General features: G+C 74.3%; 39 protein-coding genes and 1 pseudogene. 16 read left to right on the forward strand and 24 right to left on the reverse strand.

Annotation, left to right across the window (positions count from 1 at the left end):
* Window positions 1-749: hypothetical protein (locus tag V6U81_RS23390; RefSeq protein ID WP_334492145.1), on the reverse strand; the 749-nt coding region annotated here is incomplete at its 3' end.
* Window positions 750-765: 16 nt separating this feature from the next.
* The gene (locus V6U81_RS23395) at window positions 766-1,407 is read right to left on the reverse strand and encodes an RNA polymerase sigma factor (protein ID WP_334492147.1); all 642 of its coding nucleotides are present in this window, start codon (window positions 1,405-1,407) and stop codon (window positions 766-768) included.
* Between the two features lie 533 nt (window positions 1,408-1,940).
* On the opposite strand from V6U81_RS23395, the gene V6U81_RS23400 reads away from it, so the two are divergent.
* Together V6U81_RS23400 and V6U81_RS23405 are read left to right on the forward strand one after the other, a co-directional pair.
* Window positions 1,941-3,335 (forward strand): serine/threonine-protein kinase, encoded by a 1,395-nt coding sequence (locus V6U81_RS23400; RefSeq protein WP_334492149.1) that lies wholly within the window; start codon window positions 1,941-1,943, stop codon window positions 3,333-3,335.
* Between the two features lie 105 nt (window positions 3,336-3,440).
* Window positions 3,441-4,702 (forward strand): annotated as a pseudogene (locus V6U81_RS23405) (nucleotide sugar dehydrogenase).
* On the opposite strand, the gene V6U81_RS23415 reads toward V6U81_RS23405, so the two are convergent.
* On the reverse strand, window positions 4,699-5,373 hold the full coding sequence (locus V6U81_RS23415) for a DUF305 domain-containing protein (protein WP_334492157.1): 675 nt from the start codon (window positions 5,371-5,373) through the stop codon (window positions 4,699-4,701). The pseudogene V6U81_RS23405 and the gene V6U81_RS23415 overlap by 4 nt on opposite strands.
* A gap of 139 nt (window positions 5,374-5,512) precedes the next feature.
* Here V6U81_RS23415 and V6U81_RS23420 point away from each other — a divergent pair, with 139 nt between their 5' ends.
* On the forward strand, window positions 5,513-6,961 hold the full coding sequence (locus V6U81_RS23420; RefSeq protein WP_334492159.1) for an LVIVD repeat-containing protein: 1,449 nt from the start codon (window positions 5,513-5,515) through the stop codon (window positions 6,959-6,961).
* Window positions 6,962-7,018: 57 nt separating this feature from the next.
* Here the strand turns inward: V6U81_RS23420 and V6U81_RS23425 are convergent, their stop codons facing one another.
* On the reverse strand, window positions 7,019-8,017 hold the full coding sequence (locus V6U81_RS23425) for a carcinine hydrolase/isopenicillin-N N-acyltransferase family protein (RefSeq protein WP_334492161.1): 999 nt from the start codon (window positions 8,015-8,017) through the stop codon (window positions 7,019-7,021).
* 117 nt (window positions 8,018-8,134) lie between these two features.
* Here V6U81_RS23425 and V6U81_RS23430 point away from each other — a divergent pair, with 117 nt between their 5' ends.
* The gene (locus V6U81_RS23430; RefSeq protein ID WP_334492163.1) at window positions 8,135-8,356 is read left to right on the forward strand and encodes a DUF2188 domain-containing protein; all 222 of its coding nucleotides are present in this window, start codon (window positions 8,135-8,137) and stop codon (window positions 8,354-8,356) included.
* Between the two features lie 192 nt (window positions 8,357-8,548).
* On the opposite strand, the gene V6U81_RS23435 is transcribed toward V6U81_RS23430, so the two are convergent.
* The 6 genes from V6U81_RS23435 to V6U81_RS23460 form a co-directional block, all read right to left on the reverse strand.
* Window positions 8,549-9,376 carry a MerR family transcriptional regulator gene (locus tag V6U81_RS23435; RefSeq protein WP_334492165.1) on the reverse strand — a complete coding sequence of 276 codons (828 nt, stop codon included), beginning with the start codon at window positions 9,374-9,376 and terminating at the stop codon, window positions 8,549-8,551.
* 56 nt (window positions 9,377-9,432) lie between these two features.
* Entirely contained in the window at window positions 9,433-11,034 is a 1,602-nt protein-coding gene (locus V6U81_RS23440; protein ID WP_334492168.1) for an asparagine synthetase B family protein, read from the reverse strand.
* A gap of 5 nt (window positions 11,035-11,039) precedes the next feature.
* Window positions 11,040-12,008, reverse strand: coding sequence for a DUF5715 family protein (locus V6U81_RS23445; RefSeq protein WP_334492170.1), 969 nt, complete (start codon window positions 12,006-12,008; stop codon window positions 11,040-11,042).
* Between the two features lie 91 nt (window positions 12,009-12,099).
* Window positions 12,100-12,903 carry an isocitrate lyase/PEP mutase family protein gene (locus V6U81_RS23450; RefSeq protein ID WP_334492172.1) on the reverse strand — a complete coding sequence of 268 codons (804 nt, stop codon included), beginning with the start codon at window positions 12,901-12,903 and terminating at the stop codon, window positions 12,100-12,102.
* Window positions 12,900-13,823: a cytochrome P450 family protein gene (locus tag V6U81_RS23455; RefSeq protein ID WP_334492174.1), complete on the reverse strand. Its 924-nt coding sequence runs from the start codon at window positions 13,821-13,823 to the stop codon at window positions 12,900-12,902. Before V6U81_RS23455 ends, V6U81_RS23450 begins: the two co-directional genes overlap by 4 nt.
* Window positions 13,824-13,899: 76 nt before the next feature.
* Entirely contained in the window at window positions 13,900-14,637 is a 738-nt protein-coding gene (locus tag V6U81_RS23460) for an ArsR/SmtB family transcription factor (RefSeq protein ID WP_334492176.1), read from the reverse strand.
* A 134-nt stretch (window positions 14,638-14,771) separates the two neighbouring features.
* Between V6U81_RS23460 and V6U81_RS23465 the strand changes: the two genes are divergently transcribed.
* Window positions 14,772-17,000: a glycoside hydrolase family 43 protein gene (locus tag V6U81_RS23465; RefSeq protein WP_334492178.1), complete on the forward strand. Its 2,229-nt coding sequence runs from the start codon at window positions 14,772-14,774 to the stop codon at window positions 16,998-17,000.
* A gap of 69 nt (window positions 17,001-17,069) precedes the next feature.
* Here V6U81_RS23465 and V6U81_RS23470 read toward each other — a convergent pair whose 3' ends face one another.
* From V6U81_RS23470 to V6U81_RS23480, 3 genes are read right to left on the reverse strand one after another with little or no spacing between them, the layout of a single operon-like run.
* Entirely contained in the window at window positions 17,070-17,594 is a 525-nt protein-coding gene (locus V6U81_RS23470; protein ID WP_334492180.1) for a 2'-5' RNA ligase family protein, read from the reverse strand.
* Window positions 17,595-17,612: 18 nt separating this feature from the next.
* Entirely contained in the window at window positions 17,613-18,218 is a 606-nt protein-coding gene (locus tag V6U81_RS23475) for a response regulator transcription factor (protein WP_334492182.1), read from the reverse strand.
* Window positions 18,215-19,366: a sensor histidine kinase gene (locus tag V6U81_RS23480; RefSeq protein ID WP_334492185.1), complete on the reverse strand. Its 1,152-nt coding sequence runs from the start codon at window positions 19,364-19,366 to the stop codon at window positions 18,215-18,217. Before V6U81_RS23480 ends, V6U81_RS23475 begins: the two co-directional genes overlap by 4 nt.
* Before the next feature lie 133 nt (window positions 19,367-19,499).
* On the opposite strand from V6U81_RS23480, the gene V6U81_RS23485 reads away from it, so the two are divergent.
* The gene (locus tag V6U81_RS23485; RefSeq protein WP_334492187.1) at window positions 19,500-20,339 is read left to right on the forward strand and encodes a hypothetical protein; all 840 of its coding nucleotides are present in this window, start codon (window positions 19,500-19,502) and stop codon (window positions 20,337-20,339) included.
* 68 nt (window positions 20,340-20,407) lie between these two features.
* Window positions 20,408-22,132 (forward strand): DEAD/DEAH box helicase, encoded by a 1,725-nt coding sequence (locus tag V6U81_RS23490; protein WP_334492189.1) that lies wholly within the window; start codon window positions 20,408-20,410, stop codon window positions 22,130-22,132.
* Between the two features lie 55 nt (window positions 22,133-22,187).
* On the opposite strand, the gene V6U81_RS23495 is transcribed toward V6U81_RS23490, so the two are convergent.
* Entirely contained in the window at window positions 22,188-22,559 is a 372-nt protein-coding gene (locus V6U81_RS23495; protein WP_334492191.1) for a DoxX family protein, read from the reverse strand.
* Window positions 22,560-22,670: 111 nt separating this feature from the next.
* Here V6U81_RS23495 and V6U81_RS23500 point away from each other — a divergent pair, with 111 nt between their 5' ends.
* A complete protein-coding gene (locus V6U81_RS23500) occupies window positions 22,671-23,159 on the forward strand; it encodes a MarR family winged helix-turn-helix transcriptional regulator (protein ID WP_334492193.1) in 489 nt (162 codons plus the stop codon).
* A gap of 75 nt (window positions 23,160-23,234) precedes the next feature.
* Here the strand turns inward: V6U81_RS23500 and lon are convergent, their stop codons facing one another.
* Entirely contained in the window at window positions 23,235-25,571 is a 2,337-nt protein-coding gene (gene lon / locus V6U81_RS23505; protein WP_334492195.1) for an endopeptidase La, read from the reverse strand.
* A 258-nt stretch (window positions 25,572-25,829) separates the two neighbouring features.
* Between lon and V6U81_RS23510 the strand changes: the two genes are divergently transcribed.
* The gene (locus V6U81_RS23510; RefSeq protein WP_334492196.1) at window positions 25,830-26,177 is read left to right on the forward strand and encodes a histone-like nucleoid-structuring protein Lsr2; all 348 of its coding nucleotides are present in this window, start codon (window positions 25,830-25,832) and stop codon (window positions 26,175-26,177) included.
* Between the two features lie 128 nt (window positions 26,178-26,305).
* Here the strand turns inward: V6U81_RS23510 and V6U81_RS23515 are convergent, their stop codons facing one another.
* Window positions 26,306-26,830, reverse strand: coding sequence for a DinB family protein (locus tag V6U81_RS23515; RefSeq protein WP_334492199.1), 525 nt, complete (start codon window positions 26,828-26,830; stop codon window positions 26,306-26,308).
* A gap of 142 nt (window positions 26,831-26,972) precedes the next feature.
* Complete coding sequence (locus V6U81_RS23520) at window positions 26,973-28,022, reverse strand: hypothetical protein (protein ID WP_334492201.1); 1,050 nt, start codon at window positions 28,020-28,022, stop codon at window positions 26,973-26,975.
* Between the two features lie 55 nt (window positions 28,023-28,077).
* On the opposite strand from V6U81_RS23520, the gene V6U81_RS23525 reads away from it, so the two are divergent.
* Window positions 28,078-28,326, forward strand: coding sequence for a hypothetical protein (locus V6U81_RS23525; RefSeq protein WP_334492203.1), 249 nt, complete (start codon window positions 28,078-28,080; stop codon window positions 28,324-28,326).
* Window positions 28,327-28,602: 276 nt separating this feature from the next.
* On the opposite strand, the gene V6U81_RS23530 is transcribed toward V6U81_RS23525, so the two are convergent.
* Entirely contained in the window at window positions 28,603-29,481 is an 879-nt protein-coding gene (locus tag V6U81_RS23530) for a hypothetical protein (protein WP_334492205.1), read from the reverse strand.
* A gap of 140 nt (window positions 29,482-29,621) precedes the next feature.
* Between V6U81_RS23530 and V6U81_RS23535 the strand changes: the two genes are divergently transcribed.
* The gene (locus V6U81_RS23535) at window positions 29,622-30,737 is read left to right on the forward strand and encodes a DICT sensory domain-containing protein (RefSeq protein ID WP_334492208.1); all 1,116 of its coding nucleotides are present in this window, start codon (window positions 29,622-29,624) and stop codon (window positions 30,735-30,737) included.
* A gap of 22 nt (window positions 30,738-30,759) precedes the next feature.
* On the opposite strand, the gene V6U81_RS23540 is transcribed toward V6U81_RS23535, so the two are convergent.
* Window positions 30,760-31,599, reverse strand: a complete 840-nt coding sequence (locus V6U81_RS23540; RefSeq protein WP_334492210.1) for a phytanoyl-CoA dioxygenase family protein — start codon at window positions 31,597-31,599, stop codon at window positions 30,760-30,762.
* A 184-nt stretch (window positions 31,600-31,783) separates the two neighbouring features.
* Between V6U81_RS23540 and V6U81_RS23545 the strand changes: the two genes are divergently transcribed.
* Window positions 31,784-32,512 carry a helical backbone metal receptor gene (locus V6U81_RS23545; protein WP_334492226.1) on the forward strand — a complete coding sequence of 243 codons (729 nt, stop codon included), beginning with the start codon at window positions 31,784-31,786 and terminating at the stop codon, window positions 32,510-32,512.
* Window positions 32,513-32,605: 93 nt separating this feature from the next.
* The gene (locus V6U81_RS23550) at window positions 32,606-33,079 is read left to right on the forward strand and encodes a universal stress protein (RefSeq protein ID WP_334492212.1); all 474 of its coding nucleotides are present in this window, start codon (window positions 32,606-32,608) and stop codon (window positions 33,077-33,079) included.
* A gap of 148 nt (window positions 33,080-33,227) precedes the next feature.
* On the opposite strand, the gene V6U81_RS23555 is transcribed toward V6U81_RS23550, so the two are convergent.
* A complete protein-coding gene (locus tag V6U81_RS23555; protein ID WP_334492214.1) occupies window positions 33,228-33,926 on the reverse strand; it encodes a CBS domain-containing protein in 699 nt (232 codons plus the stop codon).
* Window positions 33,927-34,173: 247 nt separating this feature from the next.
* Between V6U81_RS23555 and V6U81_RS23560 the strand changes: the two genes are divergently transcribed.
* Window positions 34,174-34,734, forward strand: a complete 561-nt coding sequence (locus V6U81_RS23560; protein ID WP_420884067.1) for a hypothetical protein — start codon at window positions 34,174-34,176, stop codon at window positions 34,732-34,734.
* Between the two features lie 154 nt (window positions 34,735-34,888).
* Window positions 34,889-35,266, forward strand: coding sequence for an FKBP-type peptidyl-prolyl cis-trans isomerase (locus tag V6U81_RS23565; protein WP_334492228.1), 378 nt, complete (start codon window positions 34,889-34,891; stop codon window positions 35,264-35,266).
* 90 nt (window positions 35,267-35,356) lie between these two features.
* Here the strand turns inward: V6U81_RS23565 and V6U81_RS23570 are convergent, their stop codons facing one another.
* The gene (locus tag V6U81_RS23570) at window positions 35,357-35,797 is read right to left on the reverse strand and encodes an STAS domain-containing protein (protein ID WP_334492231.1); all 441 of its coding nucleotides are present in this window, start codon (window positions 35,795-35,797) and stop codon (window positions 35,357-35,359) included.
* 165 nt (window positions 35,798-35,962) lie between these two features.
* Here V6U81_RS23570 and V6U81_RS23575 point away from each other — a divergent pair, with 165 nt between their 5' ends.
* A complete protein-coding gene (locus V6U81_RS23575) occupies window positions 35,963-36,982 on the forward strand; it encodes an SMP-30/gluconolactonase/LRE family protein (protein WP_334492218.1) in 1,020 nt (339 codons plus the stop codon).
* A gap of 66 nt (window positions 36,983-37,048) precedes the next feature.
* Here V6U81_RS23575 and V6U81_RS23580 read toward each other — a convergent pair whose 3' ends face one another.
* From V6U81_RS23580 to V6U81_RS23590, 3 genes are all read right to left on the reverse strand, one after another.
* Window positions 37,049-38,323 (reverse strand): L,D-transpeptidase, encoded by a 1,275-nt coding sequence (locus V6U81_RS23580; protein ID WP_334492220.1) that lies wholly within the window; start codon window positions 38,321-38,323, stop codon window positions 37,049-37,051.
* Between the two features lie 184 nt (window positions 38,324-38,507).
* A complete protein-coding gene (locus tag V6U81_RS23585; RefSeq protein ID WP_334492222.1) occupies window positions 38,508-40,187 on the reverse strand; it encodes a right-handed parallel beta-helix repeat-containing protein in 1,680 nt (559 codons plus the stop codon).
* A 164-nt stretch (window positions 40,188-40,351) separates the two neighbouring features.
* A partial coding sequence (locus tag V6U81_RS23590; RefSeq protein WP_334492224.1) for a dihydrolipoamide acetyltransferase family protein occupies window positions 40,352-41,342 on the reverse strand: 991 nt, incomplete at its 5' end.

Here is a 41,342-nt window from a genome sequence, read left to right on the forward strand (position 1 = left end):
GGCACGACGGCGGCGGGCCCGGCGGGGGTGGGCCGGGCCGGGGCGGGCGCCGTGCGGGAGGCCCGGGGCGGGGAGGGCGCCGCCGATTCGCGGGCCGGCAGCAGCCGTTCGCAGTACGCGGTCACCTGACCGGCGCCGCCCGCCGCGGCCACCAGGTCGGCGTACCCGGGGCTCTCCAGCGCCCTGGCCCGCTGGCTCTCGGACCTGGCCAGGTACGCCCGGCACTGCCCGGCCAGCCGCCCGGCCTCGGCGGAGCGCCCCGGGCCGCCCGGCGTCCCGCTGCTGGTGCCGGAGGACGGCAGCGCGCCCGGCGTGCCGGAGGTGCCGGTGGGCGAGGAGGCACCGCCCCGCTCGCCACCCGCGGAGCTGGGCGCGGGCGCGGACGGGCGGGACGAGCGCTCCGGTTCGGCGGGACGGTCGAGGGCAGCCGCGGCGAAGGCGGCGCCCGCGGTGGCGGTGGCGGCGATCCCGGCGACCCAGGCCACCACCCCGGTCGTCACGCCACGCCGCCGTCGCGGTGCCGTCGCCGGCGCCGTGGCCCGGGCCGTGCGGGCGGCCCGGAAGGCAGCCAGCGCGTCCTGCTCGCCGGCCAGCTCGCCGGGGCGGGCCGGAGCCGACGCCGCGGAGAGCAGCCGGGCGAGCGGGTCGGCTTGCGCCGGGGGCGAGCCGGCGCGGGCCGCGTCGAGCAGCCGCTCTGACTCGGCCCGGTCGGCGGGCCGGTCGGGCCCCTCGGACCGACGGAAGTTCATTCCGTTTCCCCTCACGTCATCCGTCCGCCGGCTCGGCCCGCGTCGGGCTCGGCGCCTGCCGGTCCCGAGCATGACGCGGGCGGGGCGGGCTGGTGCGCCGGTCGCCGTCCGACGACTGGGAAAGCTCCTGGCGGTCCAGCAGCGCGGCCAGCCGGCGCAGCCCGCGGTGGGCGGCCGTCCGGACGGCGCCGGGCCGCCGCCCGAGCACCCGGCCGGCGGTCTCCGCGTCCAACCCGATCACCGCCCGCAGCAGCACCGCCTCGGCCTCGCGCGGCGGGAGCGTCGCGATCAGCGCCAGGGCGGACTCGGTCCCGATCGTCTCACCGGCCCGTTCGGCGGTGTCGGCGTCGCCGGCCAGTTCGCTCAGCGCCTGCACGGGCACCGGCAGCGACGGTCGGCGGCGCTGCCGGCGCAGGTGGTCCATGGCCCGGTTCCGGGCGATGGTGACTGTCCAGGCCCGGAACTCGCCGCCGGTGAAGCTCGGCAGGTCCCGGGAGATCTGCAGCCAGGTCTCCGAGGCGACGTCCTCGGCGTCGGCGCCGACCAGCGCGGTGAGGTACCGCAGCAGACCGGGCTGGAGGCTGCGGTAGAGAAAGCGGAACGCCTCCTCGTCGCCGGCCTGCGCGGCGGCGACCGCCTCGGTCAGCTCACCGGTCATGGCTCCGCCGTTCCCGCCGTCCGGCCCGTGTGGTCCCCGGTCGGCGGCGCGGGACGCACCTCCGGCCCGAGAACCGGACCCCATCGCGCACCATCAGCCCCCCGCTGACCCGATCGCGCCCGGCGCCGAAGCGGCCCTGGGCGACATGTCTGGACACCGCCGTGACAGTACGGCCAGCGATGTCCGCCCGCCGTACCGGCACCACCGTGGGCAGGCCCGAGTCGCGCTAACGGTAGGAGCGGACGCACGGGCGGACAAGTTGCCGTTGAACAAGAAAAGAGTGAGAAACATCAACCACGACACGCCGGGGCTCGGTGTAACGGAAAGCACTCCTGGGACGCCCCGCCGGGAACGAACCGACCCCGAACGGTGGCGCTGCGCTGAGCGTACGGCGTTTCCGGCCGGCCCGCCGTCACCCGGGGTCCGTGAATCGTCACCGGACGTCCGGATCGCCCCGGCAGGACGGTGGATCGGAATCGACCGTCGGGATATCGCCGTCTGCCGGACAGTCCGTCTCTGGGTACGGTATTGAGGTGCTGTCATCCGAGGTCGTGCTCAGCGGTCGCTACCGCCTGGACGAACGTGTCGCCACCGGCGGCATGGGCGACGTCTGGCGTGGCACCGACCTGGTGCTGGGCCGTCGCGTCGCGGTGAAGGTGCTGCTGCCCGCGCTGGTCTCCGACCCGGACTTCATCGCCCGCTTCCGCGCCGAGGCGCGGATCATGGCCGCCCTGCGGCACCCCGGCATCGTCCAGGTCTTCGACTGCGGCGAGGACGACCTCGCCGACGGCGGCCGGGCCGACTACCTGGTCATGGAGTTCGTCGAGGGCGAGCCGCTGTCGCGCCGGATCGAGGCGGCCGGCCGGCTCGACGTGACCGAGACGATGTCGATCGTCGCCCAGGCCGCCCAGGCTCTGCACGCGGCGCACGCCGGCGGGATCGTGCACCGCGACGTCAAGCCGTCCAACCTGCTCGTGCAGGAGGACGGCACGGTGGTCCTGGTGGACTTCGGCGTCGCCCGGTCCACCAACGTCACCAGCATCACCAGCACCAACGCCGTCCCCGGCACCGCGCTCTACATGGCGCCGGAGCAGGCCTCCGGCCGGCCCGTCTCGGCCGCCACGGACATCTACGCCCTCGGCGCGGTGGCCTACTGCTGCCTCACCGGCGGGCCCCCGTTCACCGGCGACAACCCGCTCCAGGTCGCTGTGCGCCACCTCGACGACGAGCCGCCGGAGCTGCCGGCGGAGATCCCGGCCCCGGTGCGCGCCCTGGTGGCGCGGGCCTTGGCCAAGGATCCCGCGGATCGCTTCGCCACCGGCGCGGAGATGGCCGCGACGGCCCGTACCGCGCTGGGTGACGGCACCGCGGTGACCACCGCCGTGCCGGTGCCCCCGCTGCGCGGCGCGTCGCTCTCGGCCAACACCCGGGACGACCTCACGGCGGTGCCGGTGGCGGCAGCCACGACGCGCCGGCGCGGCCGGCGGGGCTCCCTGGTGGGGGCGCTCGCGGCGGTCCTGGTGGCGCTCACCGCGCTCGGCGCGGCGCTCGGCGCGGCCAGGGACACCGACGGCAGCGGGGCGACCAACATCAAGAGCACCCCGCCGGCGGCCGTGCCGAGCGGGGGGGCAGTGAACCAGCCGGTGGTCAGCGACGAGACGACCTCCTCGGAGCCGAACCGGCCGAACCGGACCTGGAACTCGACGACCCGGCCGTCGGCGACCCCCTCGGTGACCCGATCGCCGCAGCCCAGCGGTTCTGCCGTGCCGCTGCCGACCACCGCGCCGCCGACCACCCCGGCGGACCCGACGACCACCACGTCGGCGCCGACCGACCCGACGACGACCACGTCGGCGCCGGTGGACCCGCCGCCCACCACGACCGAGCCGCCAGCGGGCGGCGGAGAACCGCCGCCCGTCGGCGGCTGACGCGGCCCGCGACACCACGGGCCCCAGGAACACCAAAACGGACTTACAGCCACAAACAGCCCATTAAGCTCCCCGGCAGGTACTTCATCTGTCAGGGGAGCCCGGGTGAACGTGGAAAAGCTCGTTGTCATCGGCCAGGGGTACGTCGGCCTGCCACTCGCCATGCGCGCCGTCGAGGCGGGCCTCGACGTGGTCGGCCTCGACGTCGACTCCGACCGGGTGAAGCGGCTCGCCTCCGGCGAGTCCTTCGTGGAGGACATCCCCGCCGACCGACTGGGCCGGGCGCTGGCCGGCGGGCGGTACCGGCCCAGCACCGAGTACACCGACGCCGAGGGCTTCGACATCTGCGTCATCACCGTCCCCACCCCGCTGCGGGACGGCACCCCCGACCTCAGCTACGTCGAGCAGGCCGGCGTCGGCATCGGCCGGTACGTCCGCCCCGGCTGCACCGTGGTGCTGGAGTCGACGACGTACCCGGGGACCACGGAGGACCTGCTCCGCCCACTGCTCGAGTCGGCCAGTGGGCTGCGCAGCCCCGGCGACTTCCACCTCGGCTACAGCCCGGAACGGATCGACCCGGGCAACCCGAGCTGGCGGCTGGAGAACACCCCGAAGGTGGTCTCCGGGGTGGACGCGACGTCGCGGGACCGGGTGGACGACTTCTACCGCCGCCTGGTGGAACGCACCGTGCCGGTGGACTCGACCCGGGTGGCCGAGCTGACCAAGCTGATCGAGAACACCTTCCGCCAGGTCAACATCGCCCTCATCAACGAGCTGGCGATGGTCTCCCACCACCTGGGGATCGACGTGTGGCAGGCCATCGACGCGGCCGCGACGAAGCCGTTCGGGTTCATGCCGTTCCGGCCCGGGCCGGGCGTGGGCGGGCACTGCCTGCCCATCGACCCGTGCTACCTCTCCTGGCAGGTCCGCCGCACGCTGGGCCGGCAGTTCCGGTTCATCGAGCTGGCCGACGACATCAACCACCAGATGCCGGAGCACGTGGCCCAGCGGGTGACGGGCGGGTTGAACCGGGCCGGCCGCTCGGTCAACGGCGCCCGGCTGCTGCTGCTCGGGTTGGCGTACAAGCGGAACACCGGGGACATGCGGGACTCCCCCGCGGTCGACGTGGCCCGGCGGCTCCAGGCCCTCGGCGCCGACGTGCGGGCGGTCGAGCCGTACGCCGAGCCGCAGCACATTCGGGCGGGGTGACCGTGGTGGAGCTGACCGAACGGGAGATCACCGCCGCCGACGCCGTGGTGGTGGTGACCGACCACGACAGCTTCGACTACGAACTGGTCAGCCGGCACGCCCGGTACGTCTTCGACGCCCGCAACCGGTGCACCGGCGCGGTGGTGGAACGGCTCTAGAGCAGCGCGCGCATCCGGTCGATCTCGACGGACTGCTCGGTGGCGACCGAGGTGGCGAACTCGTTGAGCTGCTGGTCGACGCCGACCTTCAGCAGATCGGTGGCCATCGCCACGGCGCCCTCGTGGTGCGCGGTCATCATCGACACGAAGAGCCGGTCGAACTCGGCGCCCCGGGCGTCGGCCAGCCGGCGGACCGCCTCCGGCGACTGCATGCCGCGCATGGTGCCGTGGTCGTGGCCGGCGACCTCCGCCGGCAGGCCGCGGGTGTCGAGCCAGCCGCGCATCAGGCCGATCTCCGGGTCCTGGGCGGCCCGGATCCGGTCGGCCACCGCCGTGATCCGAGGGCTGCCCGCCCGGTCGGGGGCGAGTGCGGCCATCTCCAGCGCCTGCTGGTGGTGCGGGATCATCATCCGGACGAACCACACGTCGAGCGTGTTGTACCTCGGCGGGGCGGCGTCGCGGACCTCGCCGGCGGGGCGGGCCACTGCGGACTCCCCGGGCCGGCCGGGCACGATGACCGTCGGGTCGCCGGCCGCGGCGGTGGCCGTCGCGGTGGCCGCGGTTGCGACCGGCTCCGGCTCGTCGGCGGCCCGCAGCACCCATCCGAGGGCTCCGAGAAGTACGGCCGTGACTGTGACGACGAGCAGGATCCGTCCACGTCGGGCGGTCATGCGACTCCCCCTCCCGGTCGAGGTCGCAGCGATCCTATCCATTGATGAGAGGTCGTAGATGTGACCGGGATCACATCGATGAGTCTCATCGCTCGGTAAGGTGTCCTGAATCATCATCCCCTTTCGAAGGGTCGTGCCGATGATCAAATTCACCCTGCCCCGACGACGGCAGTTGAAGATCGTCAGCCTGGCGGCGGCCGGCCTGCTGGTCGCCTCCGTCGCCACCGCCCCGGCGAGCAACGCCGCGGAAACCCCGGCGGCGGCGCCCGCCACGACCGCCGGGCTCGGCGTCGACGAGATCTCCAGCAGCCCCAACCTGCGCCAGATCGCCAACCTGCCGAAGCAGGCGCCGTTCGACACCCCGGCCTCCCTCGGCACCGACATGGCCTTCCAGGGCCGGTACGCCTTCGTCGGCAACTACAACGGCTTCGTCATCTACGACATCGGCAAGCCGAGCGCCCCGACCATCGTGTCCCAGGTGCTCTGCCCCGGGTCGCAGAACGACATCTCCATCTACGGCAACCTGCTCTTCCTCTCCACCGACTCCTCCCGCACCGACGACTCCTGCAGCAGCGTCGCGCAGCCGGCCTCGGTGAAGGAGTCGTGGGAGGGCATCAAGGTCTTCGACATCAGCGACAAGGCCAACCCGCGCTACGTCAAGTCGGTGGAGACCGACTGCGGCTCGCACACCCACACGCTGGTCCCGGCGAAGGACCGCCGCTCGGTCTACCTGTACGTCTCGTCGTACAGCCCGCGGGCCGAGTTCCCGGACTGCCAGCCGCCGCACGACTCCATCTCCATCGTCAAGGTGCCGGTGCAGGACCCGACCGCCGCGGCCGTGGTGGCCACCCCGAACCTCTTCCCGGACGGCGGGTACGGGGGCATCCCGGGCCAGACCTCGGCCACCACCGGCTGCCACGACATCACCGCGTACCCGGCCAAGGACCTGGCCGCCGGCGCCTGCATGGGCGACGGCATCCTGATGGACATCTCCGACCGGGAGGCGCCCCGGGTGATCAACCGGGTGCGGGACACGGTGAACTTCGCCTTCTGGCACTCGGTCACGTTCAACAACACCGGCACGAAGGTGGTCTTCACCGACGAGCTCGGCGGCGGCGGCGCGGCCACCTGCAACGAGACGGTCGGGCCGAACCGCGGCGCGGACGCCATCTACGACATCACCGGCCACGGTGACGCCCGGACGATGGTCTTCCGCAGCTACTTCAAGATCCCCCGAGTCAACGCGGACACCGAGAACTGCGTGGCGCACAACGGCTCGCTGATCCCGGTGCTCGGCCACGACATCATGGTCCAGGCGTGGTACCAGGGCGGCGTCTCGGTCTGGGACTTCACTGACTCGGCCAAGCCGAAGGAGATCGGGTTCTGGGAGCGGGGCCCGCTGTCGGACACCCAGCTCGCCGTCGGCGGCGCCTGGTCGACGTACTACTACAACGGGCACATCTACTCCAGCGACATCCAGAAGGGCCTGGACGTGCTGGAGCTCAACGACTGGCGGACCTGGTCGGCGAACCTGGTCCGGTTCCGCGAGCTGAACGTGCAGACCCAGGCCGGCTACCTGAGCTGGTAGGGCCACGTCGGAAGGGCCCGGTCCCCGTCGGGGGCCGGGCCCTTGCGCGTACGCCGGTCAGCTCACCGACAGCTGGTAGCGGCGCTCGCCGCCACCGCTGGCCGGCATCACCCGGACCTCGCCGCTGCGCAGCCCGTACGTCACCGACCAGCGGGTGTGCCCCTGCCGCACCTGGTCGAGGATCCGCAGCGCCGCGGGGGCGTCCACCACCGCGCCGGCCCGCTCCAGGGCGGCGGCGATGACGCCGTAGCGGTGGTCGTCGCGGAGCTTCTCCTCCGGCACGCCGACCACCGGCACGTTGGTCAGCGCCTGCCAGCGCCCCTCGCCGCGGCGCACCCGCATGGTCCCGTCGACGAACTCGACCACCGCCGACCGGCCGGCCGCGTCGGCGAGCAGGTAGTGCAGCGCCGGCCCGCCGTCGAAGTCGAGGTTGTAGCGACCGAACAGCGCCACCGCCTCGTCGACGCTCGCGGCCCGGTCGAGCACCAGGCGCAGGATGCGCACCGAGCCGACCGTCGGGCGGCCCGGCACCGGGGTCGCCCTCGCCCCGTCGTCGGCGGCCAGGCCCACGGCCAGCCCGCGCTCGTTCATCCCGTCGAAGGGCAGCAGCGGCGCGTTGAGCAGCCGCCGGTCGCCGGTCGGGTCGGGCCCCACCCCGAGGTACGACAGGTCGACCAGCGACACCGTGGCGTACCCGTCGGGCGGGTCGGTGCGCAGCACCATCGCGGGGTTGGCGTCCCAGTCGAAGTTGCGGGCGAACAGCGGCCGGGCCGGGTCGCCGGAGGCGGCGAAGAGCGAACAGCCGAACGGGCTCGCCTGCGGCGTGGCGTCGGTGCCGACCGTCGGGTCGTACCCGCCGACGTAGGTCATCTCGTACAGCGGCAGGTCGTCGACCCTGCGCAGGCTGGCCAGCGTCCGGGCCACCTGGTCCGGGTCCTGCCGGGAGGCGGTCGGCGCCCCGGCGGAGGCCACCGGCGACGGCGCCGGATCGACGCCGGCGCAGCCGGTGGTGAGCAGCAGCAGGGCCGTCCCGGCCCCGAGGAGAGTCCTCCGCATATCCCCTGGACGTTAGGGCATCGCATCGACGGTTGTCCACCGAGCGGCACCGGTGTCGGTTTTCCGGTTCCGGCGCATGGGTATCTGAGATCCGGACGAACGAGAGGAAGGCGACACATGAAGCGCACCGAATACCACGTGGTCCCGGCCGGCGGCGGCTGGAAGGTCGAGCAGGGCTCCAAGACCGTCGGCTCGTACGACACGAAGCACACGGCGGTCGAGGAGGGGCGCAAGGTGGCCCACGCCAACGAGCCGAGCCAGCTCGTCGTGCACACCGCCGACGGGAAGATCGAGACCGAGTACACGTACAAGAACGACCCGTTCCCGCCCGCGGGCTGAGCGGCACCACTCCTCCGGCGGCCTGCCGGAACCACCCGTTCGCGGGCGGTTCCCGCAGGCCGCCGCCGGCGTGAAGAGGGGCTGCGCGGCCAGCCGGGCAGGCGTCCGGCTACCGCGGCGCGCCGTCCCGCACGCCGACGATCCGCACCGTCCCGTCACCGGCTGTCCGACAGGGACAGACCCCCCCGGCGGTCAGGGACGGACCACCGGGATCTGCAACTCGGTGACGCCCTTCTCCGGCGCCTCCGGCGAGTAGTCCAGGTAGAGCTCGCGGGCGAAGCCGGCGGCCCGCCAGCCGTTCTCCTCGATCCAGGCGGCGAGCGCCAGCAGGGTCGGCTCCACCTCGTCCATCGACCCGTGGTGCACGATCGTCGCGGCGGCCGGGACCGCCGGCAGCGCCACGACGGCGACGTCGCCAGTCGGTCCCGGATCGGCATCGACGGTGACGCCGGCGTGCACCAGGATCGCGTCGTCGTCTCCCTCCACCGGCTCGTACCAGGCGAGCCCGGGGCCGCTCGGGCGCAGCTGAACCACCTCGAGCCGGCGGATCAGCTCCGGATAGAGCGGCTGGATCACCGGGCTGATGTCCGTGGGCGCGTAGCTGCGGGCGATCCCGGTCAGCTCCGCGACCCGCACCGGCGAAAGTTCCTTCAGTACGACGTTCTCGCTGGTCATCCGACCCTCCGAGTCGATCATTCGGAGCCGCGCCGTGATCACGGCCAGCCGGGCGGTGTCCGCCGCCACCTGCTCCTGCAGCTGCGCGCGCCGCAACATCAGCATGCCGCGCAGCCCAACGGCGTCGACGGTGTCGTCGAGGACCGCCCGGACCTGGGCCAGGGTGAGACCCAGTTCCTTGAGGGCGAGCAGCTGACCGAGCCGGCGCAGCTGCTCGGCGCGGTAGTACCGGTACCCGCTGCGCGGGTCGACGGTGGCGGGACGCAGCAGCCCGATGGCGTCGTAGTGGCGCAACATCCGCACCGACACCCGGCCGAGTCTGGCGAAGTCTCCGATGGTGAACATGGTCCCTCCACGGTCGGCCCTGACACGGTGTCAGAGTCAAGCGCGGGGAGCCACGCTCACCGCACCGGCGCGCGCCGGTGCGGGCGCGGCCCGACCAGCCGGCGGACCAGTGGCGCGGCGTTCCACCTCGCCGCGCCGACCAGGTCCCGCGCGTGTTCCAGCACGGTGTAGTCCGGGCGGGCCAGCCCGTCGGCGATCGCGGCGTCCAGGTCGTTGCCGCAGCGGGTCAGCACGGTGTCGAAGTCCCGACGGACCGGCTCCAGCAGGTCGTAGCCGAACGACCGGTGCAGCCGGGCGAAGAACGGCTTGTAGAGGCGGGCCCGCTCGTGCAGGCCGGACGAGTACGACATGGGGTTCTTCGGCCGGCGCCGGATGTAGTCCGGCAGCACGTCGGCGAAGGCGCGCCGGACGATCCACTTCTCCTGACCCTCGCGGAGCTTGACGTCGAGCGGCAGCCGCATCGCCAGTTCCACCACGCTGAGGTCGAGGAAGGGCACCCGCGCCTCCACCCCGTGGCCCATGCTGGCCCGGTCGACCCGTTGCAACTCCGTCCGGCAGAGGTTGCGGATCTTGTGGAGGACGAGCCGCCGGGCGTGCGCCGGCCCGACCTGGTGGTACATCGGGTACCCGCCGAACAGCTCGTCGGAGCCGTCGCCGGTGAGCACCACCTTGATCCCGAGCTCGCGCAGCCGGCGGAAGATCGGCACGGAGACCACCGCGTTGATGATGTCGCCGTACTCGGTCAACTCGGAGATCCGGATCGCCTCCCGCACGTCGGTCAGCCGGACGTCGCGCGGGCGCAGCTCCACCACCTCGTGCGGCACGCCGAGGTCGGCGGCGAGCCGCCGGGCGTACGCGACGTCGGGGCTGTCCGGCACGCCGACGGTCACCGCCACACAGTCCGGGTGCATGTCGCGCACGTGCAGCAGGGCGAGCGAGCTGTCCAGCCCGCCGGAGAGCACCACCCCGACGGTGAGGTCGGTGTCCACCCGCATCCGGATGCTGTCGGTGAGCGCGACGCGGACGAGCAGGGCAGCCTCGTCCGGGTCGTCGATGATCGGCAGTCCGTCGCCGAGGGTGAGCAGGTCCAGGTACGGCCGCAGCCGCACCCGGCCGTCCGGGTCGGCCCAGCCGTGGTGGCCGGGCGGCACCTCGCCGATCGGCACGTGCTGGCCGACCAGCGCCTTGACCTCCGACGCGACGTGCAGGCAGCCCGGCGTCCGGGCCCAGTAGAGCGGCTTGACCCCGAGCGGGTCGCGGGCCAGGTAGACCCGGCCGGTGGCCCGCTCGACCAGGGCGAGGGCCCACTCCCCGCGCAGCCGGTGCACGGCCTCCTCGCCCCAGCGCAGGAAGGCCGCGAGCACCACCTCGGTGTCGCTCTCGCTGACGAAGGGGTACCCGTCCCGGGCCAGCTCCCGCCGCAGTTCGTGGTGGTTGAAGACCTCGCCGTTGTAGCAGAGGACGTGGCGCCCGTCGGGCGAGGTCCACGGCTGTACGGCCCGTTCCCGGTCCACGATCCGCAGCCGTCGTACGCCGGTGAGCAGGCCGGCCTCCTGCCGGGTCTCGGTCACCTCGCCGCGGGTCGCGAGGGCGGCGAGCATCCCGCGGAAGATCGCCGGATCGGCCTCCGGGCCGACGCTGAGCGCGATGCCGCACATCGCCCTCAGGCCCCCATCTCGGCCTCGTACGCCGCGCGCAGCCGGGCGCGGGCGCCGGGCGCGAGGCAGACGTGCCAGGCCTGACCCTCGTCGATCACGTTCAGCTCGCCGGCGGCCTGCCGGGCGAGCAGGATCCCGGCGAGGGTGTCCCGCGCGCCGAACCGGTCGAACCAGTCCATCTCCACGTCGACGGCCCAGCCGAGGCAGTGGCCGCTGGGGACCATCGCCGCGTACCCGAGGCGGCGCAGCTGGTGCTGGTGCTCGGCGCTGCGGACCAGGCTGGTCACCCAGAGCGGCGGGGTGGCCGCCGGAGTGGCCCGGTCGAACTCGCGGGCGAGGTCGTTCAGCAGTGCCACGACCTCGCGCCGGGCCCGGCGGAACTTCAGCCCGGCGGTACGCGGGCTGGCGTCCGGTCGCAGCCGGCGGTGCATCGCCCGCAGGCCCCGGCCGACCACCGTCGCGGGTTGTTCCCGGTAGCGGAAGCCGATCAGGCCGCGCCGCCGCAGCCACTCCAGGTCGACCAGGTCGGGGTGGGCGTGGACCTGCTCGTCGGTGAGGAAGGTGGGCGCGTCGCGCCACCACATCACGTCGATCCGGGAGAGCAGGTAGATCCGGACCAGCGCGGTCAGGTCGCTCGCCGAGGTGCGCCCGTTGGGCTGGTAGCGGGCGATCTCCAGCAGCAGGGTCTCGCGGGCGCCGATGAATCCCTGCGAGGTGGCGTCGAGCACCACGGCGATGGCGGGTTCGCGCAGGCGCTGGTCGAGCAGGACCTGGCGGGCCGGGGCGGAGGTCGCGTCGGCGAGCGCGCCGACCTCGACCAGCAGCTCCGCGACCGCCTGCCGGTAGGCGGTCAGGTCGGGGGCGGCGGGGGCCGGGGGCCGGGCCGTACCGCGGGCGGGCGACCGGCGGGCGGGCGCGGGCGAGGCGACGGACGGGCCGGTGTGCTGGCCGGAGCTTCGGCTGGGCACGCGCATGATCGGGTCCTCTCCCGGTACGACACCCTGCGGTCGAACCGACCGTAAGCACCCGGAACAGGCAAAGAGCGAGCAATCCTCCCATCTACCTCTAAGGGCGACCACTTTCCCCGATCGCGCCCTCGCTCAGCCGCTGTACCTCGGCGTACGGCACGGCCGGGTCCGGCTCTCCGCCGTCGCGCGCCGCCGCGGCGGTCCGGAGCACCGCGGCGAGCGCGGCGCGGAACAGCAGCGAGCCGGTGCTGACCCGGGCCACCCCGAGCCGGCCGAGGGCGTCCAGCCCCGGGCCGCCGGGCCGGTACAGCACGTTGAGCGGCGCGTCGGTCCCCGCCGTCAGGGCCCGGACGGCATCCGGGTCGGTGACGCCCGGGACGAAGAGGCCGTCCGCGCCGGCCCGGCGCCAGGCCCGGGCGCGGGGCAGCGCCTCCGCCAGCGGTTCCGGCAGGCCGAGCCACCAGGCGTCGGTGCGGGCGTTGACGAAGAGGTCCGGCACCCGGGCCTTGACCGCCTCGATCTTCGCGGCCACCAGTGCCGGGTCGGCCAGCGTGCCGTCGGGTCGGCCGTCCTCCAGGTTGATCCCGACCACGCCCAGCCCGGCCAACTCGGCGACGTAGGACGCCACCTCGTCCGGGTCGTCGCTGAAGCCCGCCTCGACGTCGACCGTCACCAGCACCGGCAGCCGGACGAGCAGCGCCGCGAGCCGCAGCGTCTCGGGCGCGGTGGCCGCCGCCGCGTCCGGTTTCCCGCCGGCGGCGGCCACGCCCAGGCTGGTGGTGCCGATCGCGGGATGTCCGGCGTTGGCGAGCACGGCGCCGGAGGCGTGGTCCCAGGCGTTCGGCAGCAGCAGCGGCCGGCCGGGGCGGTGCAGGGCGCGGAACGCGGCGCTCCGGGTCATCGGGTCCTCCCCGCCATCGGGCAGGGGGCCGCGCGCAGCACGTCCACGACGCCGGCGGCCAGGGCGAGGGCATGCCGCTCGCCGGGGCAGCGGTGCGCGCCGACGCCGAAGGACGTCGGCCGCACCGAACCGTCCGGGCCGGAAGGGCACGCCGGGTCCCGGTTCGCGGCGTCGAACCGGAGCAGCACGGTGGCACCCGCCGGAACCGGATGTCCGGCCACCGCGGCACCGGCGCCCGCGACGCGGCGGGTCGCCCGTACCGGTGGGTCGAGGCGGAGCACCTCGGCCAGCAGCACCTCGGTGGGCACCGACGCCGGCAGCGTGGCGGCGTACCGGGCGGCGGTGACGATCAGCGAATCGGTGGCGGCGCAGGCCTGGACCAGCAGGCCGATCCGGTTCGCCACGGCGTCGGGCGGGCCGGGCGGCGACATCGCCACCAGCGCCGCCACCGCCTCGTCGGCGCGCCGGACGGCCGCCTCGTCCGGGCCGGCCAGCCCGAGTCGCCCCGCCAGCACCCGCACGGGTACGCCCCGGGCCGGCGCGCCCGCGACGTCCGGCGGACCGGCGACCGCTCCCCCGGCGGTGGGGGCGACCGTCGCGGGCGGGTACAGGGTGGCGGTGAGCCGGGCGGCGTCCCGGCGCAGCAGATCCGGGTCGAGGCCGGCCAGGGTGGCCACGGCGAGGGCCCGCCGCCCCGGGTGCTGCCGAGGGGAGCTGAACCGGGCGACGTTTCCCCGGAACCAGGCGAGGGTGCCGGGCGGTCCGGGCGGCGCCTCGGGGACCCCGAAGGCGGGGTCGGTGAGCACGGCGCGCACCTCGGCGTGCCGGGTCACCAGCCAGACGCCGTCGGCGTCGCGGGTCGGTGGCCGGCACGGTGGCGTGCCGGGGGCGGGGGCGATCAGGCTGGACAGGTCGGTCACCCGTCGCACGCTAGGGGCGGATCGCTTCGCTCCCGGCCGAAGTGTGCCCGCGCCTCGGGGCGGTGCCCGGGCCGGCTCAGGCGCGGCCGCCGCCGCCGTCGCGGCGGGCCGGCACCAGCTCGTCCGGGCGTAGGCCGAGGCCGCCGAACCCGGCCAGCCCGGCCGGGGTGACCCGGACGGCACGCCCGGCGCCCGGGCTGGTCCAGCCCAGCTCGGCGAAGCGCTGGCAGAGGGCCGCACCGAGCGCGCCGGCCAGGTGCGGGCGACGTTCGGTCCAGTCCAGGCAGTCGCGCACCAGCGGCCGCCGGCTGCGCGGCGGGACGGGCGCCACGCCGAACTCGGCCAGCCACTCCCGCCCGGCCGGGGTCAGCGCCAGGCCGTCGGCCTGGCCGAGCAGGCCGCGGGCCAGCAGCGTGTCGCGCAGCCGGACGCCGAGCCGCCCGGCCAGGTGGTCGTAGCAGGTACGGGCGTGGGCGAGCGCCGCGTCGGCGGTGACGGCGCGCAGCGAGCGGGCCGAACGGGGGCTGGCCGGCGCATGCCCGGCCAGGTCCTCGATCAGCTGCGCCACCGCCGGGCCGGCCAGCCGGACGTAGCGGTGCCGCCCCTGGCGCTCCTCGACCAGCAGCCCGCCGCGGACCAGCCGGGTGAGATGGTCGCTGGCGGTGGAGGCGGCCACCCCGGCGCCGCGCGCCAGTTCCCCGGCCGTCCAGGCGCGACCGTCGAGCAGGGCCAGGCAGAAACTGGCCCGGGTGTTGTCGGCGAGCAGGGCGGCGAGGTCGGCCAGCCGTCGGCCGTCGGGGGCGGCTTCGGTCACCCGGGAATCGTCGCACGGCGTCGGTGCGGGGGTGACCCATCGGTGTCGAACTCTTTACAACGTTGTATCCATCGTTGTAGAAACGGACGGAATGACGCACCACCGCCCAACCGACACCACCCGAGGCAGGTCTGATGGGTCATCTCCGCCGCGGCGGCGCGCTCGCCGTCGTACTCGGTCTGCTGCTGGCAGCGACGGCGTCCGCGCCGGCCGCCGCCGGGCCCGACGCCACCACCCGATACCGGAACCCGGTCTCCGCCGGGTTCGCCGACACCTTCGCCGACCCCGTCGTCGTCCGCGGCGACGACGGCTTCTGGTACGCCTACGGCACCACCGACCCGCTCCGTGAGGGCGAGAAGCAGTTCCACCGGGTGCCCACCGCCCGCTCGGCGGAGCTGGTCGACTGGACGTTCCTCGGTGACGCGTTCGGCCCCGACCAGCGCCCCGCCTACGCCGCCCCCGGCGCGGCCTTCTGGGCCCCCGACGTCCGCCGGGTCGGCGACCACTGGGTCATGTACGTGACCGTCACCGACACCACCGTCTCGCCCGAGGGCAGCGACTTCGCGATCGGCGCCGCCACCGCGCCCACCCCCGCCGGGCCCTGGACCTTCGCCGACCAGCCGGTCGTGGCCCCCCGCCCCGGTGGCGGCGGCGGCTGGCTCTGGACCATCGACCCGTCCCAGTTCACCGACGTCGACGGCACCAGGTACCTGTACTACGGCAGCTACTACGGCGGCATCTCGGTCACCGAGCTCTCCGCCGACGGGCTGCGCGCGGTCGGCACGCCCACCCTGGTCGCCATCGACAACAAGTTCGAGGGCAGCTACGTGCTGCGCCACGACGGCTGGTACTACCTCCTCGCCTCCACCGCGAACTGCTGCGCCGGCCCGGCCACCGGCTACTCCGTCCACGTCGGACGATCGAGCAGCCCGCGCGGGCCGTTCCTCGACCGGGACGGCGTGCCGCTCACCGCGTCGCGGGCCGGCGGCACCCCGGTGCTCACCCAGAACGGCAACCGCTGGATCGGCACCGGGCACAACGGCTTCCTCACCGACCTGTCCGGGCAGGACTGGATCGTCTACCACGCGATCGACCGGGCCGACCCGTACCTGGACGAGCCCTTCGGCATCAACGAGCGGCCGATGCTGATCGACCGGCTGGACTGGGTCGAGGGCTGGCCCACCGTCAACGCCGGCGCCGGGCCGTCCGAGGGCGCCCGCCCCGCGCCGGTCACCACCGCCCGCCTCGACGCCCGCTTCGACTCCGCCGCGCTCACCGGCTGGCGGGGAGACACCGGCGGCTGGCGGGTCACCGACGGCCGGCTCACCGGCACCGGCGCGCTCACCAGCCGTACGGTGACCGGCGGCGACGTCCGCGCGGAGGCCGACCTGCGGCTCACCGGCGCGACCTCGGCCGGGCTCACCCTGGACCGGGTCGACGTCCGGGTCGACGCCGCCGCCGGCCGGCTGGTGGCCCGGGAGCAGGGCGGCCGCAGCGCCAGCGCCCCGCTGCCGGCCGGGTTCACCCCCGCCGACCGGCACAACCTGGCCGTGGAGATCCGGGGACGGCAGCTCGTCGCCGAACTGAGCCCGGCGCGGCTCGGCGACCAGCTCGCCACGGTGTCGCTGCGGCTGGACCGGCCGGTGGTCGGCCGGCTCACCCTCGCCGCCACCGGTGGCGACGCCGAGTTCGACAACGTCAGCGTCGCCCGGCTGTACCGGCCGGTACGGCAGGCGACGGCCGGGCCCCGGGTCGGCGCGCTCCTGCCGGCGTACTCCGACGACTTCACCGACGGCCTCGACGCGGCCTGGCGGTGGGTCCGGGAGGACCCGGCGGCCGGCGTCTCGGGCGGCGCGCTGCGCTGGCCGGTGCAGGGCGCCGACCTGACCGGCACCGGCAACACCGCCGGAGTGCTGCTGCGCGACGCCCCGACCGGCGACTACGTGGTCGAGACGAAGGTGACCCTGGACCTGGGCGAGGAGACGGTCCGCAACTACCAGCAGGCCGGGCTGGTCGCGTACGTCGACGACGACCGGTTCGCCCGGCTGGCCCAGGTGGCCATCTGGAACACCCGCCAGGTCGAGTACGGCTACGAGCTGCCCTTCGCCGGTCAGCCCGTCTACGGCGGCAACATCGTCGGCCCCCCGGCCACCACCACCTGGCTGCGGCTGGCGCACCGGGTCGACCCGACCACCGGCGAGCACGAGTTCCGGGCCGGCTCCAGCCGGGACGGGAAGAGCTGGACGTGGGGCGGGGTGTGGACCTTCCCGGCCGACACCACCCCGCGGATCGGTCTGGTCGCGCACGGCGGCGCCCAGCCGCCGGTGACCGCGGAGTTCGACTACCTCCGCTTCTACCGCTGATCCACCCGGCCGCCACGTCGGGCGGCCACCCGCCGCCGCTCACCCCCAGGGGTGGGCGGCGGCGCGGCGTCAGGGTGCGGGGGTGCCGCCGAGCCGGCTCACGGTCCGGGTCTCGCCGTCGTAGCTGCGCGCCGCGACGAACTCCCCCGCCGGCCGGTCGCCACCCGCGACGGCCCGCGCCAACCGCCGGTCGTTGTCCCGGAACCGCAGCGCCAGGCTCAGATGCGGGATCCACCGTCCCGGCGCGTGCCACGGGTTCTGCCCGTCGGCGTCGGCGAGGACGTCCCAGACGGCGGCGTGCAGCGCGGTCAGCTCCGGTGTCGGCCGGACCAGCCAGACCAGCGGCGCGCTGCCGTCGAGCACCGCGACCCGGTCGAGGCGTACCGGCAGCGGCAGGGCCGCGTCGAGGAGGTCGGCGAGGCGTGCGGCCGCGCCCGGCGGGAACTCCTCGACCGAGGCCACCGTCAGGTGCGGCCGGTTGGTCGGGTGGGTGTTGCGGGCCAGGCTGGGCAGGCCGGCGGCGGCCAGCCGGTCCCAGGCGGCGCGGACGGTCCGCTCCAGCGACGGGGAGCAGAGCAGTTCGACCGTACGCACGACCGCCAGGCTAACCGCTCACAGCCAGCCCGCCGCCCGGGCGATCCGGACCGCCTCGGCCCGGTCGGCCGCCCCCATCTTCTGCACGCACGCCGTCAGGTGGTTGCGGACCGTACCGGCGGCCAGACCGGTACGCCGGGCGATCACCGCCACCGGGGTGCCGTACTCGGCCAGCCGCAGGGTCTCCAGCTCCCGCGGGGTGAGCGGACAGTCCGGCTGGGTCAGCGCGTCGGCGGCCAGCGTCGGGTCGACGTACCGGGCTCCGGCGTGGACCCGGCGGATCACGTCGGCGAGCGCCCCGCCCGGGGCGCCCTTGGCCAGGAAGCCGCGGGCACCGGCGGTCAGCGCCCGGCGCAGGTGGCCGGGGCGGCCGTGGCCGGTCAGGATCACCACCGCGCAGCCCGGCAGCGCCCGCCCCAACTCGGCGGCGAGCGCGATGCCGCCGGGCGGCGGCATCTCCAGGTCGACCACGGCGACGTGCGGGCGGTGGGCCCGCGCCGCGTCCAGCGCCGCCCGCCCGTCGCCGGCCTGGGCCACCACCTCCAGGTCCGGCTCCAGGGCCAGCAGCGCGGCGAGGGCCTGCCGGATCAACTCCTCGTCGTCGGCGAGCAGCACCCGGATCACGAGGCGACCGGCGCGGTCGCGGTGAGGGTGAAGACCTCACCGTCCCGACCGGCACGAACCGTGCCGCCGACCGCGCCCAGCCGCTCGGCCAGACCGCGCAGTCCGTGGCTGTGGGCGTCGGCGCCGGAGCCGTCGCCGGCCCCGTCGTTGCGGATCGTCATCGTGGCCACGCCACCCTCCCGGGTCATCTCGATCCGGCACCAGCCCGCCCGGCTGTGCCGCAGCACGTTCGTCCCCGCCTCCCGCAGCACCGCCGCCAGCTCCGTGGCGACGGGGGCGGGCAGCTCCTCGTCCAGCGGTACGACGGTGCACCGCACGCCGCACGAGCGGAGCACCTCGGCCAGCGCGGCGAGCTGCTCGGTCAGGTCGACCGCGCGGTAGCCGTGCACGGCTTCGCGGACCCGGTGCAGCGCGGACCCGGCGAGCCGTTGCGCCTCGGCCGCCGCACGGCCGGCTCCCACGGCGTCCACCGCCGCGAGTCGGGCCGCCAGCTCCGCCTTCAACGCGATCACGGTGAGGTCCTGTCCGAGCAGGTCGTGCACGTCCCGGGCGAAGCGCAGCCGCTCCTCGGCCGCGGCCAGCCGGGCCCGGGCCGCCTGCCCCTGCCGGGCCTCGACCAGCACGTCCCAGAACCACAGCTGCAACCGGTTCACCACCGCGATCGAGGCGCCGATCCCACCCGTGATGATCAGATGGCGGCCGACCTGGCCGCCGGCCCAGAAGGCCACCGCGCCGGAGGCGGCGACGGTCGTCGCGGCCGCGGCGAGCGCGGGCACCGGCCGGAGCAGCAGCGGGGCCATCCCGACCAGTGACGCGCCCAGCCAGGCCCAGGTCGGCCAGGTGCCGGCTGCCACCGGCCCGACCAGCGGCAGGCTCGCCACCGCGGCGACGCCGAGGCCGAGGTGGGACCGGTGCCGCCAGGCCGGGGCCAGCCAGGGCGTCACGGCCGCGTACGAGACGGCGGTCTGCGCGACGACGAAGGCGGCGATGCCGGCGGTGCCGCACACCACCAGGGCCGGGTCGGTCTCCCGGACCAGCCCGACACCGGGTAGCACGAGGCTGGTCCAGAGGCCGGCGACCAGGGACACCAGGGTCAGCTGCCGTGCCCGCCGCAGCCGCCGGTCCACCTCCGCCGCGCCGACCGTCATGTCCGCCGATCCTAGGGCCCGTGCCGCGACGGGCCACCCCTGCGGAATGTCACGGCACCGGCGTGGATTCCGCATGCCTCGATCGTGAGGATCGCACCTGTCCGGGCGCGCCGCCGGGCGGCAGGGTCGGGGCATGACTGAAACGCTCTCCGTACCCTCGTCCCCGCCGGCCTCCGCGGACCGCCCCGGGCGCCGGCTACTGCGGCACCTGGCCGAGATGACCGTGGCCATGCTGGTCGGGATGCTGCTGCTCGGGCCCCTCTGGCGGGTGGCCGGCGCGGCGCTGGGGCTCTCCGGCACGCTGGACCGCCCGGCGGTGGCCGCACTGGTGATGGCCACCGACATGTCGATCGGGATGGCGGCGTGGATGTGGCACCGCGGGCACGGGAACCGGGCGACCGCGGAGATGGTCGCCGCCATGTACGTCCCGTTCCTGGTGCTGCTGGCGCCCTACGCCGCCGGGCTGCTCGGCGGGGAGGCCCTGATGCTCGGCGGCCACCTGCTGATGGTCCCGGCGATGGTGCTGGTGGCGGTGCGGCACCGGCACCACCACCTGGTGCGGCCGGTCCGGCGCCCGGCGGTCGCCGCGGTCGTCCGCCGCTGGCCCACCGGGCTGGCCCTGCTGATGACGGTCGACAACTGGGTCGCCCCGGTGATCTTCCCGCCGTGGGCCCTGCTCGGGTTGCCCGCCGGCTACCTGCTGATCGGCACGCTGCGCCGACAGTGGCGTACCCCCGGGTTGTTGCGGACCCAGCTGGCCGGCCTGGCCGGCTGGTCCGCGCTGGCCGGCCTGGCCGCGGTCGCCGGCGACGGCCCGGGGCGCTGGCTGGTGGCGGCGGGCTGGCTCGGGCACGCCGGCTGGGACGTGGCCCACCACCGCCGGGGCACGGTGGTGCCGCGCGGATACGCCGAGTGGTGCGGGGTGCTGGACGTGGTCCTGGGCGTCACCACGGTGCTCGCCATCGTCGGGTGAGGGTGGCGTGGGCGACGGTTGTGCCGGTCGGCGGAGCGGGCCGGCACGGGTGATGAAAAGCTTTGGCCATGAGTTCCGCACCCGCACCGATCGAACCCACCACCCCCGGCGACCCCGACGAGGCGACCGCCTTCGCGGATCTCGGCCTGCGCGCCGAGCTGCTCGGGGCGCTGAGCGCGCTCGGCTACGAGGAGCCGACCCCGATCCAGCGCGAGGCGATCCCGCTGCTGCTGGCCGGCCGCGACCTGCTCGGCCAGGCGGCCACCGGCACCGGCAAGACGGCCGCGTTCGCGCTGCCGCTGCTGCAGCGGATGCCGGACGGCCGCCGCGGCGGTGACCCGGTGTCGCTGGTGCTGGTGCCCACCCGGGAGCTGGCCGTCCAGGTCTCCGAGGCGTTCCACCGCTACGGCAAGGACCTGGGCACCCGGGTGCTCCCGATCTACGGCGGCCAGCCGATCGGCCGGCAGCTGCGGGCGCTGGACATGGGTGTGGACGTGGTGGTGGCCACCCCGGGCCGGGCGCTGGACCACATCGCCCGGGGCACCCTGCGGCTGGGCGACGTGACCACGGTGGTGCTGGACGAGGCGGACGAGATGCTCGACATGGGCTTCGCCGAGGATATCGAGGCGATCCTGGAGCACGCCCCGGCGCAGCGGCAGACGGTGCTCTTCTCGGCGACCATGCCGTCCCGGATCGACGGGCTGGCCCGCAAGCACCTGACCGACCCGCAGCGCATCCAGATCGAGCGTGAGCGGGCGGTGGCCGGCGAGGCGCCCCGGGTGCGGCAGAGCGCCTACATCGTCGCCCGGGGGCACAAGCCGGCTGCCCTGGGCCGGGTGCTGGACGTGGAGTCGCCGACCGCGGCGATCGTCTTCTGCCGCAGCCGGGAGGAGGTGGACCGGCTCACCGAGACGATGAACGGCCGGGGCTACCGGGCGGAGGCCCTGCACGGCGGGATGAGCCAGGAGCAACGGGACCGCGTGATGGGCCGGCTCCGGTCGGGCACCGCCGACCTGCTGGTGGCCACCGACGTGGCGGCCCGCGGGCTGGACATCGAGCAGCTCACCCACGTGGTGAACTACGACGTGCCGTCGGCGCCGGAGTCGTACGTGCACCGGATCGGCCGGGTCGGTCGGGCCGGTCGGGAGGGCGTGGCGATCACCCTCGCCGAGCCGCGCGAGCACCGGATGCTCAAGACCATCGAGCGGGTCACCGGGCAGCGGATCGCCATCGACAAGATCCCCACGTTGGCGGACATGCGGACCCGCCGGCTGGAGCTGACCCAGGCGGCGCTGCGGGAGAGCCTGCTGGAGGACGACCTCGACCCGTACCGGGTGATCGTGGAGTCGTTGACCGACGAGTTCGACATCATCGAGGTCGCCCTCGCCGCGGTGAAGCTGGCCCACGAGGCGACCTCGCCGGGCGGCGACGACGAGCAGGAGATCCCGCAGGTCGCGGTCCGCCCGCAGCGGGAGACCCGGCCCGGGTACGAGGGCCGCGGCGGTGAGCGTCGTGGCGGCGGGGCCCGGCCGCGTACGGGTGGCAACACCACGCAGGTGTTCATCGGGCTGGGCCGGCGCGCTGGCGTCCGCCCGCAGGACCTGGTGGGGGCGATCACCGGGGAGACTGGCCTGAACGGGCGGGACATCGGCTCGATCGAGATCGCGGACCGGTTCTCCCTGGTGGAGGTGCCGGTCGGGGTGGCCGACGAGGTGATCGAGGGGCTGCGCGGCAGCACGATCAAGGGCCGCCGGACGACGGTGCGCCGGGACCGCGGCGGCGAGGGCCGCTGACCCAGCGCTCAGGACGGCCCGCGCACCCCACCGGGTGCGCGGGCCGTCGCGCGTCTCAGAGGGGGTACGGCCCGAAGCGACCCCAGGCGACGATCGCGGCCAGGATCAGCAGCACGACGGTCACCGCGACCGCCGGGGTCTCCTTCGCCCGGGCGTGCACCACGATCGCGCCGATCATCACGATCACCAGCCCGACGGCGGCGAGCGGGGTGAGCACGGTGGCGATGCCGGTCAGGCCGGGCAGGATCAGCCCGAGCGCGGCCAGCAGCTCGGCCGCGCCGAGCGCCTTCACCTGGGTGAGCGGCACGTCGCGCACCCAGGCCATCCGGTCGAGGAGCTTCTCCTTGGGCTGGGTCAGCTTGGTCAGCCCCGCGCCGGCGAAGACCGCCGCGAGCAGGATCTGCAGGATCCACAGGAACAGGTTCATGGCGTTGTCGCCTCCGAGGGGGTGCCGCCGGGGCGGCCGTTTACTTGACGTTTCAAGTACACGCTACGGGCAGGTTATTTGAAGCGTCAAGTAACGGTTAGGCTGGACGTCATGGAGTCGACCCGCTGGCTGAGCGAGGACGAGCAGGAGACCTGGCTGCGCACCCTCGCCGTACTGACCCTGCTTCCGGCCGCACTCGACACCCAGTTGCAGCGCGACGCCGACCTCACCCACTTCGGCTACGGCGTGCTGGCGATGCTCTCCGAGACCCCCGGTCGATCCCGCCGGATGAGCGAGCTGGCCGCGCTGGTCAACGGCTCGCAGTCCCGGCTGTCCCACCTGGTGGGGCGGCTGGAGGGGCGCGGCTGGGTCCGCCGCGAGCGGGCCGGCGACGACGGCCGGGGATCCGTCGCCGTGCTGACCGACGCCGGCCACGCCCATCTGGTGGCGTCCGCGCCCGGCCACGTGGCGCAGGTCCGCGCGCTCGTGTTCGACGCGCTCACCGCCGAGCAGGTCGCGCAGCTCGGAGAGATCACCGGCGCATTGCTGGCCCGACTCCCCCTGCCCGGGGGCTGCCCGGACCGCGCCGAACCGCGCTGACGGTCGCGGCACGGCGGTCCCCCAGGTACGCCGAGGCCCCCGGTCTTCTCGACCGGGGGCCTCGACGCGTCGGGATCAGGCCGCGCTGAGCGCCTGGCCGCCGAGCGTCTCCGCGTCGACGTCGGCCGGGCGCAGCGCCAGGGCGAGCACGTCGGCGACGTCGGCCAGGGTGTGCACGGTCAGCGCCTCCCGAACCTCGGCCGGCAGGTCGTCCAGGTCCGGCTCGTTGCGGGCCGGGATGATCACCTCGGTCAGGCCGGCCCGGTGGGCGGCGAGCAGCTTCTGCTTCACCCCGCCGATCGGCAGCACCCGACCCGACAGGGTCACCTCACCGGTCATCCCGAACTCGGGACGGACCGGCCGGCCGGTCACCAGGGACGCCAGCGCGGTGACCATGGTGATACCGGCGCTGGGGCCGTCCTTGGGCACCGCGCCCGCCGGGAAGTGGACGTGGATCCGCCGCCCGGCGAGGGCGTTCGGGTCGATGCCGAACCGTCGCCCGTTGGACCGCAGGTACGACAGCGCGATGTGCGCCGACTCCTTCATCACGTCGCCGAGCTGCCCGGTCAGGGTCAGTCCCGGCTCGCCCTCCATGCTGGTGGCCTCGATGAAGAGCACGTCGCCGCCGGCGCCGGTGACCGCCAGTCCGGTGGCCACGCCGGGCACCGCCGTCCGCTCCGCCGACTCCGGGGTGAACTTCGGCCGGCCCAGGTAGCGGGCCAGGTTACCGGTGTCCACCCGGACCGGCGCGGGGTCGGACGCCAGGGCGACCGCGACCTTGCGCAGGATCTTGGCCAGCCCGCGCTCCAACTGCCGGACGCCGGCCTCCCGGGTGTACTCGCCGGCGATCCGGGCGAGCGCCTCGTCGGCGATCGTCACCTCGTCGGCGGTCAGCCCGGCCCGCTCCCGCTGCCGGGGCAGCAGGTGGTCCCGGGCGATGGCGACCTTCTCGTCCTCGGTGTAGCCGTCGAGGGCGACCAGCTCCATCCGGTCCAGCAGCGGGCCGGGGATGGACTCCACCACGTTGGCGGTGGCCAGGAAGAGCACGTCGGACAGGTCGAGGTCGACCTCCAGGTAGTGGTCCCGGAAGGTGTGGTTCTGCGCCGGGTCGAGGACCTCGAGCAGCGCCGCGGCCGGGTCGCCGGCGTACCCGGCGGCCAGCTTGTCGACCTCGTCGAGGAGCACGACCGGGTTCATCGAGCCGGCCTCGCGCAGGGCGCGGACGATCCGGCCGGGCAGCGCGCCGACGTAGGTACGCCGGTGGCCGCGGATCTCCGCCTCGTCCCGGACGCCGCCGAGGGAGACCCGCACGAAGTTGCGGCCCAGCGCCCGGGCGATCGACTCGCCGAGGCTGGTCTTGCCGACGCCGGGCGGGCCGGCGAGGGCGAGCACCGCGCCGGAGCCGCGACCGCCGACCACGCCGAGGTTGCGCTCGGCGCGCCGGTTGCGCACCGCGAGGTACTCCAGGATGCGGTCCTTCACGTCGGCCAGGCCGGCGTGGTCGGCGTCCAGCACCGCGCGGGCCGCGCCGAGGTCGGTATTGTCCTCGGTACGCGTGCTCCACGGCATTTCCAGGACGGTGTCGAGCCAGGTACGGATCCAGCCCGCCTCCGGGGAGGCGTCGCTGGCCCGCTCCAGCTTGCCGACCTCGCGCAGCGCCGCCTCGCGCACCGTGTCGGGCAGCTCGGCGGCCTCGACCCGGGCCCGGTAGTCGGCGGAGCCGTCCGGCTCGTCCTCGCCGAGTTCCTTGCGGATCGCGGCGAGCTGCTGGCGGAGCAGGAACTCCCGCTGGGACTTCTCCAGCCCCTCGCGGACGTCGCTGTTGATCTGCTCGGTGACCTCCTGCTCGGCCAGGTGGTCCTTCACCCAGCCGACCAGCAGCTCCAGCCGGGCGGTGACGTCCGGCGCGGCGAGCAGTTCGGTCTTCTGCGCCAGGCTGAGCCAGGGCGCGTAGCCGGCCGCGTCGGCCAGCTCGGAGAGGTCGGTCATCCGCTCCATGGCGTCGATGACCTGCCACGCGCCGCGCTGCTGGAGGACCGAGGTCATCAGCGCGCGGTACTCGCGGCCGAGTTCCCGGGCCCGGCCGGCCGGGGCGGGCTCGTCGAGTGCGGTCGCCTCGACCCAGAGGGCGGCGCCGGGTCCGGGGACGCCGGAGCCGATCCGGGCCCGGGACAGGCCACGGACGACGGCGGCGGGCTCCCCGTCGGGCAGCCGGCCCACCTTCTCGATGGTGGCGATCACGCCGACGGGGCCGTACTCGCCGTCGAGGCGGGGCACGGCGAGAAGCTTCTTGTCGCCGGTGGCGCGCGCGGCGTCGACCGCGGCCTGGGTGGTCGGGTCGAGAGTCACCGGGATGACCATGCCGGGCAGCAGGACGGCGTCGGTCAGCGGAAGTACCGGAAGAGTTGCCATCGAACACCTGCTATCGCGTTGGGTTGAGCGTGTCTCACTCAAGTCACAAAGCGTGCCCCTTGTTCCGAGCTGTGACCCAGGACACGCCCGACCCATCCGAGGTGGGGCCGCCGCCAGCGCGGACAGCGATTGGCCGACCACGGTTTTCCCATCATTGGGCGCGACGCGCCAAATGAAAGCGACGCATATTGTTGCGGAATAACGGGCGGATAGGTCAAACTCTTAGCCACACCCCGCCCGACACAGGGAGTAATGGCGATGGCAAGGAAAGTAATCACCGTTCTGACCGACGACCTCGACGGCGGAAAGGCCGATCGGACCGTCGAGTTCAGCCTGGACGGGGCGGCATACACGATCGATCTCTCCGACGAGAACGTCGGCGTCCTCCGCAAGGCGCTGGACCCGTACATCAACGCTGGCCGCCGGATGGGTCGCGGCGCGGTGGAGACCGCCCGTCCGGCCCGTCGTCCCGGCCGCCCGGCCGTCTCGGGAATGGACCGCGAGCAGAACCGGGCCATCCGGGAATGGGCCACCAAGAACGGCTACGAGATTTCCGAGCGCGGGCGCATCCCGGTCTCCGTCGTGGAGGCGTGGAAGAACCGCTGACCGCGTCGGGCGGGTCACGATCCGGCAGGCCGGGGTCACGCTGGGAAATCAGCGCCGGCCCCGGCGCTTTTCGTACCGCTCACAATTTTCACCCGTCCGCGCGCCGGCGAAGACGACGGCCGGATGGCTCACTCCCCCGTCGTACCGTCGATGAGCTGACGGGCCACGTCGAGCTGCCCGATGTGCCGGGCGTACTCCTGGAACAGGTGGAACAGGATCCGCCCGAGCGACGGCGCGTGCGTGGCCGAGGAGAAGCGGCCACCGAGCCGGGCCGCCTGGGTCAGCGGGACGCCCTCGATGATCCGTCGGGTCTGCGCCACCTCGGCCCGGTACGCCTGCCACACCTCTTCCGCCGACCGCCCGTCGATCCGCCACTCGGCGTCCTCGTCGCCGGGCGGGCACGGCGCGACCGGCTCCGCGGCGAAGCCCCACCGGATCCAGCGCCGCTCCACCCAGCCGAGATGCTGCACCAGACCCAGTGGCGACCAGTCCAGGCCGGCCACCGGGACCCGTAGCGCCGCCTCGTCGAGGCCGGTGGTCTTGCGTGCCAGGGCGTCGCGATACCAGTCCAGATATCCGACGAGCAGTTCCCGCGGGTCGTCGACCCGGTTGTGGGGACCGTCGAGGAGGACCGGGAAACGGTGGTTCGACATGCCCCGACCGTACGCGGGACGGCAGCCCTTTCACCGGATCCGGGGACCCGACGCCGGGCCCGGGAGACCGTGGCGTCGGTGCGTACGGCCGTGGGCCGCCCGGGTCCTCCCCGAGCGGCCCACGGCCGTCACGTGCGCCTGCTCAGTTGACCTCGATGCGCACCGCGTCGAAGGCGGGAGTCTGGTTCGCCCGCTCCATCATCGGGATCCGGTGCGAGCCGTCACCGGCCCAGACCGCGCACTGCGCGAGGCCCGACTGCGGCAGACCGGGGATCTGGATCGTCACCTGGTCGGCCTGCCCACCACCGCCACCGTCCTCGGTCGCGACGAAGAACGCCGGCACGTCCTGCGGGTTCGACGGCGCCTCCTCGGTGGTCTGCAGCATCCGGCACGCGGTGTGGAAGTGGCCCCGGACCAGCCCCTGGTCGTTCAGCAGCGAGCTCTCCACGTAGTAGCCGCCCTGACCGGCGGCGAGGAACCGGTCGCGGATCAGGTTCCGGGTGGAGACCCGCAGCGTGAATGCCTGGTTGCGCTGCACCTGGTTCGGGAACTGGGTGATCAGCAGGGACGGGTTGTTGGCGGCGGCACCGACCTCACCGAAAGCGGTGCTGACACACCGGTTGCCATTCTGGAAACCGTCGTGCGGCTGGAGCTTGCTGTTGCCGCAGTCCTTGGCGAGCACCCCGAGGGCGTTGCCGTTGTTGTTCCCGCCGGCGTTGTTGCCGCCATTCTGGCCGCCATTGTCCTGGCCACCGTTCTGCTGACCGCCGTCCTGCTGGCCGCCGTTCTGGCCGCCGTCCTGCTGACCGCCGTTCTGCTGGCCGCCGTTCTGGCCGCCGTTGTTGTTGGCGGCGAGGCTGCACTGCGCCAGCTGGTCCAGGCCCTGGGGCCGCTGGGCCACCCGGTCGATCGCGGTGGCGATCCGGTTCAGGGTCGCGCGCCGCTTGTCCGCCAGCGGACGCAGGATCGCGTTGTTGATGAAGTCCTGCCCGTTGCGGCCCTCCGCGGCGAGCCTGCGGTTGGCCTCATCGATCTGCTTCTGCAGCAGGGCGAGGTTCCGGTCCACCTCGGCACGGGCCTGATCCGGCACCTGCGGAAGCTTGCTGACCACGTCCGGGCAGTTCACCGCCGAGCCGAGGGTGTTCACCGGGGCGTTGCCCGACTTGACCGCCTGGCACTCGGCGACCGACATCTGGCCGTCGCCCCAGTGGTTGCGGACCCACCGACCGTTCTGCCACGTCCGGGTCGTGCTGCCCCGGCCGCTCGGCGACGTGGCGCCCGGGCTCGGTGCCACACAGGCCGAGGCGACGCTACGGGTCCTCGTCGAATTCTCGTGGGCCGACGAGATCTGGGTCACGGCGGCGATTCCACCGAAGACCGCGAGCGCGCCGACCGCCGCCAGCAGTCGCTTGCTCCGCGCGTTACCGGATGACCGGCGCGCCCGTGTGGACCTGCGCATCGAATTGCTCTCCTTCTCGATCCGGTACCAGGTGTGATTCCGGCGGGTCGACGGAATTCGGGGTGGACGACCCGTCGGGATCACTGCGACGTTCCGGTCGCACGTCGATGGCCGACGATGCCCTTTCCGCACCGTCCGCCGCGTCGGGTGGCGCGGCTGGAAGATCCTGCCCATTCCCGCTTAGGTACGGAGCGCCGCGGGCGATGGTTCAAAGCGGATCGGGAGATTCAGCCGCGGGTTCGGCTCCAGGCCCGGAAAGGACCGACGGTGACGGCGCGGCGACGGCCGGTGCCCGTCCGCGGACCGGTCGGCCTCAGTCGACGCAGAGGTGGTCGAACGCGAACCCGCCGGCGAGTTCGTCGCGCCGGTCGCGCAGGGCGCGGATCTCCCGGCGGAGCGCGTCCCGTTCCACCAGCACCGGCTCCTCGGACTCCGGCAGGCGCAGCCGGTCGCCCACGGCCACCGCGGCGAGGTCCTCGGCCAACCGGGCCGGGTCCACCCCGCACCGGAAGCGCTGCTCGCGGACGGTCACCCGCTCGACCAGGCACTGACCGGGGCGCACCTCGACCCAGCTCCAGCCCTCGGCGGCGCCGTCCGACCAGCGGACGTGCAGCCCGCGCACGATCGGGTCGCTCAGCCGCCGGGACACGTACGCCTCGACCGCGGCGGCCCGGGACAGCGCGCCGAGGTCGTTGACGTGGCCGGTCCGCCCGTCCGGCAACCGGCCGACGATGTCGCGGAAGTCCACCGGGGCGTCGTCCGGGTCGGCCGCCGGCTCGGGTGCCGCGGCGGCGTAGGAGCGCGCGTCGATGACGTACTCGACGATCCGCCGGCCGTGTGCGGCGGGCCGCAGGAGCGGCGACTCGATCCGCAGCACCGGCAGGCCGACCGCGGCGCAGACGGCGTCCCGGCTCCGCTCGGCACGCTGCCCCGGGGAGCCGGCCGGGTACGCCGGGCCGATCGCCGTCGCGAACAGCGGCGGTCCGCCGTCGGCCGGACGGACGACGAGGTCGAACTGGGTACGCACGGCGGCACCCCACTGGTTGCCGGTGATCCCCTCGGGGCGGCGCGGCACCAGGTCACCGAGGCGTCCGCCGGCGTGCACCGCCTGGCCGGCGCGGACGAACAGCGGCGCTCCCCCGGCCGGGCCCGACCGCGGTCGGGCCGCGTCGTCGCTGCTGGTACGCGTCATCGTCGGGTCAGGTCCATCCGTGCGTCGGTCGGTCGACCGAGTCTAGGACCACGATGACGGCCGCCGCCTCACCGGTGCGGCCGGGCCGGCGGCAACGGTCGCCGGGTGCGCGGTCCGGCCGTTTTCTCTAGGCTCACGGGGTGCTGCACAACGGACCGGATCCGGAGCTGTTCACCAAGCGGAGCCTCGTGACGGTCTCGCACGCCATCGAGCGGGCGGCGCTGGCCACCGCCGAGGACGGACCGCTGGTGGTCATCGCGCTGTTCCAGCGGATGCCGTACTTCCTTCGGGAGCGGGCCCGCTACGAGCGGATCGCCGCGGGCGCCGCGGTGACCGTGGTCGGCCTGGTCGGCGAGGCGCCGCCGGAGCTGCCCGCCGGCACGTACGGGGTGGCGCTGGACGACGACGAGGAGCTGGCCCGGGAGTGGAGCGTGGTGGCGCTGACGCCCCGCTTCGGTGCGGCCCTGGTGGCCCGGGACCGGCGCGAGGTCGAGGTCGCCGCCACCCTGGAGGCGGGTCGGCTCTTCGACGGCCGCTGGGGGTTCCGCCGGGACGAGGCCCTGCACGAGGCGATCCGGCTGCGGACGATGCTCGCCGACCGCCTCCCGGCCGCCGCGCTGAGCGCGATCGACCAGGTGCTGGTCCGGGTGCGGGATCTGCCGTCCACCCCCGGTGAGAGCCGTGCGGAGGCGGCCCTGCGGTTGATGGCCGACCGGGCCGAGCGCGCCCACCGGACGGCCGCGCCCTCCGGGGGCGCCGACCCCGAGGCACCACAGGCGTTGGTGGACGAGCCGGCGCTGCGCCGGTGGACCGGGATGGACGGGACGACCGCCTCCGGCACCCTGCCGGTGGCGCTGGTCGGGGTACGGGTGACCGAGCCGGCCGGCACGCCGGAGCGCTTCGGCCGGCGTAGCGCGGCCCGCGAGGCGCAGGCGGTGCTCGCCGCGATCACCGCGCCGCTGCGTACGGTCGACCGGGCGGTACGCCTCGCCCCGGACGAGTATCTGCTGGTGCTGCCCGCGCTGACCGAGGAACAGGCGCTCGCCGTGGCCGGCCAGGTGCACGCCTCCGTCGCCGGCCTGGCCCGGTCGTACCCCTTCGTGGCGTTCGCGGTGCACGCGGCCGTGACGGTGACCGACCGGCGGCCACTGCCGGTGGCCGACGTCCGGCACGCGGTGGAGTGGGCGGCGCGGGAGGGCGTGCCGGTGGCCACGGTCGCCCGGGAGGCCGCCACGGCGACCGCCGGCCCACACTGAGCGGGACGGGGCGGGCGCCGGTTCAGGCGGCGCCCATGACCAGGCCCTCGATGGTGTGCTTCTGCCGGATCGGCACCAGCTCGTCGACGACCGGGCAGTGCAGGTGCGCCCGGGCCAGCTCGGGCAGCCGCTCCCAATAGGCCCGGGTGACGGCCAGGTCGTGCCGCTCGGCGTTTCCCGCGCCGGGCGCGTCCACGCCGAGCACCAGGACCGGCCGGGCCTGCGCGGACACGTTCGGGGTGCCGCGGTGGACGGTCAGCGCGGACCGGGCCGAGATGTCGCCGCGCCGCGGGTACTTGCGGACGGCCCGCTGCTCGTAGCGGTGGTAGCGCTCCTTCGGCGGGAACATCTCGTGGTCGAAGTCCGTGCCGTCGTCCCACTGGGTGCCCGGGGCGATCTCGAAGGGGCCCATCTCCTCGACGGTGTCGACCGTGGTCAGGTTGAACGCCAGCGAGGTCAGCCGGCGCTGCCGCCGGGTCTCCTCCGGCATCGGGAAGTCCCGGTGCCAGGGCTGCATGGCGGCGCCGGGGAACGGGATGTCGAAGCCCAGCTCGACGATCTCGTAGTCCGGGCCGAGCACCGCCCCGCAGACGGCCGCCACCCAGGGGTGGGTCACCAGGTCGGGGAAGCCGCGCAGCTGCTCGGGGTGGATCTCCACGTACCAGCGTTCCGGTCCGCGCCCGACGGCGCCGTCCGGCCGGGACCGCGCCTCGCGGAAGGCGGCGTCGACGTCCTCGGCGGCCCGGTCGACCCAGTCGACGGCGAAGGCGCCCCGGCAGGCGGTGATGCCGTCCCGGTAGAGGTCGCCGAGCGCCTCCACCGGGGTCTCGGCGGGATCGACGGTGGTGGTGTGGGCGCTCATCGGTTCTCCCTCGCACGACGGACGCCCCGAGTATTACAACGTTGTACACGGCGGGCAAGAGATGCCGCTCAACGCCAGACGACCACACCCGGCCATTGTGGGTCCCGGCGGCGGGACCGCCACCGGACGCACGATCATGGGGGTGGACCCGGCCGCCGTCCGGGCTCCGGAATGGGGGTACGCCGTGCGCGTCGTGTCGCTGGTGCCGTCGCTGACCGAGGCGGTCGCGGTGACCGTGCCGGAGGTGCTGGTCGGGGCGACCGACTGGTGCACCCACCCGGCCGGGCTGGACGTCGCCCGGGTCGGCGGCAGCAAGTACCCGGACCTGGCACGGGTACTGGCCCTGCGGCCGGACCTGGTGCTGCTCAACGTCGAGGAGAACCGACGCGAGGACGCCGATGCGCTGGCCGCCGCCGGGGTCCCGGTCCGGGTCACCTATCCGCGCACCGTACCGGAGGCGCTCGGCGAACTGGCCGACCTGCTCGGTGCGCTCGGCGTCACCGGCGAACCCGACTGGCTGCGCACCGCCCGTCGGGCCTGGGACACCATGGTGACGCCGCCCGTGCGCCGCCGGGCCGTGGTGCCGGTCTGGCGCCGGCCCTGGGTGGTGCTGGGCGCCGACACCTTCGCCGGCGACGTGCTGCGCCGGCTCGGGATCGACAACGTCTACGCCGACGACCCGGAGCGCTACCCCCGCCCCCACCTCGAGGCGCTGCGCGCCCGGCGGCCCGACCTGATGGTGCTGCCGGACGAGCCGTACGCCTTCACCGCCGACGACGGCCCGGAGGCCTTCCCCGGCACGCCCTGCGCGCTGGTCTCCGGCCGCCACCTCACCTGGTACGGCCCGTCACTGGCCGAGGCGCCCGCGCTGCTGGCCGGGCAGCTCGCCCGACCGGTGACCCGTCCCGCCTGAGGGGGCGAACGACCCGCCTCCACCGGGCCCTTCGCGCCTGTTGCCCGCCGCAGGGAGCGGGTGGACTGCGAGGAAGGACGAGAGGAGCGGGTGATGGAGACCAACCGACTGATCGTGGTGGGTGTGGACGGCTCCGACGGCGGCCGGCGGGCGCTGGACTGGGCGGTCGACGAGGCGGCGGCTCGGGGCGGCACGGTGCAGGCCGTCGTCGCCTGGCGCTGGGACCGGATCGAGTTCGGCCCGCAGGACGCGGTCGCACCGGTGGACGAACGGGACCGCGCGACCAGCGTGCTCGACGACGAACTGCGGGGCCTGCTCGCCCGCAAGGGCCCCGGCCGGACGGTGGCGGGCGAGGTCGTCGAGGGGCCACCGGCGGAGGTGCTCACCGCGGCCGCCCGGACCGCCGACCTGCTGGTGCTGGGCAGTCACGGGCACAACCGGCTGCGGCACACCGTGCTCGGCTCGGTGAGCGAGGAGTGCGTCCGCCGGGCGTCCTGCCCGGTGGTGGTGATTCCGGTGCCGGCGCCGGCCGCCCGGGTGTCCAGCGAGCCCGCCCTGCGAGCCTGACCCCAACCGTCCGGCACGGCGGCCGCCCCCTGATCGGGACGGCCGCCTCTCGCATGTCCCCAGCGGCCCGCGGCGCGGTCGGCGCGGTCGACCTCCCGGCGCGCGACCGGCCCCGTCCCTTCCGGACGGGGCCGTCGGCGGGTGGTGCTCAGGCGACCGGGGTGACCTGCCCGGGCTCCAGCTCCACCAGGGTGGTGTCGTCGACGTCGTAGCCGATCGTGCTGGTCACCCGGACGACGCCGCTGACCTGCCCGGCCAACCGGACCGCCAGCTCGACCGCGGTGCGTCGGTCCAGCCGGCCGGCCAGGACGACGTCGCCGTCGCGGACCTGCACGGTGACCAGGCCGTCCCGCACGGCGAGCACCCGACGCAGCACCTCCTGCACCACGTCCTCGCGGATCTCCGCGTCGCTGCGCAGGTGGACCCGGAGCAGGTCGCTGCGGGTGACGATGCCGACCAGCCGGCCGAGGTCGTCGAGGACCGGCAGCCGCTTGACCGCCTCGCGGTCCATCAGCCGGGCCGCGGCCGGCAGCGGCGACTCCGGGTACGTGGTGACCGCGGGGGCGGTCATCAGCTCCTTCGCCACCAGCGCGTCGGCCTTCTCCCGGGCCGCCCGGCGCCGCCGGCCCTCGAAGACCCGCCGCTCGTCGGGGTGACCGGCGCGCTCCACCTTGTGCAGCAGGTCCGCCTCGGACACCACGCCGAGCACCCGGCGGAACCCGTCCACCACCGGCACGGCGCTGACGCCCCGCCGGATCAGCACGTCCACGATCTGCCGGTACGGGGTCTCCTCCCCCACCGTCGCGACGTCCCTGGTCATCACGTCGCCCACCTGCCACGTCCTCATCACGACCTCCTCGGCGGATCTTCACGCTCGACGCTATGGCGGCCCGCCCGCGCAGGTCAGAGGCGGTGGTCCGGCTTCCGGCGGCCGACCGGACCGTTCCGGGCCGGGCCGAAGGTCCCGCTGGGACGCCCCCGGGAGGGGTCTTAGGTCCCGGCCCGGGACGGCCCGGTCGGCCCTGCCCGACGACCGCTGTCGGGAGTGGAATGAAGTTGCCACCGAGAAGCGCGGTGCCAGGCAGAGAAGGGACGTGGAGATCATGACCGCGACAATTGAGCGGAACGCCACCGCCAACACCATCGCTCCGGCGGCCGAGACCCCCCGCGAGCGCGCCACCCGGTACATCTGGGCCGGCACCCGGATCGCGCTGGGCTGGATCTTCCTCTGGGCCTTCCTGGACAAGGCCTTCGGCCTCGGCCACGAGACCGAGTCGAAGAACGCCTGGATCAACGGCGGCAGCCCCACCAAGGGCTTCCTGACCTTCGGCGCGGCCGGCCCGTTCAAGGGCATCTACAACGACATCGCCGGCGCGACCTGGGCCGACTGGCTGTTCATGATCGGTCTGGCCGGCATCGGCGTGGCCCTGCTGCTCGGCATCGGGATGCGGCTCGCGGCCGCCGCCGGTGGCCTGCTGCTGGTGCTCATGTGGACCGCCGTCCTGCCTCCCGAGAACAACCTCTTCATGGACGACCACCTGATCTACGCCGCGGTGCTGACCGGTCTCGCCCTCGTCGGCGCCGGCAACACCCTCGGCCTCGGTCGGGCCTGGGCGAACCTCCCCATCGTCCGGAAGTTCGGCTGGCTCAAGTGACGGCACCGATCGGAGGGGCGCCACCGGCAGGTGGCGCCCCTCCGGCGTGTCCCCGCCCCGTGCGGGGACTGCCGGGTATCGGCCCGTCGCTATCGGGCAGGATCGACGGTGACCGGACGATCGAGCCAGAACGGCAGGAGATCAGCAGATGAACATGCCCCAGGCAGGCAAGCCCGAGATCGGCCCGATCGAGGGCGCTCCCCCGGCCGACCTCGTCATCGAGGACATCACCGTCGGCGACGGCCCGGAGGCCAAGCCGGGCCAGCTCGCGAGCGTGCACTACGTCGGGGTGTCCCACTCCACCGGCCGTGAGTTCGACGCGTCGTGGAACCGGGGCGAGAGCTTCGAGTTCCCGCTCGGCGGCGGCCAGGTCATCGCCGGCTGGGACCAGGGCGTCGTGGGCATGAAGGTCGGCGGTCGTCGCCGGCTGACCATCCCGCCGCACCTGGGGTACGGCGCCCGCGGCGCCGGCGGCGTCATCAAGCCGAACGAGACGCTGGTCTTCGTCGTCGACCTGCTCGGCGTCCGCTGACCGATGGCGGGGCCGCCGGCGGTGCCAGCGGCCCCGCGCCACGGCCGGCCGGCAGGCAGGGGCTGTGCGGCGATCGCCCGCGCGGCAGGGTCAGGAGCAGGCAACCGCCAGCGCCATCGGCGCACCGGCGAGGCACGGCATCCGCTGGACCGGGGCCCCGGGCGCGAGGGACGGCGACGGCACCGATGACGCCTCGGGCCCGCCGGGCACGCGTTTCCGGACGGGGATGACCCGGTGCAGGCCGGTGGCCCGCAGCACCCGGGCGACCATCGGACCGGGGTCGACGACGACCAGCTCGCCACCCCGCGCCCGGACCCGCAGATGCGCGGCGACCAGCGCGCGCACCCCGGCGGCGGAGAACAGCCGGACGCCGGCGAGGTCGACCCGGAGCACCGGCCGGGCCGGCGCGGCCCAGAGCGCGGCGCGGAAGGCGCCGACCGTGGCGATGTCGATCTCGCCGACCGCCCGCACCTCGACCGCGTCGTCAGCCACGCTGAGCTGCACGTGGAAGCGGTCACCGCACTGTCCCATGCCGACGAATCTACTCGTCGCCACCGACATTTCCGTCCTGTCGAGGGCCGGTTCCGGGTACGTCCAGGGTCACCCCCGAGCAGACCCGGGGTGGTCCTCGGGGTCGACCCGCGCGACACGCGGTGGGGGGCGACGCGACCGGGATCGGCGGGTGACAATGAGCGGATGGTCGTACCCCGCCAGCGCCCGCCCCGCCTGATCCGTCCGGTCAAGGAGGCGGCCACCGTCCCGCCGCCGCTGGAGGGCGTCTGGGCCCCCGACGACCACCGCCTCGACCGGGCCGAGGTGCTGCCGCTGCCGCCCGGCGCCCACGGGCCCGAGGACGTGCTGATCGACCCGGACGGCCGGGTGGTCAGCGGCGACGAGGACGGCCGGCTCTGGTGGTGGCCGGCCGACGCGCCCGCCGGCACACATCCCCAACTGCTCGCCGAGACCGGCGGCCGGCCGCTCGGCATCGAGCTCGACCCGCGCGACGGCAGCCTGCTGGTCTGCGACGCGTACCGGGGGCTGCTCCGGGTCACCCCCGACGGGGCGGTACGGGAGCTGACCGGCACCGCCCCGCCGGTGCACCTCGCCGACAACGCCACCGTGGCCCGGGACGGCACCGTCTACTTCACCGACTCCTCCGACCGCTTCCCGCTGTCGCACTGGAAGCACGACCTGCTCGAACACCGGCCCAACGGGCGGGTGCTGGCCTACGACCCGGGCAGCGCGCGCACCGAGGTGGTGGCCGACGGGCTCTACTTCCCGAACGGGATCGCGCTGACCCCGGACGAGTCGGCGCTGATGCTGGTCGAGACGAGCACCCACCGGCTGCTCCGGGTGGAGCTGCCGAGCGGGAAGGCCACCGTGCTCACCGACCTGCCGGCGTACCCGGACAACCTCACCGCGGTCGGCGACGGGACGTACTGGATCGCCCTGCCCAGCCCGCGGCTGCCGGTGGTCGAGCGGCTGCTGCCGCACCCGAGGTTGCGCCAGCTGGTGGCGCTGCTGCCCGACGCGGTCCGCCCACAGCCGCAGAAGTACGGGCTGGTCGCCCTGGTCGACGGCGAGGGGCGGGTGCTGCGGACGCTGCACGGCCCCGGCGGGGCGTACTGGATGATCACCGGCGTGCGGCAGCACGGCGAGCGGCTCTGGCTGGGCAGCCTGATCGGCACCGGGATCGCCCGGGTCGACCTGACCTGAGCCGGACACGACCGCGACCGGCCCGCCCGACGGCGGACCGGTCGTACCGGCCGTTCCTCCCCTGTCTCAGCCGCCGGTAACCGACGGCGCCGGCACCGGCGACCCCCCGGCCACCGCGCCCGGGTTCACCGGGCTGGTGGTGGGCGCGGGCCTCAGGCCCGGCGGCACGGGCAGCGCGCTGCCCTTGACGAACTCGTCCCAGCTGACGTTCCAGGCGGTCCAGCCGTTGCCCTCGTCCAACTGCACCTCGGTGCCCTTGACGGTGACCAGGTCACCGACCTTGGTGATGCCCATCAGCCAGTCCGCCGCCGTCGCCGACACGTTGGTACAGCCGTGCGAGACGTTGGCGTTGCCCTGATCCCCTTCCGACCACGGCGCGGCGTGGATGAACTCGCCGCCCCAGGTGAGCCGCTGGGCATCCTCCACGTCGACCACGTAGCCGCCGTTCGGGTCACCCCGGGTGTCGAACGTGGTGTAGTCGTGCTTCTCCATGATCACCATCTTGCCGCTGGAGGTCGGGGTGCTCGACTTGCCGAGACTCACCGGGATCTTGCGAAGCAGCTTGCCGTCCTGGTAGACCGACATCTGCTTGGTGGCGTTGTCTATGTCGAGCGAGACCTGCCGGCCGATCTTCGAGGCAGCGGCGTGGTCGGCGTCTCCGATGGCGTCCTTGCCGATCGGCAGCCCCTCCAGAGCGCTCCGCACGCTGATCTTCGTGCCGGCCTTCCAGAAGTCGGGCGCCCGGTATTCGACCTGCTTGCCGTCCCCCATCCACGACCAGGCGCCCGGCTGCGGCGGGTCGGTCTTCACGAACAATCGCCGCTGAACGGCCGCCCGGGCCTCCTTCGGAATTGGCGGATCGAATGCTACGGTCACCGGCATCGCGGTGCCGTACGTCTGTTTTTCGTCGAAATACAACGTGCTCTTTATCGCCTGTCTGGTGGATTTGGGCGATGTGGTGAAGGTCGTCCGCCCGACGGTGGTCCGCCCCTTGTTGCCGACGGCGGTCACCTCCGCGGAGTAGGTCCGTCCGTTCTCCAGCGGTTTGGCCGGCACCCAGCTGGTGCCGTCCTCCCGGGGCTCCCCGGCGACCTGTTTCCCCTTGTCGTCGGTGAGCTTCACACTGCTGATCCGGCCGCCCGACACGCTGGTGCCCACCTCCGCGCTCACCGGTACGTCCTTCGTCCGGTCGGCGGGAGTCACCGCCAGCGTGGGGGCGGGCGCGGCCCGCGCGTGCCCCGAACCGGTGCCCGGCTTCCCCTCGGCGGTGCACCCACCGATGATCAACGGTGTGGCTGCGATGGTTACCGCCAATAGCGTCAATCGCCGCCTCACGTCCATATTCAGCCCCCCGTTTTCTGTCCCTTGGCCACATTCTGTACGGCGCTTCTCGGGGCGTGGCGCACTTTCGCGGGAAATGCTCGGAAACCGTCGGGCCTTTGGTCAGTGCTGTGCTGCCGAGGGCGGCCACGGGGTGGACGTCCCCGATCGGCGGGCCTGGTACGGGCCGTACCCGCGCGACCGGTCAGTCCCAGTCCGGGTCGCCGTGGTTGCGGTCCCAGCGACCACCGACCGGCGGGGTGTCCAGGCGGACGGCCCCCTCGGCGTTGCCGGCGAAGTCGTTCTCCTCCACCCGGCAGTCCACGCAGCTGCCCCGGTCGGTGATCCAGAGCCCGTGGGTCTGGGTGCGATCGTCGTGGTTGTCCCAGATCCGGTTGCCGCGCACCGTCGCGGAGTCGAAGGGGGCATTGATCACGAGCCCGGCCCGGCAGTCCGGCACGGGCGGCAACTCGTAGCGGGTACCCGGCAGCGGAGTGTCCCCGCTCCAGGCGCTGAACGCGTCGGGGCGCACCGGCGCGAGGGTCAGCTCGGTGGCCGTGTTGGCCGCCACCACGGCGACCCGCTGGCCGACCCGCAGCACCTTGCCTCGGTGGCCGTCCGCGGGCCAGTTCGCCGACCGGTCCACCAGCGCCTTGTCGCTGTACCGGACCGTCGCGCCGCCCCCGGTGGCGGCGTCGCCGCACTGCCGGCCGTTGTTGCGGATCCGGTTGTTGAGCACCACGGCGTCGGTCATCGGCCGGTCGATCCGGATGCCGTCGAGCCCGTTGCCCCAGAACTCGTTGCTCTCGATCACGATGTCCAGCGCCGGGTCCTGGTAGCCGCGGCCCAGGTTGTGCTCGTGGTAGCCGTACCGGCCGTTGCCGCTGATCCGGTTGCCGCGCACGGTGTACGGGCCGGGGGTGTTGCCCATGCTGACGCCGTCGGCGATGTTGCCGTCGATCACGCAGTCGGTCAGCAGGCCGCCGCGCCCGGCCACCGCCGAGGTGCCGTTGGCCGACACGTCGAAGCCGGCCTCCAGGTTGCCGGTCATCGTGCAGCCGGAGACGATCAGGCCGTCGGCGCCCCAGTCGGAGATGCCGAACCGGTTGCCCTGGCTGTGACAGCCGATGATCCGGTATCCGCGCGGCGGGAGCCAGTTCTTCTTCTGCAGCTCCAGGAAGATGCCGTTGGTGCCGTTGGCCAGCGCGGTGCAGTTGGCGATGACCAGCCGCTCGACCGGCCCCCAGCCGCCGATGCCGACGCCGATCCCCGCGCCGCCCATCTCCTCGCCGTTGTCCAGCCGGCCGCAGCCGACCACCACCACGCCGTCGATGACGCTGTCCTGCAGGAAGTCGCAGCCCAGCCCGGAGGCGGCGGTGTGGTGGATGTACAGGTTGCGGAAGACGCCCCGCACCACGTACTGCAGCCCGAGCCCCTTGGCCAGGTAGTTGTACTCGGCCATCGCCACCCCGGAGCCGTCGATCTCGAAGTCGGCGAAGGTGCAGTCGGCGATGTGCCGGTCCCGGTCCGCGCCGTGCTGAAGCGTGGTCCAGAAGGCCAGCGGGGTGGGGTCGGACCGGTTGCCCTCGTTGCTGAGCAGGAACCGGGTCGCGGCGGGGCCGGCGCCGATCAGCGACACCCCGCTGCGCCAGACGGTGCCGGCGTCACGGATGGAGTAGATCCCGGGCGGGCACCAGATCACCCGCGCGCGCCCGTCGGCGGCGTACCCGTCGCCGAGCCGGTCGACCAGGGCGGCCAGCGCCGGCTGGTCGTTGGTCACCCCGTCGCCGGTGAGGCCGTACTCGTGGGCGTCGCACCAGAGTGGCGCGCCGGCCACGGGCGGCCGGTGGTACCGCACGGCGGCGGGCAGGGCCTGGTAGGGCACGGAGTGCTCCTCTCGGCGGTCCGGTGGTGCCCCCGCCGGGTTCCCGGCCCATCGACCGGAAAACGCCGCCTCCCCGCCCCCCGCGCTGGTCCTGCCAGACCGGCGAAGAGGACATCCGCGCCGGAGCCGGCCACCCCGGCACGGGGTGGCCGGCTCCGTACGGCTCAGACGTTCGCCACCAGCAGCGCCGGCTGCTCCACGCAGTCGGCCACGTGCCGCAGGAAACCGCCGGCCACCCCGCCGTCGCAGACCCGGTGGTCGAAGGTGAGGCTGAGTTGGGTCACCTTGCGGACGGCGAGCTGCCCGTCGAGCACCCACGGCTTGTCCACGATCCGGCCGACGCCGAGCAGCGCCGCCTCCGGGTGGTTGATGATCGGGGTGGAACCGTCCACTCCGAACACCCCGTAGTTGTTGAGGGTGAACGTGCCTCCGGTCAGCCGGCCCGGCGGCAGGGTGCCGGCCCGGGCCGCGGCGGTGGTCTCCGCCAGCGCGGCGGCCAGCTCCCGGGTGGTGAGCCGCTGGGCGTCGCGCAGCACCGGCACCAGCAGGCCCCGGTCGGTCTGCGCGGCGATGCCCAGGTGCACCCCGGCCGACTGGACGATCCGCTGCCCCTCGGTGTCGACCCGGGCGTTGAGCTGCGGGAACCGGCGCAGCCCGCTGAGGCAGATCCGGGCCAGCAGGGCCAGGATGCTGACCGGCTGGTCCGGGGTGGCCGCGTTGATCGCCGCCCGGGTCTCCAGCAGGCCGGTGGCGTCGACGTCCACCCAGATGGTCACCTCGGGGATCTCCCGCCGGCTGCGGGAGAGCTTGTCGGCGATCACCTTGCGGATGCCGGTGAGCGGGATGATCACGTCCTGGTCGCCGACCGGGGCGAGTCCCGCGTGCGCCGCCGGGGCCGACTCGTCCGGCACCGCGGCGAGCCGGGTGGCCGGGGCGTCCGGGGCGGACTCGACGTCCGCCCGACGGATCACCCCGCCGGGGCCGGTGCCGCGCAGCGCGGACAGGTCCACGCCGCGTTCCCTGGCCAGCCGGCGGACGATCGGCGAGATGACCAGCGGGGCCGTCCCGCCGGCGGTGGCCGCGCCGTCCGCGCCCGGGACGCCGGTCGCGGCCGGCTGCGCCGAGGCGTCGGCCGGGGGGCCGGCCACGGTGGGC

Source organism: Micromonospora lacuserhaii (assembly GCF_036902735.1).
GTDB lineage: Bacteria > Actinomycetota > Actinomycetes > Mycobacteriales > Micromonosporaceae > Micromonospora.

Excerpts from the sequence above, each read along its gene's own strand:
- V6U81_RS23580 (WP_334492220.1), bottom strand. The coding sequence starts at position 38,323 with ATGGACGTGAGGCGGCGATTGACGCTATTGGCGGTAACCATCGCAGCC.
- V6U81_RS23430 (WP_334492163.1), top strand. The coding sequence starts at position 8,135 with ATGAAGCGCACCGAATACCACGTGGTCCCGGCCGGCGGCGGCTGGAAG.
- lon (WP_334492195.1), bottom strand. The coding sequence starts at position 25,571 with ATGGCAACTCTTCCGGTACTTCCGCTGACCGACGCCGTCCTGCTGCCC.
- V6U81_RS23445 (WP_334492170.1), bottom strand. The coding sequence starts at position 12,008 with ATGCGCGTGCCCAGCCGAAGCTCCGGCCAGCACACCGGCCCGTCCGTC.
- V6U81_RS23425 (WP_334492161.1), bottom strand. The coding sequence starts at position 8,017 with ATGCGGAGGACTCTCCTCGGGGCCGGGACGGCCCTGCTGCTGCTCACC.
- V6U81_RS23450 (WP_334492172.1), bottom strand. The coding sequence starts at position 12,903 with ATGACCCGGAGCGCCGCGTTCCGCGCCCTGCACCGCCCCGGCCGGCCG.
- V6U81_RS23540 (WP_334492210.1), bottom strand. The coding sequence starts at position 31,599 with ATGAGCGCCCACACCACCACCGTCGATCCCGCCGAGACCCCGGTGGAG.
- V6U81_RS23530 (WP_334492205.1), bottom strand. The coding sequence starts at position 29,481 with ATGACGCGTACCAGCAGCGACGACGCGGCCCGACCGCGGTCGGGCCCG.
- V6U81_RS23395 (WP_334492147.1), bottom strand. The coding sequence starts at position 1,407 with ATGACCGGTGAGCTGACCGAGGCGGTCGCCGCCGCGCAGGCCGGCGAC.
- V6U81_RS23575 (WP_334492218.1), top strand. The coding sequence starts at position 35,963 with ATGGTCGTACCCCGCCAGCGCCCGCCCCGCCTGATCCGTCCGGTCAAG.
- V6U81_RS23490 (WP_334492189.1), top strand. The coding sequence starts at position 20,408 with ATGAGTTCCGCACCCGCACCGATCGAACCCACCACCCCCGGCGACCCC.
- V6U81_RS23480 (WP_334492185.1), bottom strand. The coding sequence starts at position 19,366 with ATGACGGTCGGCGCGGCGGAGGTGGACCGGCGGCTGCGGCGGGCACGG.
- V6U81_RS23435 (WP_334492165.1), bottom strand. The coding sequence starts at position 9,376 with ATGTTCACCATCGGAGACTTCGCCAGACTCGGCCGGGTGTCGGTGCGG.
- V6U81_RS23485 (WP_334492187.1), top strand. The coding sequence starts at position 19,500 with ATGACTGAAACGCTCTCCGTACCCTCGTCCCCGCCGGCCTCCGCGGAC.
- V6U81_RS23495 (WP_334492191.1), bottom strand. The coding sequence starts at position 22,559 with ATGAACCTGTTCCTGTGGATCCTGCAGATCCTGCTCGCGGCGGTCTTC.
- V6U81_RS23440 (WP_334492168.1), bottom strand. The coding sequence starts at position 11,034 with ATGTGCGGCATCGCGCTCAGCGTCGGCCCGGAGGCCGATCCGGCGATC.
- V6U81_RS23415 (WP_334492157.1), bottom strand. The coding sequence starts at position 5,373 with ATGACCGCCCGACGTGGACGGATCCTGCTCGTCGTCACAGTCACGGCC.
- V6U81_RS23520 (WP_334492201.1), bottom strand. The coding sequence starts at position 28,022 with ATGTCGGTCGCCGAGTGCCAGGCGGTCAAGTCGGGCAACGCCCCGGTG.
- V6U81_RS23570 (WP_334492231.1), bottom strand. The coding sequence starts at position 35,797 with ATGGGACAGTGCGGTGACCGCTTCCACGTGCAGCTCAGCGTGGCTGAC.
- V6U81_RS23550 (WP_334492212.1), top strand. The coding sequence starts at position 32,606 with ATGGAGACCAACCGACTGATCGTGGTGGGTGTGGACGGCTCCGACGGC.
- V6U81_RS23515 (WP_334492199.1), bottom strand. The coding sequence starts at position 26,830 with ATGTCGAACCACCGTTTCCCGGTCCTCCTCGACGGTCCCCACAACCGG.
- V6U81_RS23420 (WP_334492159.1), top strand. The coding sequence starts at position 5,513 with ATGATCAAATTCACCCTGCCCCGACGACGGCAGTTGAAGATCGTCAGC.
- V6U81_RS23500 (WP_334492193.1), top strand. The coding sequence starts at position 22,671 with ATGGAGTCGACCCGCTGGCTGAGCGAGGACGAGCAGGAGACCTGGCTG.
- V6U81_RS23465 (WP_334492178.1), top strand. The coding sequence starts at position 14,772 with ATGGGTCATCTCCGCCGCGGCGGCGCGCTCGCCGTCGTACTCGGTCTG.
- V6U81_RS23510 (WP_334492196.1), top strand. The coding sequence starts at position 25,830 with ATGGCAAGGAAAGTAATCACCGTTCTGACCGACGACCTCGACGGCGGA.
- V6U81_RS23555 (WP_334492214.1), bottom strand. The coding sequence starts at position 33,926 with ATGAGGACGTGGCAGGTGGGCGACGTGATGACCAGGGACGTCGCGACG.
- V6U81_RS23565 (WP_334492228.1), top strand. The coding sequence starts at position 34,889 with ATGCCCCAGGCAGGCAAGCCCGAGATCGGCCCGATCGAGGGCGCTCCC.